Origin of the sequence: Microbacterium sp. PRF11, from assembly GCF_031844085.1 — a bacterium.
GTDB lineage: Bacteria > Actinomycetota > Actinomycetes > Actinomycetales > Microbacteriaceae > Microbacterium.
This window is the reverse complement of sequence record NZ_JAUZUP010000006.1, coordinates 57,205-113,715: the sequence shown is the minus strand read 5'-3', so window position 1 is coordinate 113,715 and position 56,511 is coordinate 57,205. Positions and strand designations below refer to the sequence as shown.

The window sequence follows — 56,511 nt, the reverse complement described above, 5'->3', positions numbered from 1 at the left end:
CCGGTGTAGGTGACGAGCTGTTCGCCGGTGAGCCGGTCGAAGAGGCGCACGCCGTCGGCGAGGTTGCCGATGAGTCTCTTCGCCTCGACCGGTCGGGTCCAGACGTCGACCCCGTGGATGCGGGCGGTGCCGGCATCCGGTCTCAGAAGTCCCGTCGCCATCGACAGCGTGGTCGTCTTACCGGCGCCGTTGGGGCCGACGAGTCCGTAGAAGGATCCGGTCGGGACGGTGAGGTCGAGACCTGCCACCGCGACCTTCTGGCCGAAGTGCTTCGCCAGCCCCGCCAGCTGCATCGCCGGGAGCGCGTCGCTCGAGGCGGGCGGCGCCACCGCCTCGGGAAGAGCGGACGGCGGCGGGACGTCACGAGGAATGTCGGTCACCTCTCGAACCTATCGGCGCGCGCCGGGGCTTCCCAGCCCCGCCGCCGACTCTCTCGTCCTCAATAGCGGATCGCGTCGATCACCTTGACACGCACCGCCACCAGCGCGGGGAGCAGCCCCGCGATCGCCCCGACCACGGTGGCGGCGACGAGGCCGGTGATCGCCGCGTCGACCGGGAAGGGCGGGAAATCGCTCACCATGCCCTGGCCGACGAGGTCGCGCATCGCGGGGGACTGCACGACGAGGATCGACACGATCACCCCGACGGCGCCGGCCACGACGGTGGCGACGACGCTCTCCATCATCACGGCGAAGAACACCCGTCCCGCGGTCGCACCGAAGCTGCGGCGGATGCCGATCTCGCGCACGCGCTGCTTCACCGTCACGAGGGCGATGTTCACGAGCCCGAGGGCGCCCAACAGGAGGACGAGGACGGCGATGCCGGTCACGACCAGCTTGGTCACCAGGAACGGATCGTCGCCGTAGGTCGCCCAGTCGTTGCGCGCCGCGTCGACGGAGACGTTCTCGCCGAGGGCGCCGGCGAGATCGCGTTTCACGGCGGCGGTCAGCTGCTCCGAGATCTCGGGCGGCACCCACATCTCGTACTGCGTCGGTGGGGCGCCCTGTCCGTAGGGGTCGGTGGCGGCGGCACCGGCGCCGCGTTCGCCCGTCGCGGCATCCTGTATCGCGGCGAGATGGTCGGCGAGCATGAACATGGTCGGCTGGGTCTCCCATGTCGCCGCGGGCACGACGCCGACCACGACCGCGGTCGTGCCGCCCGAGGGGATCCCGGATGCCGCGTTCGGCACGGCCTGGCCGCCGAGGGCCACCACCGGATGCGACGCCAGCGGTGGGTTGCCCATGCGATCCCAGAAGACGCTGTTGACGATGAGACGCGGGGCGAGCTGCGCGGCGTCGAGCGCGGTGAACCACTCGCCCTCGGCCATCTGCACGCGGTGCATCTCGCCGTAGGGCTGGTCCACCGCCTGCGCGACGACCTGCACCACCCCGTCGGGGAACGGGACGAGCTGCGACACGTTCTGCACGCGCGTGGCGTACGACACCTCGTACCGGTCGAGGACCTCGGACCAGGCGGCATCCATCGCCTTCGCGTCCACCGTGCCGCCGTCGGTGCGATACGCCGAGACGTGCAGGGTGGCCGGGCGTCCCGAGGACCGCTCGCTGAGCTCCTGGTTGGCCTGCTGGACGATCGCTCCGAGGGCGACCACGGTGGTCAGCGAGCACACGGCGACGGCCACGCCCACGAGCGAGAGGAGCACGCGCGTGCGGTGGACGCGGACCTCCTGCCACGCCTCGAGGAGAGCGCCGACGAGGGCGGTGAGCGCGCGCATCAGGCGTCGCTCCCGTGCGCGTCCGCGAGACCCAGAGCGGCGAGGTCGTCGATCGGATCCTCGGCGGCCGGGGCCATCTCTTTCCGGTCGCGGCGGGTGAGCGGCTCGAACGCCGGGTCGTCGACGGCGGTGAGCACCCCGCGATCGAGACGGAAGTGCCGACGCGCGCGGCGGGCGATCGCGGGGTCGTGCGTGATGATCACCTGGGCGGCTCCCGTGCGCTCGGCGACGTCGTCGATGAGCTCCATGACGCTCTGACCGGTGTCGAGGTCGAGGGCGCCGGTCGGCTCGTCGGCCAGGATCAGGCGCGGGCCGCGGACGAGGGACCGGGCGATCGCGACGCGCTGCTGCTCTCCGCCCGACAGGCGGTCGGGCAGGCTGTTCAGACGGTGCTCGAGTCCGACGAGGGCGAGCATGTCGGCGGCGATCTTCTTGCGTCTCCAGAACGTGCGCCCGGTGGAGTAGAGCAGGGGCATGGTGACGTTCTCGAGCGCCGTGCGTCCGGGCAGCAGGTTGAACTGCTGGAAGACGAACCCGATCGCAGCCCCCCGTAACCGGTCGCGCTGGGCCGCGGAGTACTGCTTCACCGGGCGGTCGTCGAAGGTGATCTCGCCGCTGGTGGGGGTGTCCAGCAGCCCCAGCATGTTCAGCAGCGTCGACTTGCCCGATCCCGAGCGTCCCACGACCGAGACGTGGTCGCCGGGTTCGATGACGAGGTCGACGCCGTTCAGGATCGTCAGGGCGGGCTGATCCTGCGGGATCACCGTGCGGGTGACCTCGCGCAGCGCGAGCAGGCTCACGAGACGGCGGCCGGATCGCAGTACATCGAGCCGTCGGGGTACACGGTGCATCCCTCTTCGACCGTCGCCATCGCGCCGGGCGCGAACTCGAGGATCTCCTCGCCCTCGGTGAGGCCCTCGGTGATCTGCACCTGCGTCCCGTCGGTGAGTCCGAGTGCGACCGCGCGCTCCGTGGTGGAGCCGTCGGGGCCGGAGACCCACACGGTGCCGCTCTGCGCCGCTCCGCGCACCGCGGTCGTCGGGACCAGGAGCACGCCCTCGGCCCGTCCGCCGGCGATGGTCATCTCGGCCGCGAGCCCCGAGAAGACGGTGACGTCGCCCGGTACCGTGCACGTCGCCGTGGTGCCGGATGCCGCTGCCCCGGCGGTGCCGGTCCCCGCGGCGCTCTCGCCGGCCCCGGCGGAGTCGCCGCCGGTGCTTCCGGCGAGGGGGGTGGAGATGCGCAGGTTCCCGCAGCTGAAGGCGGCCGGGCCGCCCGTGATGGTCACGGACGCGTCGGTGGGGCGGTTCAGCAGACGGTACTGCTGCGCCGGCTCCAGGGTGCCGCTCACCGAGAACGTGGGCGGGGCGACCGCGCCGGCGGTGGCGCCGATCGTGACGTCCTGCCCGGTGATCACCGTCAGCGCGCTCAGCGTGCCGGCCGCGGGCGCGGTGACGTCGACGTAGCGGAAGATCGCGGGCTTGGGCTTGCCCTCGGCGTCGACGCTGTCGGCGGGGTCGCGCTCGATGGGCACTTTGACGTCGAAGACGACGTCGCCCTGAGCGACGGTGGCGCCCTGAGCGACGAAGATCTTGTTCACGGTGCCGGCGGCGGTGGATTTCATCGGCACCGCGGCGTCGGCCGTCACCGTGGCCTTGACCACGACGTCGTTCGTGATCGTGCCGAGCGCGGCGACCGCTCGCGGCTCCACGATCGCTCCGGTCGGCTGCGCCGGCGAGGCGTCGGCCGGCCGATCCGGGAAGAACGCCAGCTTGATCAGGGCCGCCGCCACCAGCGCGACCAGAAGAAGACGCAGAATCGGAAAGACCCACGTGCGTGCGATCCCCATGAAACCCCCCGGGAAGAATCGTCGTCGAACGTCCTCACCCTAGGGGGCCGGAGATATCGCCGACGTATCCCGCCGACCGGCCGCCGGCCCCGGGGGCGGGAATTCATCCGAATTCATGGTGCGACGCGAGGCTCACCGGCAGACGACGGATGCCACGACCCCGGTCGTCCGAGGGACGGCGGGGTCGTGGCATCCGGGGTCGTATCGCGTCAGTCCTTCGGGGGTGCGACGACGTGCGGTTTCGTCGGGTCGAGCGGGGCGCCCGTGCCGAGGCGGGCGTGGCTGCGCGAGTACAGGAAGTAGATCGCGAAACCGAGGGCCAGCCAGATGAGGAACCGCAGCCACGTCTCGACCGACAGGTTGAGCATCAGGTAGGTGCAGATCAGCGCCGAGAGGATCGGGAGCACCGGGCTCAGCGGTACGCGGAAGCCGCGCTTGAGGTCGGGACGCTTGCGGCGCAGGACGATCACACCGATCGAGACGAGCACGAACGCCGACAGGGTGCCGATGTTCACCATCTCTTCCAGGATGCCGATCGGGGTGAGACCGGCCACGACGGCGACGATGCCGGTCACCATGAGGGAGATGACCCACGGGGTGCGGAACCGCGGGTGCACCTTGGCGAGAGCGCCGGGGAGCAGACGGTCGCGCGACATGGCGAAGATGATGCGGGTCGCACCGATCATGAGCGTGAGCACCACGGTGGTGAGGCCGGCGACCGCGCCCGCGGCGATGACGGTGGCCATCCAGGTCTGACCGTGGAAGGCGAAGGCGTTGGCGAGGGCCGCGGACGGGTTCAGCTCGGAGTAGGGGACCATTCCCGTGACGACCACGGCGACGGCGCAGTAGAGGATCGTGCAGATCACCAGCGAGGCGATGATGCCGATCGGCAGGTCGCGCTGCGGGCGCTTGGTCTCTTCAGCCGTGGTGGCCACGACGTCGAAGCCGATGTAGGCGAAGAACACCAGGGCCGCTCCGGCGAGGACGCCGCCGACGCCGAAGGTGGCCGGTTCGAGGCCGGAGAGGAACTGCAGCAGCGGCTGCGTCAGACCCGAGGCCGACTCGGTGGGCACCGACTCGGGGACGAACGGGTTGTAGTTGGCCGGGTTGATGAACATGATGCCGGCGATGATGACGAACAGCACGATGAACAGCTTCACCGCGACGAGCACGAGGTTGACCCGCAGTGACTCCTTGATGCCGAGCGTCATCAGACCGCCGAGCACGAGGACGAGGAGGATCGCCGGGAGGTCGACGGCCCCGCCGTAGGAGATGGCCTCGGGCAGGACGATCCCGATCTGCTGAAGGAACGTGCCCAGGTAGGCGCTCCATCCCTGTGCCACGACGCTCGCGCCGAGGAACATCTCGAGAATGAGGTCCCAGCCGATGATCCACGCGAACAGCTCGCCGAGCGAGGCGTAGGAGAAGGTGTACGCCGACCCCGAGACCGGAACCGTCGAGGCGAACTCGGCGTAGCACATGGCGGCCAGGCCGCACGCGATCGCGGCGATGATGAAGCTGATGACCACGGCCGGGCCGGCGACGTCGTGCGCGGCGCGGCCGGTCAGGGTGAAGATGCCGGCGCCGATCACGACGCCCACACCGAACACGGTCAGATCGACCGCGCTGAGGGACTTCTTGAGTCGGAACTCCGGCTCATCGGTGTCGGCGATGGACTGCTCCACCGACTTGGTACGCAAAAGGCTCACGCGACGCTTCCTCTGTCTCGGGTGGCGCCCCAGGAGCGGACACCACCCCCGGAGGATAGTCCCTCTCGCGCGCTGCGCCTATCGCTCGACGCGCGACCCGCCGTCGTGCAATAGCAGAAGAAAAGCGATCGGACAATTCAAACAATTCAGGTGTATGGTTTTTGCATTATGGCTATGAAGCACATCACCCACCTCGTAGACGATCTCGACGGCACGGTCCTCGAAGATGGCCAGGGAAAGCAGATCACTTTCTCCGTCGAGGGTCGCGCTTATGAGATCGACCTCTCCGACCGTAACGCCGACAAGTTCTATTCGGCGATCGCTCCCTTCGTCGACGCGGCGCGTTCGGTGTCGCGCGGCAATTCGACCGCCCGTCGCGGACGCCCCGCACGCCGCGGCAACGATGTCGACCTCGGCGCGGTCCGCGAATGGGCGCGCGCCAATGGACACACGGTGAGCGACCGCGGTCGCGTTCCGGCGACGGTGCTCGACGCCTACGCCGAAGCGAACTCCTGATCCGCTTCCCATTTCCGGATCGCCGCGTGTGAGAACACGATTGTCGTCGGGGGCGGTGACGCAATTCGCCGTCCTCGACGCCCTTCTCGGCGGCGTGTATTCGCAAGGCGTCTCCGCCGCCGAGGTGCGCACGTTCGGTGATCTCGGCGTCGGATGCTGCGAGGGACTCGGCGGCGAGGTCGTCATCATCGACGGGAGCGTCTTCGAGTGCACCGCCGACGGCCCTCCGCGCCTGATGGCGGACGACGAGACGCTGCCGTTCGTCGACGTCTGCCCCCTGGGCGACCCGGTGGCCGAGCCGGTGGCCGCCGGGGATTTCGCGGCCCTGAGCGGCGAGGTCGAGCGGCGGCTCCTCAGTCGGAACCTGTTCCACGCCGTACGCGTGGACGGGGTGCTGAAACGGGTCCGCACCCGGGTCACGCGTCGCCAGGAGCCGCCCTTTCGCCCTCTCGCCGACGTCGCCGCCGAACAGATCGAGACCGAGAGCGAAGATGTCGCCGGCGCTCTCGTCGGATTCTGGATGCCCCAGATCTATCAGGGCGTGACCGTCGCCGGGCTGCACCTGCATTTCCTCAGTGCGGACCGCTCGATCGGCGGCCATGTTCTCGACGCGGTGGTGAAAGAGGGCGGTCTGCGTATGACGGCATTCCGCGCTTTCCATCTGCGCCTGCCGGATGACGAGCAATTCCTCTCCCGAGAACTCACGCACGACGATGATCATCGAATCGTCGCGGTCGAGAACGGGCACGCCGGGGCGGGCGCCGAGTGAATGCACCCGCGACGCGCCGAGAGACGGGCGAGATTGCGGGTGAGATATGCCGCTTCGGCGCATGCGGCCGTAGCGGTCGGTTTAGGTTCGGCGCATGGCGAAAAAGCAGATCACGCAATTGATCGACGATCTCGACGGTACGGTCCTCGACGACGGGAAGTCGGTGCAGTTCTCTCTCGAAGGCCGCGTCTACGAAGTGGACCTTTCCGAGCGCAATGCCGACAAGCTCCGCGCGGCACTCAAACCCTTCATCGACGCGGGTCGTTTCGTCGGTTCCGCGTCCGGTGCGCAGAAGCGGCCGTCGCGCGGTCGGCCGGCCCCCACTCGTGACCTCGCCGACGTGCGCGCGTGGGCTGAGCGGCACGGACACGCGATCAGCCCCCGCGGTCGTATCTCCGCCGCGGTCCTGGCCGCCTACGACGCCGCCCACTGACCCCTGGACACACAGAGCCGGATGCCGCACGACGCGGCATCCGGCTCTTTCGCTGTGTGGCTCAGACCAGGGCGTCGCTCTGCGCGCCCGCGGCGAGGCGCTCGGCGGCGAGGCCCTCCGCGGCGGCGAGCGGTGTCACGCCACGGCTCGCGGCCTCGTCGAAGACACGGCGGATCGTGTCGCCGATGCCGGCGACCCGGCCCATGATCTCGTCGAGGCTGCCGCGCTGCTTCGCCACCAGGTCGAGGTAGATGACCCCTCCGGCGTTGACGACGAAGTCGGGTGCGTACAGGATGCCGCGCTGCGCGAGGCGCTCGGCGCCGGAGCGGTCGGCCAGCGGGTTGTTGGCGGGGCCGCAGACCGCACGCGCGTCGAGGGCGTCGATCACCTCGTCGGTGAGCACGCCGCCGATGCCCGCGGGGACGAAGACGTCGGCGGGGATCAGGTGCGCCTCGCTCGGCTCGACCCACGCCGCGCCGAGTTCGGCGGCCAGGGCGCGCTTGGCGGGATTGACGTCGGTCACGGTCAGCCGCGCACCCTCGCCCGCGAGGCGCTCCGCCAGCCGGCCGCCGACCTGGCCGAGCCCGGCGACCGTGATGCGGCGTCCGGCGACGTCACCGCCGCCGACGGCGCGCTCGAGAGTGGCGACGAGCGAGGCGTAGACGCCCAGGCTGGTGGGCCCGGCGGGCTCGCCCGAGCCGCCGACGGTGTCGGGCAGGCCCACGACGTGCGCGGTGCGCTCGCTGACGACGAGCATGTCGTCGGTGGTGGAGCCCACGTCTTCCGCCGTGCGGTACAGACCGCCCAGGCTGTCGACGGCGTCACCGAGGTCGAGGAAGGCGGCCCGGCGCCGGTCGGCGTCGAGCACGGTCCCCTCGGGCAGGCCGATGACCGACTTGCCACCTCCCGCGTCGAGGCCGGCGGCGGCGTTCTTGAGCGTCATGGCCGCGGACAGCCGGAGGGCATCGCCCAGGGCGTCCGTCCACGACGGGTAGGTCCACAGGCGTGCGCCGCCGAGAGCGGGGCCGAGCACGGAGGAGTGGAGCGCGACGGCGACGAACAGACCGCTGCGCCGTCCCGTGATCACCTCCACGCGTTCGTGCGTGAAATCGGGCAGGGGCAGGGCGTTGGTCATCGCGTTCCTTGTCGTCGGCCGCCTTGTGGGCGGCGCTTTCCGGAGGCCGCGGCGTTGCGGCATCCGGCATCCATTCTGTCCCGTCGCCGGCCGGCGCGCGAGGGCCGTCCCGGTGGCCGGGCCGCCGAGATGACACGACTCGCGCGAGAGCACGCCTTCCGACGCGTACGGAACGTGTGACCTCGGGCGGATCGTGCGACCTCACGCCGGGAGCGGCCGGCGGCGTTCTAGGCTGACGCCTATGACCGACGCCCTTCCCGCCCGCAGCCGTCTCGTCGCCGCCTCGCTCGAGGCTGCCGGGATCACGGGGGAGATCATCGTCCTCCCGGATGCCGCGTCCACGGCGGCCCTCGCCGCCGCCGCTCTGGGGGTCGAGGTCGGAGCCATCGCGAACAGCCTCGTGTTCTGGAGCGACGACCAACCGCTGCTCGTGATGACCAGCGGCGCGCATCGCGTCGACACGGCGGCGCTGGCCGAGCGACTCGGGCGCGGCGGCATCCGCCGGGCGACTCCCGAGCAGGTGCTCGCCGCGACCGGGCAGCCCATCGGGGGAGTGGCCCCGACCGGTCACCCGCAGCCGCTCACCACGATCGTCGACGAGGACCTCGCCGCCTTCCCCGAGATCTGGGCCGCGGGAGGCACCCCACACACGGTGTTCCCGCTCACGTTCGACGAGCTGGTGCGGCTGACCGGCGGGGCGGTCGCGCGGGTCGCCTGAGGTGGCGCGAGGCGCGGCGGTGTGCGCGGCGGGGTAGGCCGGCACGGCGCCGGGGTGGCCCCGGGGCCACGTTGCGCGCCCCGGGAGCACGTCTAGCGCCCCGGAAGCGTGGAAGGGGTGGGCGGGGTCGCGCGGTGGGGCGTGCGGGGTGACCCCGGGGCCACGTTGCGCGCCCCGGGAGCACGTCTAGCGCCCCGGAAGCGTGGAAGGGGTGGGCGGGGTCGCGCGGTGGGGCGTGCGGGGTGGCCCCGGGGCCACTCTCGGCGCCCCGGGGCCACGTCCGGCGCCCCGCCCGGAACCAACGAGAGGCCGAGCGGCGCCGGTTCGGGTCGACGCCGCCCGGCGGGCTCACGCCCCGGGCGTGAGCGCGGTCAGGCACACCACCGCGGCGGCAGCCGACCACGCCTGGGGGCGGCACGCGGCGGGGTAGGGCGTGGGCACGGACGAGTGACTCCGCGGGTCGCCGGCGTGCAGCTCGGGCACGCGGTACGCGAAGCCCTCGGCGGCATCCAGAAGGCCGTCGACGACCGCGCGGGCGTCGTCGGCCAGGCCCGCCCGCAGCATGCCGTGCGCGGCGATCGCGGTGTCGTGCACCCACACGCTGCCCCCGTGGTACGACAGCGGCCAGTACCCGGCGGCGCCGGTCGACATGGTCCGGATGCCGTACCCGCTCGACATGCTCTCGCCCCGCAGCAGCGCGGCCACGTGCGCCTCCTCCTCGGCGGAGAGGATACCGGTGCCGATCAGGTGCCCGATGTTGCTCGTGAGGGAGTCGACGGGGCGCTTGTCGCGGTCGAGCGCGATCGCCGGGTAGCGCCCCTCGGGCGTCTCGACCCAGTACGTCTCGGCGAAGCGCGTCTTGAGGTCGGCCGCCCAGCCGCGCCAGAACGCCGCCTCCTCGGCATCCGCCCCCTCGCCGAACCGCTCCAGCAGGTCGGCGCCGGCGAGAGCGGCCTCGTAGGCGTAGGCCTGCACCTCGCACAGGGCGATGGGTCCGTCGGCGAGGGTGCCGTCGCGCCACTGGATCGAGTCGCCCGAATCCTTCCAGCCCTGGTTCGACAGGCCCGTCCCGAGACGGTCGATGTAGTCGAGGAACCCGTCGCCGTCGCTGTCGCCGTGGTCGCGGATCCAGCCGAGAGCTCGGCGCAGGGCGGGCAGCATCTCGCGCACCTCGTCGTCGGGCATGCCGGCGCGGTGGGCGTCGGCGAGAAGGCACACCCAGAGGGGAGTGGAGTCCACGCTGCCGTAGTACTTCGGCGGCAGCACGATGCCCTCGCCCGGTATCTCGAGGGCCGAGGCCCGCAGCTCGTGCAGGATCTTGCCCGGCTCCTGCGCGGTCTGCGCGTCGTCGTCGGTGCCCTGCAGGCGCGCGAGCACGCGCAGAGTGGATGCCGCGATCTCGCGGTCCAGCGGAAGCACGAGCCGCGCCGCCCAGAGCGAGTCGCGACCGAAGAGAGTGAAGAACCACGGCGCCCCCGCGGCGAAGAACTCGTCGTCGGGGTGTTCGGGGAGCACGAGCCGGAGGGCGTCGAGGTCGTCGAGGGCGGTCCGCAACCAGCGCGCGAGACGCGGGTCGGGGGCGCCCGCGGCGACGGTCGCCGCGTCCCACCGCGCGGGGGCCATGGCGGAGCCGACGACGAGGGTGTCGTCGCGCAGCTCGATCGTCCAGCCCACCTCGGCCTCCCCGAAGGGGGAGAGCTCGATCTCCCATGCGGCCTCGATCTCGTCTGATCCGGATGCCACGCGCGCCCCGGGGGCGACGAGGTCGAGGCCCTGGGCGCCGGCATCCACACGGATCCTCTCTCCGTCGATCCGGGTCTGCGCGGGGCGGGCGACGGCGTGACCGGACTTCACCTCGTGCAGCTGCGCGAACTCGGCGGACAGGCGTAGGCGCAGCGTGGTGCGGATCGGGTGGTCGACCCGCGAGTGCAGCGTCCACGACTCGCTGACCACGGCGTCGGCCACGCGGCGGTCGCGCAGCAGTCGCACCTTCGGGTCGGGGGTGGTGTCGTCGACGCCGCGCAGCAGACCGCCGAACACCGCGCGCGAGGCGCCGTCGGGCGCGGTCGAGATCCACTCGATCGGGGACTCGTCGCAGGAGGCGGTCAGGGCGCGGACGTGCCGCACATCGCCGTGATAAATCCCGTGCACGGCCGCGGAGCCCATGTCGCCGGTCGTGTCGGACCAGACCTGCGTCGGGGCGCGCAGCACGATGAGGGCGTCGTTCAGCAGCGGCTGCAGGGCGACGGTGTCGACCGCCGTCCCGGCGGCCGAGGTCGTGGGGGCGGTGGTCATTCTTTGACGGCTCCTTCGCTGGCGTTCATGATGCGGCGCTGGAAGATGAAGAACATCACGGCGACGGGGATCGTCATGATGGCCGCGGCCGCGAGTTTGAGGGGGAATTGGCTGCCCTGGCTGAGCTGACCGCTGGCGAGCGAGGCGACGCCCTTGGTGAGGGTGGTCAGCTCGGGCGACTGCGTCGAGATGACGAAGTGGCTCAGCTCGTTCCACGATCCCTGGAACGACAGGATGACGATCGTGATGAGCGCGGGGCGCGCCATCGGCAGCACGACCGACCAGAAGATGCGGAACGTGCTCGCGCCGTCGATGCGCGCCTGCTCCTCGACCGAGGGCGGGATCGACTCGAAGAAGTTCTTCATGATGAACACGCCCGCGGCATCCACGAGGAGCGGCAGGATCATGCCGGCGTAGGAGTCGTAGATGCCGAGCTGGTTGATGACGAGGAACTTCGGGATCAGCAGCACGACGGTGGGGACCGCCATGACCGCGACGAGCGCCGCGAAGATGACCCCGCGCCCACGGAAGTTCAGCCGCGCCAGGGCGTAGCCGGCGAGCGAGGCGAAGAAGACGCGACCCACCGTGACGAACACCGTCACGACCGCCGAGTTGGCGAACCAGACGGGGAAGTCCGAGTTGAGGAAGAGCCTCTCGTACGCGGCCAGCGACAGGGGCTGCGGCACGAGCGAGATCGGGTCGGCGGCGGCCGCGGCATCCGTCTTGAACGACGTCGCCACCTGCACGAGGAAGGGATAGATGTAGATCAGCGCGAGGATGATGAGCAGGCCGTAGAGCCCGATCTGCCAGCCCAGCGCCTTCCGCGACATGCGGTGCTTCGTCGGCTTCTCGGGGCCGCCGAATCGTTGCTCGGCGAGCACCGTGGTCTGCGGGGATGCGGTGGCGGTCATCGCTTCCCTCCCTTCTGCGCGGCAACCTCGTACTGACGGATGCGGCGGCGCGAGACCGGGCGGTCCCGCAGCACGAAGCGCTGGAGGATCGTCAGGGCGACGATGATGACGAACAGGACGAAGGCGATCGCCGCACCCTGGCCCCACTGCTGCGACAGGAACGCCGAGGAGTAGCTGAGGTACGCCGGGGTGAGCGTCGTCTTGCCGGGCCCGCCCTGCGTGCCGGTGTAGATCTGGTCGAACACCTGCCAGGTGCCGATGAGGCCGAGGGTGAGCACCGTGAAGAGCACGGGCTTGAGCTGCGGCAGGGTCACGCGCCAGAAGCGCTGCCAGCCGTTCGCGCCGTCCATCATCGCGGCCTCCTGCACGTCGCCGCCGATGTTCTGCAGGCCCGCGATGAACAGAAGCATGAACGTTCCCGACGTGGTGAACACGGCCATGAGGATGAACGCCGACATGGCGACCGAGGGCCCGGCCAGCCAGTCCCACCACGAGACGCCGAGCAGGGTGTTGCCGGTGAGGAAGGCCGGCCCGCTCGTGACGCCGACGGCGGCCAGCAGGTTGTGCACGACCCCGGAGGGGTCGCTGAACCAGTTCGGGCCGTTGACGCCGAACCACGACAGCACCTCGTTGACGGCACCGGATGCCGAGAAGAGGAAGAGCCACAGCACGGTGATCGCCACCGAGCTCGTGACCGAGGGGAAGTAGAAGGCGGTGCGGAACAGCCCGCGGCCGCGCAGGACCGCGCGGTTGACGAGCACGGCGAGGAACAGCGACAGTGCCGTCTGCAGCGGCACGACGAGCAGCACGTACCAGGCGTTGTTGCGCAGAGCGGTGCCGAAGTCGCGCTCGGCGAGACCTCCGCCGGAGGTGACGGCGGCGTAGTTGTCGAGACCGACGAAGCCGACGTTCGACGAGAAGGGGCTTCCGCGCCCGGTCCAGTCGGAGAAGCTCACCCACAGCGCCATCAGCACGGGGACGAGCAGGAACACGCCCAGGATGACCAGCACGGGGGCGGTGAAGAGCCAGCCGGCGGCGGCCTCGCCGCGCCGGATCCCCGTGGAGGGGGACCCGGCGCGGCGAGGCGCTGAGGTGAGAGCGCTCATGGCTACTTGGTGATGGCCTCGAGGTTGGACTGCGCCGTCTTCAGCAGCGCCTGCGGGTCGCCGGTCTTCAGCGACTCGAGCTGAGCGTTGAAGTCGGTGATGACGTCGGCGGCGCCCGCCATGTTCGGCGGGAACTGCGCGTACTCGGCGCCGGAGAGGAACGCCGTGAGGTCGGGGTTCGCGCTGCTCCACGCGTCGGCGGCCGACTGGATCGACGGCATCGGGCCGAAGGCCTTCGAGAACGCCAGCTGCTGGTCGGTGCTCGTCAGGAACTCCACGAGCGAGCGGGCCTGCTCCTGGTTGCCGCTGTCGGCGGCCATGCCCCAGCAGTTCGTGAACTGCAGGGTGCCCTTGCCGCCGGGGCCCGCGGGGAGCTCGGCGACTTTGTACGTCACGCTCGGGTAGTCGGCCGACATCGCGCCGGTGATCCAGTTGCCCTCGATGGTCATCGCGGCCTTCTGGGTGCCGAACGCCTCGCCGCCCCAGCCCGCGCCCACATCGGACGCGAAGGCGAAGGTGCCGTCGTTCAGGTGGGTCTTGACGTAGTTCAGGGCCTCGACGTTGGCGGAGCTGTCGGCCGTGGCCTTGCCGTCGGTGACGAGTCCGCCTCCCGCCTGGGCCATGAAGGCGCCCACGCGCTGGTACTCGGCGCCGAAGGCCAGACCCACCCGGCCGTCCGTCGTCAAGCGCTGGGCGACGGATGCCAACTGGTCCCACGTCGTGGGGATGTCGGCATCCGTGAGCCCCGCCGCAGTCCACAGGTCGGTGTTGATGATCAGCGCGAGCGTCGAGAAGTCCTTGGGGGCGCAGTAGAAAGTGCCGTCCACGGTGAAGTTGTCGACGAGCGAGGGGTAGAAGTCGTCCTTGTTCTGGAGGTCGTCACCGTAGGCGGCGATCGAGCCGTTCGCGGCGTAACCGGCGAGGGCCTCGGGCGCCAGGTAGAACAGGTCGGGCGGTGAGCCGGCGGCGAAACCCTGCGACAACTGCTGCGGCAGGTCGTTGGCGGTCTGGACCTCGGCCGAGACGCCGGACTGCTCACTCCACGCGGCGACCGCGTCGGTGACGGCCTTCGTCTCGGCGTCGCCCGAGGAGCCGATGAGGATGCTGAGCTTCCCGCTGCCGGAGGCCTGGCCTTCGCCGGGAGTGTCGTTGAACCCGGAGCCGCACGCGGTGAGCGTGAGGGCTCCGGTCGCGAGAAGTGCGCCGGCGGCGAGCCAGGTGCGGGGCGTGTGCCGTGTCATTGTCTCTCTCCTTCGATGAGGCATGCGACCCCTCCGCGGTGCTCGGAGGGCCGTCTTTTTGAACGTTCAAATGACGGTCCGACAACGGTACGGAGCGGCGGGCCGCGCTGTCAAGACCTTGCCCGGCGTCTTAGGCTGACGGTCTGGCCACGGCACGCCCGGCGGCCGCGCCGCACCCACGGGAGGGGACACCGGATGAAAGCGCCGACCGTCGACGACGTCGCGCGCATCGCCGGTGTCTCGCGGCAGACCGTCTCGAACGTCGTCAACACCCCCGACATCGTCCGCGAGGCCACGCGCCTGCGCGTCGAGGCGGCGATCGCCGAGCTCGGCTATCGCCCGCACGCCGCCGCTCGACGCCTGCGCACTCGCCGCAGCTCCACCATCGGCATCCATCTCGACCCATACGCCGGCGGCATCTCGGGCGTCGTGCTCGACCGATTCGTGCACGCCCTGACCGAGCGGGCGGGGGAGCGGGACATGCGCGTACTGCTGTACGCGGCCCGGACGCCCGAAGAGGAGATCTCTCGACTCGGTGACCTCCTCGAAGGGGGAGAGGTGGATGCCGTCGTCGTCACCGGAACCTTCCACGGCGACCCGCGCACCGGCTGGCTCATGGACCGCGCCCTGCCCTTCGTGTCGTTCGGACGGCCCTGGGGGGAGGACGACGTCGAGGCGCCGGCGCACCTGTGGGTCGACGTCGACGGGGCGGCGGGAACCCGAGCGGCGACCGCACACCTGCTCGGCCGGGGTGTCTCTCGTATCGCGTTCCTCGGGTGGCCGAGCGGATCCGGCACCGGAGACGAGCGCGAGCGCGGGTGGCGCGAGAGCCCGGCCTCGGGACCCCGGTGGGTCGTCGAGGAGAATGTCTCCGCCGCGCGCGACGTGGTCGCCGCGGGCCTTGCCGCCGCCCCGGACGTCGCCGGGATCGTCTGCGCGAGCGACTCCCTGGCGATCGGAGCGCACCTCGCCGTGACGCTGGCGGGGCGCACCGACATCGCCGTCATCGGCTTCGACAACACGCCCGCGGTCGAAGCCCTCGGGCTGTCGAGCGTCGAGCAGTTGCCCGAGAAGGTGGCATCCGGAGCCCTCGACCTGCTCATGGGCGAGAACGGCACGGTCGTGTCGCCGCGCGCCGCGACCGCCGGGACCGCGCACGTGCTGGTGGAGCCGCGGCTCGTCGTGCGCTGATGCGCGGCGCTCTGCCCGGGCGGCTGAGCGGTCGGGGCGGTATCTGCAACTCGGGGCGGGATTTCACGCCCCGAACGACGGAATGCGCCCCGAACCCGCCGAGCACACCGGCTCAGGCGTGCCGGCCGATGCGGCGGGCGAGTTCGGCGGCGGTTCCGGATGCCGCGGACGCCAACGCCGCGACGTCGCGCTCGGGGCCGTCGGCGGGCCAGGTGATCGCCACCGCCGCGGCGGGCCAGCCGGCGTGATCGAGCACCGCGGCGGCCACCGACCGGAAGCCGGGCGTGACCTCGCCGTTCTCGCTCGCGTGCCCCTCGGCCCGCACGAGCCGCAGCACCTCGCGCAGCTCGCGCGGGCTCGCGGGGCCGAGGCCGTGCCGCTGGGTGAGGGCGGTGGCATCCGGGAACAGCGCCCGCACCTGCTCGCGGGGGAGAGCCGCGAGCATCGCGCGACCCGTCGCGGTCAGGTGCGCGGGAAGACGCACACCCACATCGGTGACGAGCGCGGGGCGGCGCGGGGCGCGCTCTTCGACGATGTACAGCACGTCGCGCCCGGCGAGCACGGCCAGGTGCGCGCTCTCGCCGACGCGGTCCGACAGCCCGGCGAGCAGGGGTCGACCGAGCCGGGCGAGCGGTTGCTGTCGCGCGTAGCCGCCGCCGAGTTCGAAGGCCGCCGTCCCGAGCCCCCAGCGCCGATCGCCGGGGAGGTGCACGACGTATCCGTGCTGCTCGAGGGTCGCGAGCAGGTGGTACACGCTCGAGCGGGGGATGTCGAGGGTCGACGAGATCGATTGGGCGGCCACCGGACCGGGCTGGCGAGCGAGGAAGGAGAGGATCCGCAGCGTCTGATCGGCGGCGGGGACCTGCGGGCGCGGAATGTCTGGCATGACAGACACAGGATGCCAGAACCCCGTCGTCGCGGGACAGTCCACGCGATGGAATCGGCGTATGAATGCGAGCGTCACCGTCGGAGCGTCCCCCCTCACCCCACGAGAGGTGGTCGAGGTCGCGCGCTACGACGGGCGGGTCGAAGTGGACGTCGACGCCCTGCAGCGCGTCGCCGACACCCGGTCGCTCATCGAGGGCCTGGCCGACGATCCGCAGCCGCACTACGGCATCTCGACCGGGTTCGGTGCCCTCGCGACGACCTTCATCGCCGAGGACCGCCGGGCTCAGCTGCAGGCGAGCCTCATCCGCTCGCACGCCGCGGGGACCGGCGCCGAGGTGGAGCGCGAGGTGATCCGCGCGCTCATGCTGCTGCGCCTGCAGACCCTCGCCACCGGACGCACCGGCGTCCGCCCCCTCGTCGTCGAGACGTATGCGGCCCTGCTGAACGCCGGGATCACGCCGGTCGTGCGCGAGTACGGCTCGCTCGGCTGCTCGGGCGACCTGGCGCCGCTGTCGCACGTGGCCCTCGCGGTCATGGGCGAGGGGGAGGTGCGCGATGCCGCCGGCGAACTGCGACCCGCCGCAGAGGCCCTCGCCGCCGTGGGCATCGAGCCGGTCGCCCTTCGGGAGAAGGAGGGTCTCGCGCTCATCAACGGCACCGACGGCATGCTCGGCATGCTGCTGCTGGCCCTGCACGACCTCGAGACGCTGCTCACCACGGCCGATGTCTCGGCGGCGATCTCGATCGAGTCGCAGCTGGGCACGGATGCCGTCTTCGCGGCCGACCTCATGGCGCTGCGTCCGCAGCTCGGTCAGGCCGACTCGGCCGCGAACCTCCGCTCCTTCCTCGCCGGATCGCCGATCGTGGCGAGCCACCGCGGCCCCGAGTGCACGCGCGTGCAGGACGCGTACTCGCTGCGCTGCGCCCCGCAGGTGCACGGCGCCGCCCGCGACACGATGTCGCACGCGGCGCAGGTCGCCGAGCGCGAATTGTCCTCCGCCGTCGACAACCCCGTCGTGACGGTCGACGGGCGCGTCGAGTCGAACGGGAACTTCCACGGCGCCCCCGTCGCCTACGTGCTCGACTTCCTCGCCATCGCGGTCGCCGACGTCGCCTCGATGGCGGAGCGCCGCACCGACCGGGCGCTCGACGTCGCTCGCAGCAACGGCCTGCCGCCGTTCCTCGCCGACGAGGTGGGGGTCGACTCGGGTCTCATGATCGCCCAGTACGCCGCCGCGGGCATCGTCTCCGAGCTCAAGCGCCTCGCCGCCCCCGCCTCGGTCGACTCGATCCCCTCGAGCGCCATGCAGGAGGACCACGTGTCGATGGGGTGGGCGGGCGCCCGCAAGCTCCGCCGTGCGATCGACGGTCTCGCCCGCGTGCTGGCGATCGAGGTGCTGACCGGATGCCGCGCCCTCGACCTGCGCGCCCCGCTCGAGCCCGCGGCGGCCACCCGGGCCGTCCGCGACCTCGTGCGCACGCGCGTGCAGGGCCCCGGGCCCGACCGATTCGTGTCGCCCGAGATCGAGGCGGTGACCGAGCTCGTCGCCTCGGGAGCCGTGGCCCGCGCCGCTCTCGCGCAGGTCCAGCCCACCGCCGCCCGAACCGTCACCGCGTAGCCGACCCGCGCGCCCCGACCCCCCTCGATCGAAGGAGATCACGCCATGACCGACACGCTGCACCCGTCGCAGACCGCGCCCGCCGGGCCGGCATCCGTCATCCGCGCACCGCGCGGGAACACGCGCACCGCGAAGAGCTGGGGTGCCGAAGCCGCCAAGCGCATGCTCATGAACAATCTCGACCCCGAGGTCGCCGAGCGCCCCGACGATCTCGTCGTCTACGGCGGCACCGGAAAGGCGGCGCGGTCGTGGGCGGCGTACGACGCGATCGTGCGGACGCTCGACGAGCTCGAGCCCGACGAGACGCTACTCGTGCAGTCGGGCAAGCCCGTGGGCGTGTTCCGCACGCACGAGTGGGCGCCGCGCGTGCTCATCGCCAACTCGAACCTCGTGGGCGACTGGGCGACGTGGCCGGAGTTCCGCCGCCTCGAGGAGCTGGGGCTCACGATGTACGGCCAGATGACGGCCGGGTCGTGGATCTACATCGGCACGCAGGGCATCCTCCAGGGCACGTACGAGACGTTCGCCGCGGTCGCCTCCTCGCTCGGCCGCGAGTCGCTCGCCGGCACCCTGACCCTCACCGCCGGCTGCGGCGGAATGGGCGGAGCGCAGCCGCTCGCGGTCACGATGAACGGGGGAGCCGTGCTCATCGTCGACGTCGACCGCACGCGCCTCGACCGCCGTGTCGCCCACGGCTACCTCGACGAGGTCGCCGACGACCTCGAGTCCGCGGTCGAGCGGGTGAGCGCCGCGCGCGAGGCGGGGGAGGCGCTGTCGGTGGGTGTGGAGGGCAACGCGGCCGAGATCTTCCCGGAGCTGCTCGCCCGCGGCATCCGGATCGACGTCGTCACCGATCAGACGAGCGCGCACGACCCGCTGTCGTACCTGCCGGTCGGGGTGTCGGTCGATCAGTGGCAGGCCGAGGCGGCACGCGACCCCGAGGAGTTCACCCGCCGGTCGCGCGAGAGCATGGCGGCGCACGTGCGGGCGATGGTCGGATTCCAGGATGCCGGCGCGGCGGTGTTCGATTACGGCAACTCGATCCGTCGGGAGGCGGAGCTGGGCGGGTACGGCCGAGCCTTCGCGTTCCCGGGGTTCGTGCCGGCGTACATCCGTCCGCTGTTCGCCGAGGGGAAGGGACCGTTCCGCTGGGTCGCGCTCTCCGGCGACCCCGAGGACATCGCCAAGACCGACCGCGCGGTGGCCGAGCTGTTCCCCGAGGACGCCGCCCTGCACCGCTGGCTCGAGAAAGCGGGGACGCAGGTGCATTTCGAGGGGCTGCCCGCGCGCATCTGCTGGCTCGGCTACCAGGAGCGGCACCTGGCGGGGCTGAGGTTCAACGAGATGGTGGCATCCGGGGAGCTCTCGGGGCCGATCGTGATCGGGCGCGACCACCTCGACGCGGGCTCGGTCGCCTCACCGTACCGCGAGACCGAGGCCATGGCCGACGGCTCCGACGCGATCGCGGACTGGCCGCTGCTGAACGCGTTGGTGAACACCGCGAGCGGAGCGTCGTGGGTGTCGCTGCACCACGGCGGCGGCGTCGGGATCGGCCGCAGCATCCACGCCGGACAGGTGTGCGTCGCCGACGGCACCGAGCTCGCGGCCGAGAAGCTCGCGCGCGTGCTCGTCAACGACCCTGGCACGGGCGTGATGCGGCACGTGGATGCCGGCTACGACCGGGCCCGCGAGGTGGCGACGGAGCGCGGACTGAAGGTGCCGATGCCGTGACCGCCTTCCTGCTGACCAACATCGGGGAGCTGACGACGAACGTCGCCGTCGGAGGCGACCCGTGCGGGACGCTCCACGACGCGGCGATCCTCGTCGAGGACGGGCGCGTCGAGTGGACGGGACCTGCGGACCGGGCTCCGGACGGCGGCGCCGCGGCCGACGTCGTGGATGCCGGCGGCCGGGCCGTGATCCCGGGGTTCGTCGACAGCCACACCCACCTCGTCTTCGGCGGCGACCGCGCCGAGGAGTTCGCCGCGCGCATGGCCGGGGAACAGTACGCCGCGGGGGGCATCCGCACGACCGTCGCGGCCACGCGTGCCGCGACCGACGACGAGTTGCGCACGCGCCTCGGGGCCTTCGTCGCGGAGGCCCGTGCCCAGGGGACGACGACGCTCGAGATCAAGACGGGCTACGGCCTCGACGTCGAGACCGAGACGCGTCTCGCGCGGCTCGCGGCGCAGGTCACCGAAGAGGTCACCTTCCTCGGAGCGCACGTCGTCCCCCTCGAGTTCGCCGACCGCGCCGACGATTACGTCGACCTCGTCTCCGGCGGCATGCTGGCCGCGGTCGGCCCGCACGCCCGGTGGATCGACGCGTTCTGCGAGGCCGGGGCCTTCTCGCTTGCGCAGAGTCGGCGCGTGCTCGAGGCGGGCCGGGCGGCGGGGCTCGGCATCCGGGTGCACGGCAACCAGCTCGGGTACGGCGAGGGGGTCGCGCTCGCGGTAGCGCTGGGAGCGGCCGCCGTCGATCACTGCACCTACCTGAGCGACGACGACGTCGCCGCGCTCGCCGGGTCCGGCACCGTCGCGACGCTGCTGCCGGGTGTGGAGTTCTCGACGCGGCAGCCGTACCCCGACGCGCGTCGCCTTCTCGATGCCGGGGTGACCGTCGCCCTCGCGAGCGACTGCAACCCCGGGTCGAGCTTCACCAGCTCGATGCCGCTCATGATCGCTCTCGCCGTGCGCGAGATGCGGATGACCCCCGCCGAGGCGCTGTGGGCGGCGACCGCCGGGGGAGCCCGGGCGCTGCGACGCGACGACGTCGGGGCGATCGCCCCCGGTGCGCGCGCCGACCTCGTGCTGCTCGACGCCCCGACGCCGGTGCACCTGGCCTATCGGCCGGGCGTCCCGCTCGTGCGGCGGGTGTGGAAGGACGGCGTCGAGATCTGACCACGTCGGCGAGACCCGCCCGGCGTCAGGGCGTGAACAGCTCGAACTCGTCGGGCGGGGTGGCATCCACGTCGTCCCACGTGCCCTCGTGCCACGTGAACACCGCCACGGCGCAGGTCACCATGCGCTCGTCGCGGTCGGCGAGACGGGACGCCAGGGCGCTCATCCCGGGGTCGTGGGCGACGACCATGACCTCGTCCGACCCGGCTGCGCGTGCCGCCGCGAGCAGCGCCTGCGGCGCGGCGAGGTACAGGTCGGCGTTTTCGATGACGTCGACGTCGAAAGCGCGCGCGAACGCCTCGGCCGTCTCGCGGGCACGGACGGCGCTGCTCGAGAGCAGGACCTCGGGCCGCACCCCCGCGCGCAGCAGGGTGCGCGCCATCGCAGGGGCGTCGCGTCGGCCGCGGTCGTTCAGGGGCCGGTCGTGATCGTCGAGCCCCTCGTCGGCCCAGTCCGATTTCGCGTGGCGTGCGAGCACGAGTTGGATCATCGTCTTTCCCCCATTCCTGCCAGCAGCTCCAGGACGCACAGCGCGGCCAGGCGCACGGTGCGGGCGTCGTCGGTATCGGCGGTCGCGTCGACCTCGACGATGTCGGCGCTGACGACACCGGAGTCTGTCGCGAGACCGCGCACGAGCGCGCGCAGCTCCCACGCAGCGAGGCCGCCGGGAACGCTCGCCGGGCACCCGGGGGCGACGGCGCGGTCGCACACGTCGACGTCGACGTCGACGTGGATGCCCCCGCGGGCGTCGTCGATCATGTCGTCCCGGCCGCCCGCGATACGGAGGGCATCGGCGAGCACCGCGTCGATGCCGCGGCGGCGCACCTCGTCGAGCGTGATGACGGTGATGCCGGCGTCGGCGGCGCGGCGGGCGTACGCGGCGGAGTTGGCGAAGTCGGCGATGCCTATCTGCACGATGCGCCGCGGGTCGAGACCGTCGGCGATGAGGCGTCGCACGGGCGAGCCGTTGGACTCGCCGTCGCGCAGGTCGAAGTGCGCGTCGAGGGTGATGAGCCCGCGCGCCCCGCGGCCCTGCGCCACCGCGTAGGTCGCGGAGTTGTCGCCGCCGAGCGCGATCACCAGTCGGGCGCTCTCCAGTTCGCGTACGGCCGTCCGAACGCGCTCCTCGCCGTCGCGGCCGTCGGGCTCGGCGACATCGCCGGCGTCGGCGATGCGCAGCGTCTCGTTCAGGTCGACCGCGGGCGGGCCGATGAGCGTGGGGGAGTACCGCCGCAGCGCCGCGCGGACGGCGGCGGGGGTCTCACCGGCACCCGTGGGTGACAGCGACGTGCGCCAGGCGGGGACGCCGAGGAGCACGGCATCCCAAGCGGCGCGCTCGCCGTCGGCGGGATGCGGCATCGGCCAGCCACCGGCGCGCGGCCAGAGGGGATCGACGGACAGCGCGCTCATGCGGAGACGTACGCCCAGGCGCGACGGCCGCTCGCCAGCACCACCGATGCGCGGCGGTACAGCGACACCTCGTACTCGTCGGCGGCGTCGAGCTCGTCGGCGGTCAGCAGCAGGACCTTTCCGAAGACCCGGTCGAGCGGATCGTCGGTGCGGCGGAGGATGGGATGCGCGTCACCGCTCGAGGGCTGCCCGAGGCCGTCGTCGACGCCGTCGGTCCACTCGAGGCGGTAGCCGGCGAGGGCGTCGTCGATGCCCGCGACGCGGCGGCCGAACATGTCGAGTTGCATGTCGGGCCGCTGCAGCCTCCCATAGGTGAAGAGGGACTCCGCCGTCCCCGAAGCGTCGCTCACGCCGCCCACGCTACCCACCGGGCCGCGGCCGGGGGAGACGCCACGCGAAGGACGCTGCCCGGTTTCGGCGACGGTGCTCACGAGCCCCACGTGAGGTGGGCGATCGTGAAGATCACCAGCCCGGCCAGGGCGCCCACGATCGTGCCGTTCAGGCGGATGTACTGCAGGTCGCGGCCGACCATGAGCTCGATCTTCTCGGTGGTCTCGTCGGCATCCCAGCGTTCGACCGTGTCGGTGATGATCGACGCGATGTCGTGGCGGTAACGACCGACGACGAACACCGCCGCATCGGTGACCCAGCCGTCGACCCGTTTCTGCAGCGTCTCGTCACGCTGCAGGCGTACGCCGACCTCGGCCAGGGCCTGCGATGCCCGCCGGCGCAGCGCGCTGTCGGGATCGGCGAGCGAGCGCAGGAGACCGGACTTCGCGGTGTTCCAGGCATCGGCCGCGAGCTGGCGGACCCGTGGACTGTCGAAGATCGCGGCCTTGGCCTCTTCGAGGCGCACCATGGTGGCGGGGTCGTGCTGCAGGTTGTCGGCGAGGCGGGCGAGGTAGCCGTCGATGGCCCCGCGCGCCTGATGGCGCGGGTCGGCGCGGACGGCGTCGATGAACTGCACGGCCTCGCGATAGACGGTGTCGTCGACCAGCCGCGCCGCCACCCCCGGCACCCAGGCCGGGAGCCGTCGCGAGACGAGACCCTGGAACGTCTCGCGGTTGTTGACCAGCCAGACGGCGATGTTGTCGAAGGCGAGATCGACCGCACCGTGGTGGGCGCCGGTCTCGATCACCCGCCCGAGCCACCCGCCGATCGACGGGCCCCAATCGGGGGAGAGCAGGTGCTCGCGCGCCAGGTCTTCGATGAGGCCCTGCACGTCGTCGTCGTCGAGCGCCGTGAGGATGCTCGAGGCGAGGGTCGCGCCCTCGGCGGCCACGCGGTCGGCGTGCGCGGGCTCGGCGAGCCACGCGCCGGCGCGCGACGACAGGGGCGTCGACTCGAGCTTCGTGCGGACGACGTCGCCCTCGAGGAAGTTCGTCTCGACGAACTCACCCAGCTGGCGGCCGATCTCGTCTTTCCGGCGCGGGATGATGGCCGTGTGCGGGATGGGCAGGCCCAGGGGATGCCGGAACAGCGCCGTCACCGCGAACCAGTCGGCCAGGGCGCCGACCATGCCGCCCTCCGCGGCGGCGCGCACGTACTGCAGCCACTCGACCTCGCGCTGCAGGGGGAACGAGACGGCGAAGATCAGCGCCATGCCCAGCAGCGCCCCGAGCGCGACGCCCTTCATGGTGCGCAGCGCCCGGCGGCGCTCCTGGTCGGCGGGGCTGAGCGCGACGGTGGGTGTGCGCGCCATCAGCCGGTCACCGGTCCGAGCCAGGCCGCCGCGGCGGTGGAGTGCGCGGACTCGGCATCCGAGGGGTGGAACATGCCCGCCAACACGTCGCGGTAGAGCCTGCTCAACTCGTTCTGCGTGAAGTAGGCCGCGCCGCCCCCGACGAGGACGGCGTCGTCGACCACTTCTTTCGCCATGGCGACGGCGCGGTACTTCACCCCGGCGAGGAGCGAGAACCAGCGGCCGCCGTGGTCGACCAGCGCGTCGACGTCGTGCGCGAGCGAGGCCAGCTGCGGAGGCAGGGCGTCGTAGGCGAGGGCCATGTCGGCGACGCGCCAGCGGATGTCGGGGTCGTTCGCATACGTTGTGCCCGACTTCTTCGAGCGGCGCGACGTCGCGGCCGCGACGGCCAGGTCGAGCGCGCGACGTGCGATGCCGGTGTAGACCGAGGCCAGCAGGATCTCGAACACCGCGAAGATGCCGAACACCAGGGGGTCGGGCTGCGGCCCGGGGGGCAGTCTCCGGACCACGCGGTGGGCGGGCGCGTGCGCTCCGCGCAGCTCGGTCGTGCGGCTCTGCGTGCCGCGCATGCCCAGGGTGTCCCAGTCGTCGCGCGTGAGGACGGCGTCGCTGCGATCGAGGAACGCGAACACCATCTGCGGGGCGTCGGGTGAGCTCGTGTCGAGACCGTGCACCCCGAGGTGGTCCCACACCGGTGACAGCGAGGTGAAGATCTTCGTGCCCGTGAACGCATAGCCGCCCGCGCCGTCGGGCTCGGCCGCGGTGTCGCTGCCGAACAGCACGAGGTCGTTGCCGGCCTCGCTGATGCCGAACGCGAACACCTCGCCCGCCGCCGCCCCCTGCTGCACGAAGACGAGGTCGTCGATGCCCCGGTCGCTCAGCACCTTGGCCACGCCCGTCCACACCATGTGCATGTTGACCGCGAGCGCCGTTGCCGGAGCCGCGCCCGCCAGCCGCTGCTGCAGGACCGACGCCTCGGCGAGGCTCAGCCCCGCCCCGCCGCGCTCGGCCGGGACCAGGATGCCGAGGTACCCCGCGGCGCGGAGCTCGTCGAGGTCGTCGTGCGGGAACGTGTTCTCGCGGTCGTGCACGACGGCTCGTTCGCGGATGCGCGCGAGGAGGTCGTCGGGCAGATACCGAGCCGGATCGAACGAGGTCATGGCATCCATTCTGCTCGTGACCGCCGACATCGCGGTCGGGGGTGACAAGAGCCCGCGCGACCCGGACGCTCCGCGTCCGCCTCCCGCTGACCGCCCCCAGAATGGATGCCATGATCTCCACCGAGTTGGCCCTGGCGCTGCGTGAAGCGGGACTGGTGTGGCATCCGCGTTCCGGCGATCGATTCCAGCTCGACGAGCCCGAGTTCGAGGCCGACGTCTTCACCGTCAGCGAGATGACCGTCGAACCGCGCGACTACCCGTCGGGGCGGATCCTCGCGTTCAACGGCACGACGGAGTGGGCCCTGGACTCCGTCGCCACCGAGGACGCGCTGTGGCTGCCCTCGGAGTCGCAGCTGCGCGAGCTGCTGCGCTCGACCTTCCGGTCGCTCCGGCGCCTGTCGGACACCTACGAGGTCGAGATCTCGGTGGGAGGTGCGGTGCTGGTCTTCGATCACCCCGCACCGGCCGACGCCTACGCGCTCGCCGTGCTGGAGCTGCTGCGCCGCACGCACTGACGGCCCCCGCCTCGGCGGAGCCCGGTCTCGCGCGCCAGGGGCGGTTCAGGTGATCGTGGGAACCGGTTCGGTGTCGGGGATGGGGCTCGCGTCGCGGTGACGGAGGTCGGGGAAGCCGCGCACGAACACCGCCGACACGATGAAGCCCGCGACGGCGAAACCGGCGGCCGCGACATAGGCGCCGGTGGGGCCGACACCGTCGACGAGGAAGCCCGCGACGGCCGAGCCCGCGGCCGCGCCGATGAGCTGCCCGGTGCCGATCCAGCCGTAGGCCTCGGCCGTCTCGCTGAAGCGGACGCTGGCCGAGGTCATCGCGAACATCACGGCGAGGGCCGGGGCGATGCCCGCGCCGGCGACGAGCAGGGTCGCACCGAGCCACCACGCGTTGAGCGAGACGATCGTCAGCGACAGCCCGAGCGCGACGATCGCGAAGCGGCGGGCCATCGCCCATGGGCCGATCGGAATGTGCCCGAACGAGAGCCCGCCCGCGAGGCTGCCGACGGCGAACACGGCCAGGACCAGGCCCGCCTCGAGACCGCCGTGGTCGAAGGTGGCGACGACGCCCGCCTCGACCGCGGCGCAGGCGCCGATGAGGAGGAATCCCGTCGCCGTGGCGAGGATGACGGGCGGTTTGGTCAGGACGCGTCCGAGACCGCGGCGGCTGCGCGGAATGCGCACACGGCCGACCTCGGGGCTGAGGATGAACCACGCCCCGCCCCCGAGGAGGATCACGACCACCACGAGCAGGCCCGGGACGGTGCCCACCTGGGTGGCCACGAGCGTGATGAGCACGGGCGCGAGCACCCAGATGATCTCTTGCAGCGAGGCGTCGAGCGAGTACAGCGGGGTCAGCTGCTTCGAGGGCACCATCTTGGGATAGATGGTGCGCACGGCGGACTGCACGGGCGGGGTGGACAGGCCCGCGATGAGCCCGAGCGCCATGTAGAGGGGGAGGGGCATCTCGATCAGCGCCAGGGTCGCGATCGCCGCCGCGCACACGAGGAGGGTGACCGTGAGCACGCGTCGCATGCCCCAGATGCCCATCCACCGGCTCGTGACCGGACCCGCGACGGCCTGACCGATGCTGGTCGCGGCCAGCACGAGACCCGCCGCTCCGTAGGAGCCGGTGACGTGCTCGATGTGCAGGAGCACGGCCAGGCTCGTCATGCCGTTGGGGAAGCGCGCCGTCAACTGCGCGGCGATGATGCGCCCCACGCCGGGGGTTCTGAGGAGTACGCGGTAGCCGGCCACCGCACAACGCTACAGCGCCCTTCGGACATCCGCCGAGGGGCGGAGGAGAGGATGCCGCGACACGCCGCGACACGCCGGTCGCCGTTTTCCCCCGCCTGTGCGATGTCGGAACCCCCGGCTAGCGTCCGATCTGTGGACAGACATCGGCGGTCGCCGCGAGAACCGCGGAATTGCGCCTGTTAACAGCGACTCGGAAGGGGGTGGATCTGTGGATGAAATCGTGGACAACCTGTGTTGTACATGGGGAGAGACGGTGGAAAATCACACGGATGTAACTACTACCCCTTGTGGTGCCTTCCGATGTCCGTCCCCATATGTAGTATTGAGGTCCCGGCGAGCCCTGCCCGCCCGGACGAAGATTTTCCAGGGGAGAGAGAGAACGACATGGCGATCACGGTCTACACCAAGCCGTCCTGCGTCCAGTGCACCGCGACCTACCGCGCACTCGACTCGAAGGGCATCGAGTACAACGTGCTCGACCTGTCCGAAGACCCGTCGGCGCTCGAGCAGGTCAAGTCGCTCGGGTACCTCCAGGCCCCCGTCGTCATCACCGACGAGGACCACTGGTCGGGCTTCCGTCCCGACAAGATCGACGAGCTCGCTTCGCGTCTCGCCTGAGCGGGCGACACGCACTCGGACTCTCGTCATGAGCGCTGTCATGTCGGCGACCGAGACTCCGCTGCTGGTCTACTTCTCGAGCGTGTCGGGCAACACCGCGCGTTTCATCGAGAAGCTCGGAAAACGGGCCGTGCGCATTCCGCTCCGGCCGACCGACCCGCCCCTGTACGTCGACGAACCCTTCGTGCTGGTCACCCCCACCTACGGCGGGGGTGCCGGCCGGGGCGTCGAGAAGGGGGCGGTCCCCAAGCAGGTCATCCGCTTCCTCAACGAGGAGCGGAACCGGCGCAACATCCGCGGGGTCATCTCCGCGGGGAACACGAACTTCGGCGATGCGTTCTGCCTCGCCGGCGACATCGTCGCGCGCAAGTGCGCGGTGCCGCACCTGTACCGCTTAGAAGTTTTCGGCACGCCAGACGACGTCGAGCGCGTCACCGAGGGATTGGAACGATGGTGGAAGTTGGGTTGACCGACGTGGACGTGAAGACCGAAGCGCGATTCGAGGGCATGGACTACCACGCCCTGAACGCGATGCTGAACCTGTACGACGCCGACGGCAAGATCCAGTTCGACGCCGACAAGCGCGCCGCGCGGGAGTACTTCCTGCAGCACGTCAACCAGAACACCGTGTTCTTCCACTCGCTCAAGGAGCGCCTCGACTACCTCGTCGAGAAGGAGTACTACGAGCCCACCGTGCTCGCGAAGTACTCGATGGAGTTCATCCAAGAGCTCAACGACCGCGCGTACGGTGCGAAGTTCCGCTTCGAGACCTTCCTCGGCGCGTTCAAGTACTACACCAGCTACACGCTGAAGACCTTCGACGGAAAGCGCTACCTCGAGCGTTTCGAGGACCGCGTCGTCATGACGGCCCTCGCCCTCGCCGACGGCGACCAGCGTCTCGCCGTGCAGCTCGTCGACGAGATCATCTCGGGTCGCTTCCAGCCCGCGACCCCCACGTTCCTCAACGCGGGCAAGGCCCAGCGCGGCGAGCTCGTGTCGTGCTTCCTGCTGCGCATCGAAGACAACATGGAGTCGATCGCCCGCGGCATCAACTCCGCGCTGCAGCTGTCGAAGCGCGGCGGCGGCGTGGCGCTGCTGCTGTCGAACATCCGCGAGTCGGGCGCCCCGATCAAGCAGATCGAGAACCAGTCGTCGGGCATCATCCCCGTCATGAAGCTCCTCGAAGACAGCTTCAGCTACGCCAACCAGCTCGGTGCACGCCAGGGCGCGGGCGCGGTCTACCTCAACGCCCACCACCCCGACATCCTGCGTTTCCTCGACACCAAGCGCGAGAACGCCGACGAGAAGATCCGCATCAAGACGCTGTCGCTGGGTGTCGTCATCCCCGACATCACGTTCGAACTCGCCAAGAACGGCGAAGACATGTACCTCTTCTCGCCGTACGACGTCGAGCGCGTCTACAAGAAGCCGTTCGGCGACATCTCGGTCACCGAGAAGTACCGCGAGATGGTCGACGACCCGCGCATCAAGAAGACGAAGATCAACGCGCGCGAGTTCTTCCAGACCCTCGCCGAGATCCAGTTCGAGTCGGGCTACCCGTACATCATGTTCGAGGACACGGTGAACAAGGCCAACCCGATCGCCGGTCGCATCAACATGTCGAACCTGTGCTCGGAGATCCTCCAGGTCAACACGCCGACGTCCTACAACGAAGACCTCTCCTACGCCGAGATCGGCAAGGACATCTCGTGCAACCTCGGTTCGATGAACATCGCCCTGGCGATGGACGGCCGCGACCTCGGCCTCACCGTCGAGACCGCGATCCGCGCCCTCACCGCGGTCAGCGACCAGAGCCACATCGCCTCGGTCCGCTCGATCGAAGACGGCAACGACCGCTCGCACGCCATCGGTCTCGGCCAGATGAACCTGCACGGCTACCTCGCTCGCGAGCACGTGCACTACGGCTCCGAAGAGGGCATCGACTTCACGAACATCTACTTCTACACGGTGCTCTTCCACGCCCTGCGGGCGTCGAACCGCCTCGCGATCGAGCGTGGCACCTCGTTCGACGGCTTCGAGAACTCCACCTACGCGTCGGGGGAGTTCTTCGAGAAGTACACCGACCGGGTGTGGGCTCCCGAGACCGAGAAGACGAAGGAGCTGTTCGCCGGCATCCAGATCCCCACGCAGGACGACTGGCGTGAGCTGAAGGCGTCGGTGCAGGCCCACGGCATCTACAACCAGAACCTGCAGGCCGTCCCGCCGACCGGTTCGATCTCGTACATCAACAACTCGACGAGCTCGATCCACCCGATCGCGTCGAAGATCGAGATCCGCAAGGAAGGCAAGCTCGGTCGCGTCTACTACCCGGCGCCGTTCATGACCAACGACAACCTGGAGTACTACCAGGACGCGTACGAGATCGGCTACGAGAAGGTCATCGACACCTACGCCGCCGCCACGCAGCACGTCGACCAGGGCCTGTCGCTGACGCTGTTCTTCAAGGACACCGTCACCACCCGCGACATCAACAAGGCCCAGATCTACGCGTGGAAGAAGGGCATCAAGACCATCTACTACATCCGTCTGCGTCAGCTGGCGCTCGAGGGCACCGACATGACCGAGTGCGTCTCGTGCATGCTCTGAGCCGCTGACCCCTCACTGACTAGACAGATCAAGGACGCAGAACGCCATGGCTGAGAAGCTGCAGCTGCTGAACCACGTGCAGGCCATCAACTGGAACCGCATCCAAGACGACAAGGACCTCGAGGTCTGGAACCGTCTGGTGAACAACTTCTGGCTCCCCGAGAAGGTGCCGCTGTCGAACGACATCCAGTCGTGGAACACGCTCACCCCCGAGGAGCAGACGCTCACGATGCGCGTGTTCACGGGCCTGACGCTCCTCGACACGATCCAGGGCACCGTCGGCGCGGTCTCGCTCATCCCCGACGCGATCACCCCGCACGAGGAGGCCGTCTACACGAACATCGCGTTCATGGAGTCGGTGCACGCCAAGAGCTACTCGTCGATCTTCTCGACGCTGTGCTCGACGAAGGAGATCGACGAGGCGTTCCGCTGGTCGAGCGAGAACGAGTTCCTTCAGAAGAAGGCTCGCATCGTCATGGACTACTACCGTGGCGACGACCCGCTCAAGCGCAAGGTCGCCTCGACGCTGCTCGAGTCGTTCCTGTTCTACTCGGGCTTCTACCTGCCCATGCACTGGTCGAGCCGCGCGAAGCTCACGAACACGGCCGACCTCATCCGCCTCATCATCCGCGACGAGGCCGTGCACGGCTACTACATCGGGTACAAGTTCCAGCGCGGTCTCGAGACCGTCGACGAGGCCCGTCGTCAGGACCTCAAGGACTACACGTTCTCGCTGCTGTACGAGCTCTACGACAACGAGGTGCACTACACGCAGAGCCTGTACGACTCGGTCGGCCTGAGCGAAGACGTCAAGAAGTTCCTGCACTACAACGCCAACAAGGCGCTGATGAACCTCGGCTACGAGCCGATGTTCCCCTCGTCCGTCACCGACGTGAACCCGGCGATCCTGTCGGCTCTGTCGCCCAATGCCGACGAGAACCACGACTTCTTCAGCGGCTCGGGCTCGTCGTACGTCATCGGCAAGGCCGAGGCGACGGAAGACGACGACTGGGACTTCTGACCCACGCAGCACATCGAAGCCCGTTCCCGCACACCGCGGGGGCGGGCTTCGTCGTTCGCGGCGCCCCCGCTCGCGCCCGCTCCTACGATGGAGCACATGGGACGCGACGACGACGAGCAGGAGCGGCGCGCGCTCCGCTCGATCGAGGCCATCAACGCCGGAGCCGACATCGGCGAAGAGTCGTTCCAGCTCGCGAACGAGTTCACCGACCGGCACACCGGTCGAGCGACGGCGTGGCTGAAGCGGCGCTTCGGCCGGGGCGAGTGACCGTCGCCGGCGAGGAGCCGAGGCGCGCTCGGACGATCTCCGTCATCCGAGCCGTCGCCACCACCGTGATCCTGGCGACCGCCCTCGTTGGCTGCGCGCCGACCCCGGATGCCCCGCCGGCAGCGGGGGCGACCTCCGAGATCACCCTGCCCGCTCTGGGCGCCGCGTTCGACTATCAGTTGGGCGGCGCCTACGACCCGCCCGCGGGGGTGACGGTCGTGGCCCGGGACCGGACGACCGCGGCATCCGGGGTCGGGTACGACATCTGCTACGTGAACGGGTTCCAGACCCAGCCCGCGGAGTCCGAGGTCTTCGCCCGGGAACGCCCCGAACTCGTCCTGTTCTCGAACGGGGAGCCGCTGGTCGACGCCGGATGGCCCGACGAGTACCTCTTCGACACGTCCACCCCGCAGAAGCGGGCGGCGCTGCTCGAGATCGTCGCGGAATGGATCCGGGGCTGTGCGGCGTCCGGGTACGACGCGGTCGAGATCGACAACCTCGACTCGTACACCCGCTCGGGCGGAGCGCTGACCGCGCAGGACAACCTCGACCTGGCCGCCGCCTACGCCCGGGCAGCACATGACGCCGGGCTGGCCATCGCGCAGAAGAACACGGCCGATCTGACCGAACGGGTACGCGGCGTCGGCTACGACTTCGCCGTCACCGAGTCGTGCGTGCGGTTCGAGGAGTGCGACGCCTACACCTCGGTCTACCCGGTCGTCCTCGACATCGAGTACACCGACGAACTCGGCGAGCGCGGGTTCGCCGAGGCGTGCGATGACACCGGGCGGGCGGCATCCATGATCCTTCGCGACCACGACCTCGTCGCATCCGACGACGACGCCTACGTCTTCCGCACCTGCGACGCGGGGTGAGACCCGCCGGTCAGGCCGGCCACTCCCGCGATTCGAGGCGGTCCAGCAGCACCTCGACGGCGGAGCCCTCCATGCCGCGCACCCAGCGCTGCGTCCGGGAACCGCTCGATGAGACCGTCCGCCCTCGCTCGCCGCGCTCGAGGCGCACCTCGACGGTGCCCGACGAGACGCTGACCCCGCGCAGCGCCCCCGCGGCGACCATCGCCGCCAGCGGATCGTGCAGCGCGCAGCGGCGGCCGGGGAACACCCCGGCGTAGAAGTCGAGGTAGGCCGGCAGCATGCGGGCGAGAGCCTGCGGCAATGCGCCGGGGATCGCTTCGAGGCGGACGAGGTCGGCGGCATCCAGGGTCTGGGTCATCGTCACGTCGAGGGGCACGAGGGTGGTGTCCCAGTCCTGTGCGAAGACGACGGCCGCCGCCTCGGGATCGTTGTGGATGTTCGCCTCGGCCCACGCCGTGACGTTGCCGGAGTGCGCGAACGCGCCGCCCATCACCACGAGGCGGTCCAAGGCGGGCACCCCCGGGGCCTCGGCGTACGCCGCCAGGTTCGTCAGCGGACCCAGGGCCAGCACGGTGAGATCCGGATGCCGCTGCGCCAGGTGATCGATGAGCTCCACGGCGGGACGGGCATCGTGGGCGCGCGCGGCAGCGGTCAGCGCGATGCCGCCTACCCCGTCGTCGCCGTGCACGTGCGGGGCGCCGCCCGCGTACGCGCGGCCGCGGAAGTCGTGCGCCCCGACGGCGACGGGGATGTCGTCGACGCCGGCGAGCTCGAACAGCGAGAGGGTGTTGGCGGCCGCGCGGGCGGCATCCGTGTTGCCCGAGACCGTCGTCACGCCCACGATCTCGACCGAGGGTTCGGCCAGCAGATAGGCGAGGGCGAGCGCGTCGTCGATGCCGGTGTCGCAGTCGACGAGGATCGGACGGCGGGTCATGCCGGGACTCCGTACGTGTCGAGGGCGTCGAGTGCCGGCTGGGAGGCGTCGTCGGCGACCGCGGCCGACCCGACGGCGCACGCGCGGGCGAGGGCGTCGGCCTCGGCGTCTCCGCGGAGCAGCCCGACGACGAGGGCCGCGCAGAACGCGTCACCCGCTCCGACCGTGTTGCGCACGGTGGTCGGGACTCCGGCGGCGGATGCCACGAGCTCGCCGCTCCGGTAGAGGCGGGCGCCCTCGGCCCCGAGCGTCACGCAGAGCAAGGGAGCGTCGTGCACCTCCGGGAGCTGGGCGTACTCGGTCTCGTTGACGATGACGAGGTCGCACCGCTCGAGCACCTCGGCGGGGAGGGGACGGGCGGGGGCGGCGTTGACCGCGAGGAAGCCGGCGGCGCGTGCGGCGGCCGAGACGACGGCATCCGGCACCTCCAACTGCAGCAGCACCGCGGCGCCGGTCTCGATCCCGAGCGCGTCGGGGTCGATCGCGGCGTTCGCACCCGCGCACACGACGATCGAGTTCTCGCCCGATGCGTCCACGACGATGAGGGCGGTTCCCGTCGCGGCCTCGGCGGTCTGCACGCCCGAGGCGTCGACGCCGATCGCGGCGAAGCGGTCCCGGATGCCGTGACCGTCCGCGTCGTCGCCCACGGCGCCGATGAGCCGCACGTCGGCGCCCAGGCGGGCGGCTGCCACCGCCTGGTTCGCGCCCTTGCCGCCGGGGCCGCGGTCGAGGACCCCGTCGGCGACGGTTTCACCGGGGCCGGGGGAGCGGTGGACGCGGGCGGTGAGGTCGACGTTGATGGCGCCGACGACGGTGAGTCGAGGAGTGATGAGAGAGCCTTCCGGTCAGTGCAGGAGGAGCTTCGCGACGATGAGAAGCGCCGACACGAGGGCCGCGCCCACGGCGGTGACCACGACGACGAGAGCGGAGTACCCGCGCAGGCGCGCCCCGGCCGTGGCGACGATCACGAGGTACGCCATCGCGACACCGACGCCCCACAGCAACGCGGTACCGAGGTCCACACCGAAGGCGACGAGCAGGACGACCACCAGCAGCGGCAGGAACGTGACCGACACCATCGGCGCGCTCACGCGCAGGTGGTGTCGGAAGATCCTCGACGGGCGGTCGGGCGAGGTGTCGCCGAGCGTGTAGGCGAAGACGTGCGTGGCGAAGTAGACGACGTTCGTGAGCGCGACCACGAGGATCACGTCGCTCAGATCTGCCTCGCCGAGACCGATGAGAGTGGATGCCGAGACGAGGGCGCCGTAGCACCCGGCGCTGATGCGCTCGGCGGCGTCGGTCGAGAGTCTGGTGTCCATGCTGCCCTCAGCTTCTCGCGGACCGGCGGCGGATCCCCGCCGACACGATGGCGACGATCGTTCCGACCGCGACGCCGATGACCGTTTCGATCACGCGGTCGCGCAGCAGCATCTCGGGTGCCACGGGCGAGGCGAGCGACACCATGAGCAGGGCGAGCGGGGTGATGAAGAGCATCGCGATGCCGTAGTTGCGACCGACGAAGAGTTCGGCCCCGGCCTGCAGGGCCACCGCGACCAGCAGGACGACCCAGGGCGGCAGGTCGAGAGCGAGTAGGCCCGCGGCGATCAGCACGCCCAGCAGCGTCCCGACCAGTCGCTGCACACCGCGGATGAGTCGCGCGGTGACGTGCGCGCCGCCGACGGCGGCGACGGCGCCGACCATGGCCCAGTACCAGTGCGTGCCGATGAGCAGCGCCCCGATGACGCCGGCGAGAAGAGCGGCGACGCCCACGGTCGCCGTCATCTCCCACGCGACCTCGCCGATCGGTGGGCGGGTGCGGGCCGGGAGCCGCCACGAACCGCGGCGCGCGAGGACGAAGGCGACGGTGACGACAAGGCTCCACAGCACGCTCGCGCCGCCGACGATGAGCACGGTGAGGAACGTCGCGCCGGACGCGGGGAAGCTCGCGGTGGCGCCGGCGGCGAACACGGCGAACAGCGCGCCGGGCGGATGCCACTGCGCCCGGTACGCGAAGAGGGTGACGACCGCGGCGAGCACGGCGACGACCGCGACGCTCGCGATCGCGGGGGTCGCGAGCGCGGAGAGGGCGGTGCCGACCAGCATGCACGAAACGAGGACGGAGCCGGCAACGGCCTGCATGCGCACGCGGAGACGGGGCAGGTCAGTCCGGCCGTAGAGCGCGGCGAACGCGCCGAAGCTCGCGTACACGCTGAGCTCGAGGCGGCCGAGCGCCAGGAGGACGAGGAGGGGGATGCCGACACTCAGCACGGCGCGGACGGCGACGCGGTGATCACCGCGGTGCGGCCCCACGCGGATGACCCCGGTCCAGACACGCCCCCGGGATTCCGCCACCCGTCCACCCTACGCGCCTCGCGGAGGGCGACGCGGGGACGCGGCAGGTGGGGCGGGCGTCCTGCAACTCCTGAGATGTGGAAGTGCGGCAGGTGGGGCGGGCGCCCTGTGACTCCTGAGATGTGGGGTCGGCGTGGGCGGCCCGGGCTCGCGTAACTCCTGAGGGTCTGGGCGGGCGCGGTGTGGCGGTGGGTGGTCCGGCCGGCGTTACTCCTGAGACGTGGGGGCGGAGCGTTCGGGTGCGGGGGAGCGTGGGGCGGGATTCCGCCGAACCCGGCCGGCCGGCGGGAGCCTCCGGGTGTGGGGTGGGGCCGGGTTCAGGAGTACGGCGAGGCGGGCGCGGGCCCGGGCTGGCGCCGGGGTTCAGGAGTACGGCGAGGCGGGCGTGCGCCCGGGGGTGCGGGGGAGGCGCCGGGGTGCAGGAGTACGGCGAGGCGGGCGCGAGCCGGACGGGTACCGACCGAGGGGGTGGCCGGGCGCTGCGCGCCGAGACTCAGGAGAACGGACGGCACGGCGGCCGTCAAGGGCGTGGGGAGTGCTCGTCGATCTGGTGAAGTGGAGTCATGGATGCCGACCGCGAGAAGCCCCCGATCGAGCCCGGCCCCGAGCCCGACACGTCGACCGCGGCCGAAGCGGATCGCTCGGACGACTCGCTCGACGGAGACGACCAGCCGGTCGAGTGACGTTTCGACGTCGAGGCGTGCCCCGGTACCGCCGGAGCGTCTTCCGTAGGGTGGGAAGCCCCCGACCCTCCCGAGGAGAGACGTGTTCCGCACGCCCCTGGCCCTGTTCCGAACCCTCGCGATCGCCGAAGCGGTCTCGTGGACGCTGCTGATCGGCGGGTTGATCCTGCGCGCTGCGGCCGATCTCCCGCTCGCGGTGACGATCGGGGGCGGCATCCACGGATTCGTCTTCCTCGCGTACGGCGCGACGGCTGTCCTCGTCGCGCTCAACCAGCGGTGGGGTTTCGGGCCGACCGCCCTCGCCGTGGTCAGCGCGGTGATTCCCTACGCGACCGTCCCCACCGAGATCTGGCTCCACCGCACGGGCCGCCTGCGCGGCGGATGGCGGTTCGACGAGAGCGACGACCCGCGGGATCGGCGGCCGATCGATCGGCTCCTGCGGTTCTTCCTTCGCCGCCCCTCGGTGCTCGCTCTCGTTCTCGTGGCGGTCGTCGCGCTCGTGTTCGTCGTGCTGCTGGTCGCGGGTCCTCCCGGCGGCAAGGGCTGACCCCGGCGCCATCGCAATCCGTGCCTGATCCGGTGTGATGTGTCGGAATCGACTAGGTGTGCATCCGCTGGCTGTCGGCCAGGATCAGATGCACGGTGTCGGCCAGGCGGCGCAGGAGCGTCACCGAGTCGTACTGGCCGTCGAGGCTCGCCGTCGTCGCCACTCCGAGACCGAGGTGGCGGATGTGCAGGCTGTAGACGATCTCGAACGCCCACTCCGCCCGCTCGCGGCTCAGGTCGACCCCGCGTTCCTCAGCGGCGGACAGCAGGGCTCGCACGAACACCTCCTGGCCGGCGTCGCCCGATCGGCGACCGCGGCGCAGGATGACGGGATCCTCGACGCCCAGCAGGAAGAAGGGCGACAACACGTCGCGGTTGCGGCGCAGGATGTCGGAGTAGGCGCCGACGATGGCCGTCGTCGCCTGCTCGAAGGTGTGGGCGGGTTCGGCGGCGCCGCCGACGCGCAGCTCCGTCTCCGCGTCGACACGGTCGAACTCCTCGCTCTGCACCACGCGCAGCAGCTCCGCCTTGCCGGCGACCCGACCGTAGATGGATCCGACGGACAGGCCCGCGGCGGCGCTGACCTCCGCGAGCGAGAACTGCCCGGTGCCGCGCTCGCGCAGAAGCTGCAGCACGGCCGAGCGCACCTTCGCGAAGGAGTCCCGACTGCGCTGCTGCTTCGGTTCGGCCACACCGTGGCCGGTGGATCGCGAGGTCATGGTCGCTCCGTTCTGCGCGTCCTGCCGCCGGAAGACTACCCGGCGGCTCGGACCTCGACGAGGACGGCCGACTGGGGCGGCAGGTCCACGTCGTCGACGACGAGATTGCCCGATGCCGACACGCGAGCGCGGACGGGGCCGTGGACGCCGCCGTCCAGGGTGGTCCGGGTGACGGCGACGTCGGCGTCGTTCCAGGGGAGGCCGTGGATCTCGATCCGAGCCGAGGTCGCTCCCGCGGAGGCGAGTCCCGGTCGCTGCGGGGGCAGGGTCAGCCCGAGTTCGATGCGCTGTTCGCCGATCGGGATGCGGAAGGTGAACCGGTCCTCGTCGCGGGGCGCGAGAGCGCTGTCGGGGGCCACGTAGTTCGACACGAGCACGCGGACGACGGCATCCTCTCGGCCGGCGATGCACGCGAGCCCCGATTCGTCGCCGCCCCGGGCCGCGAGACGGCGGCCGCGCATCGCGCGCCCGGCGAGCGAGAGGGCACGGGAGCGTTCGTCGGGCCGTCCCTCGACGTCGCCGACCCCGCCGGGGTCGACGAAGCCGTAGTGCGGATCGATCCCGCTGTCGGCGCGGAAGAAGAACGCGTGGTCGATGACCGTGTCCTGCAGGTGGATGGCGGTGGCGACCTGGAAGGCGCCCTTCTCGGCGGGCGGCGCGGAGCTGCTGGGCACCGCCAGGTAGTTCCAGTAACAGAGGGTCAGCTCGGTCTCGGTGAACCCGTACCGGTCGAGGACCTCACGCAGCCGCTCGGACACGTAGCGGTAGTCGAGCGGATCGCGAGAGCCGTCGGTGAACCACAGGAACGAGAAGAAGTGCAGGGGCAGGTCGTTCTCCCGCACGAAACGGAGGAAGCCCTCGCGATAGGGGGAGTCGGCCTCGAGGGGGAAGGCGATCGCCGGCCCGCCGACGGTCAGGGTCTCATCGACGCGCTGCACGGCCTCGCAGAAGGCGCGGTACATCGCGAAGAACTCCTCCGGTCGGCCCGCGAAGTGCAGGGGCCCGAAGTCGGGCTGGTCGCCGAACTCGTAGAGACGGACGGGCTTCGTCGGCCCGTCGGCCCACCCTCGCGAGTAGTGACGCACGATGTGCTCCACCACCCGGCCATAGGCCTCGAGGTCCTCCGCCGGGAGCTTGTTCTGCGGAATCGAACTGGCGATCGTGAACATCACCTCGGCCCCGGCGGCGTGCACCGCCTCCACCCACTGATCCGTCGCCGCGAAGTTGTAGCTCGCCGGGTCGTCGACGTCGGCGCTCCAGTCGGGGAAGAGGCTGGTCGGGTTGTTCCGCGTGTCCAGGCGCGAGACCCAGTCGAAGGACCGGACGACCGTCACGCCGGCCTCACGCCAGAGCGGCGTCATGTCGGGGAACTGCGGGTGGCCGGCGACCGGACCGGGTACGCCCCCCACGCCGTTCAGGGGGCGGAAGACGCCCTCGTCCGCGGCATCCACGACGAGGGTGCGAGGGGGGGAAAGGTGCGACACGTTCGTCTCCTCGGCGTCAGTAGGGCATCCGCAGGAGGCGGTTTGCGTACTCGTTGGCGATGGGCTCGTCGTGGCGGAGGTGCTCGACGCGCGCCCGGTAGGTCTCGTCGGTGACGGAGTCGAACTCCTCGAGCATCGACTCGATCGAGCGTTCGTGCACGGCTCGCACACGAGGGAGGCGGCGCTTCATGAAATCGAGCTGGGCGTCGAGCACCGAGTCGTTGCGCGCGAGCTCCTGCGCGAGCACGACTCCGTCCTCGATGCTCATCGCCGCTCCCGAACCGAGGTAGGGGGTCATGGTGTGAGCCGAATCGCCCATGATCATCACGCGGCCGCGGAACCAGGGGTAGGGCACCCACACGGTCGAATACGGCGTGTAGGCGACGTTCTCGGCGTGGCGCACGTCGTCGAGCGCGTCGGACAGGAAGGCGGACCCGCGGGTCAGGGAGGCCGCCCGATCGTGCATGATCTCGGCCATCCGGCTCGCGTCGTAGCGGGGGCGCCCCTCCTCGGCCACGGTGAGCACCATGTACATCAGGTCTTCCGACAGCGGGGTCAGCATGATCTTGCCGCCGTAGCCCTGGCAGATGATGGGCTGCATGATCTTGCGGCGGTTGGGCAGGCCCACGCGCCACGCCACCCCGCCGACCGGGCGGGGGGCGTACTTCTCGCCGAAGTAGTCCCGGCGGATCTGCGAGTGCAGACCGTCGAAGCCGAGGACGAGGTCGTACTCGGCCCGGTCGCCGCTGCTGAAGGTGACCGTCGCGGTGTCATCGTGCTGCGCGATGTCGGCGACGGTCGTGCTCATACGGAAGGTGCAGCCGTTCTCGCGGGCGTGGCGGGCGGCGAGCTCGAGGAACGCGATGCGCGACATCGTCACGCAGCCGGGCAGGCCCTCGTCCTGCGTGCCGTAGCTCATCGTGCTGAGGAGATTGCCCTCGGCGTCGTAGTTGTCGATGCCCGGTGCGGGGTGGCCGATCTCGAGCACCTCCTGCAGGAGGCCGATCTCGCGTACCGCGCGCAGGCCGTTGATGCGCAGTCCGAAACCGACGCCGGCGACGCTGATCTCGGGCTTGTCGTCGATCACGTCGACCGTCGCGCCGGTCCGGGCCAGCGCCGACGCCGTGCTCAGGCCGCCGATACCGGCGCCGACGACGAGGATCTTCAGCGGTCGTGCCATGGGGTGCTCCTCTTCGAGCGATCGGCGGGCCGCGGGCGGGTCCCGCGGCGAAAGGACTGAATCCGAATGTCGGTTCGGATTCGGACGGTACCCGCGGCCTGGATCGCGCCGCAAGCGATCCGCGCCCGCGGCTCGCTGATGCGCGGCATCACATCCCCTTATGTCTGTTTGCAACAAAAGTCGGGTAGCGTCGACGGCATCCCATCACAGAAGGAGCGACGATGCTTCTCGAAAGAGACCTCATCCAGTCCGTCGGATTCCGCAACGTCCGTGAGAACGGCGAGATCACCGGTTTCCAGTTCCGCGTCCGGATGCCGTCGTACCGCGGCATGGCCGCTTCGCTCATCGACGGCATCGGGGTGAGCATCCCCGGTCTGGTCGACGTCGCGCCCGACGTGCCGCTGTGGACCCTTCAGGGGCAGCAGTACACGCTCGCCGAGCTGTGGGACGGCGACGGCGTGCGCTGGCCGCTCGAGGACGCCGCGATCATCACGGTTCCGCTTCCCGGCGGCCTTCCCGACGGCGTGCACGAGCTCTCGATCGAGCTGCGCCTGCGCATGTCGTACATCCCGCAGGAGCACCAGCCGAGCACCTACCGCGTGACCAAACACGTGACCCTCGCGCCCGAGGCATCCGGTGCCCCCTTCCGCTACGGCGTCTCGCTGTACAGCTACATGAGCGACTACGGCACGGTCATGGACCTCGAGACGGCCATGGCCTCGATCGCCGACCTCGGCGCGACGGGTCTCGAGATCCTCGGCGAGGCGCACGTGCCGAACTACCCGACCCCCTCGGACGAGTGGGTCGAGCAGTGGTTCGCTCTGCTGGAGAAGTACGGCCTCGAGCCGACCAACATGGGCTCGTGGATCGACACGCGTCTGCACTCCAGCGGCCCGAACGGTCGCGACATGACGGTCGAAGAGGGTGCTGCGGCTCTGCAGCGCGACCTGCGGCTCGCCAAGCGCCTCGGCTTCCGCTTCGTGCGACCCAAGATCGGCGTCGTCTCGAGCGACCTCATCCCGCACCCGATCTGGACCGAGGTCGTGGAGGCATCCCTCCCGCTCGCGGAGGAGCTCGACGTCGTCATCTGCCCCGAGATCCACTCGCCGACCCCGATCAAGCACGAGGTCGTCGACGACTACATCGCGCTCATCCGCCGCACCGGCACGAAGCACTTCGGCCTGCTGCTGGACACCGGGATCTTCCAGGACCGCCCGATCCCGCTCAAGCCCGGCGAGCTGCCCGGCCAGCGCCCGGCGTTCCTCGACGGCATCCACGTCGACCCGAACGACGTGTTCGACGTCATCGACAACGTGGTCTTCATCCAGGCGAAGTTCCACGACATCGACGAGGAGCTCGACGACAAGCAGATCCCGTGGGAGCCGGTGCTCAAGGCCCTCAAGGACGCGGGCTACACGGGCTACCTCTCCAGCGAGTACGAGGGCGAGCGTGAACCGTGGCGCTCGATCGAGCAGGTGCGCCGTCAGCACTCGCTGATCCGTCAGATCGCCGACCGGCTCTGAGGAACGCCGTGCCGAACGGACTCATCCACGACGACAGCCTGCGCACGCACCCCGACGGGCTCGCGCTGCGCCTGACGATCCCCTGGTACCGCAGCCTCTGGCTCTCGTCGGTGACGACCCTCGCCCTCGCCGTCGACGGGGAGGAGGTGGATGCCGACGACCTCCGCGTCGAGTTCGGTGACACCTCCTACCGGCTCGACGAGCTGCCGGAGCAGAGCGAACGGCTCTGGTTCCTGCAGGAGCACCCGCTCCTCGTCGCGCGCCGCTCCACGCCGGTCGCCCTCGGCGAGACCCACGACGTCGTGCTGCACGGCGAGCTGCGCCTGCCGTACATGCAGATCGCGCCCGGGGCCGACGGCGGCCCGGGGATGTACGTGCCGAACGTCGTGCATGACGTGAAGAGCCTCACGGTCGTCGATGCGGATGCCGCGCCCCCGGCGCTCGTGTCCGAGGTGGCGCCCCCGCCGCCGGCCGCCGACGGCGACCCCTTCCAGCTCGGGCTCACGCTCTACTCCGCCAGCGCCGAGTTCCGCGCGGGGTACTACGACTTCGACGGGCTGCTCGACCGCGTCGCGGAGCTCGGGATCGGTCCGGGCATCGAGATCGTGGCATCCCAGGTGCTGCCGACCTACCCTCGGGTCAGCGACGAGTTCGAGCGCACCTGGCGCGCGGCGTTCGACCGTCACGGCTTCGTCGCGAGCTCGTTCGGAGCGAATCTCGACATGGGGCGCCGGCGCGACCGCGACATGACGCCCGACGAGGAGTTCGCCTTCTCGACGCTCATGTTCGAGGGGGCGAAGAAGCTCGGCTTCCCGCTCGTGCGCATCCAGAGCGCCAAGCCCGAGCTGCTGCGCCGGCTGCTGCCGATCGCCGAAGACCTCGAGCTGAAGCTCGCGTACGAGATCCACGCGCCGATGGGCCCGAACGCCGAGCCGATCCTCCGCGTGCGCGAGACGTACGCCGAACTCGACTCACCGCTGCTCGGGTTCGTCGCCGACTTCTCCTCGACCATGCACGCGATGTCGCCGACCCTGTTGCGGGCGGTGCGCCGGGCGGGCCTCGACGACGCAGCCGTCGCGAAGCTCCAGGAGATCTGGGCGACGGATGCCACGATGCAGGCGCGTCAGCAGGAGTTCCTCGGGTACCTCCGCGGTCGCGACTTCGACCCGGGCCGCCTGGGCTCCTTCGCGCACCTCGCCTTCAACATGCACGGGCACGTCGATCCCCGCGAATGGGCCGACATCATGCCGCAGATCCTGCACGTACACGCGAAGTTCTACGACATTGACGACAGCGGCCAGGAGCCCGCGATCGACTATCCCGAACTCGTGCGCGTGTTCGTCGAGGGCGGGTACCGCGGCTTCTGGTCGAGCGAGTGGGAGGGCCACGCCTTCGCCGAGCTCGGCGAGGTCGACCCGCTGTTGCTCGTGCGGCGCCAGCACGACCTCATTCGCGCGTCGATGCGGGCGGTGACGGCGGCGGTCTGACCCGGGGCGGTGGGGGCGGCGACCCGGGTCAGACCGGGGCGTGGCCGGCGGCGATCCGCCGGCCCGCCTCGGCGAACAACCCGCGCATCCATTCGTGCTCGGGGTCACGGCTGTGCGAGGGATGCCACCAGAGGGCACTGACGAGGGGGCTCGCGGCGAACGGCAGCGGAACCACCCGCAGGCCGCCGATGCGCAGCAGGTGCGGGGCGAGGGCGGATTGCACGAGTCCCACGCGGCGCGTGCCGCTGACGAAGTGCCCGACGGAGAGGAAGCTCTCCAGGACGACCTCGATGCGCGGCTCCACGCCCAGCTGCTGCATCTGCCGCGCGGCCGAGGTGAAGGCCGATCGTGACTGGAAGGTGAGCACCCACGGGAGTTCCGCGAGGTTGTCCATCGACAGGGCTTCGCCCACGTCGTCGTTGTCGTCGGAGACCACGGCGAACCAGTCGTCCTGCCACAGGTCGATGTGGGGCAGCTCCGAGACCGGCCCGTGCGGGATGACCATCCCGTCGGCCGAGCGCAGCCGCGTGGCGGCATCCTCGACGATGCCCGGGTTGTGCAGCATGAACCGGAAGCGCACCCCGGGCGCCCGCTCTTCGGCGAGCTGCGAGACGATCGTTCCCACGGTGACGAAGCCGTAGTCCGACCCGTAGATCGAGAATTCGCGCGTCGACTCGGCGGGCGACCAGGAGGCCTGGCTCTCGAAGACCCGGCGCGCGGCCTCGAGCGCCGTGCTGGTGTGCTCGGTCAGGCGGATCGCGAACGGCGTGAGCTCGTAGGTGTTCCCCCGGCGCGCGAGGATCTGGTCGTCGAAATGGGTGCGCAGTCGCGAGAGGGAAGCGCTGAGCGCCGGCTGACTCAGGTGCAGGCGCTCGGCCGCGCGCGTGACGCTGCGCTCGGTCAGGAGCGCGTCGAGCGCCACCAGGAGGTTGAGGTCGAGGCGCGACAACGTCGCGTGGTCGGTCACCACTGCGTGATCCTCCGCTCGGGAAAGCTGTGGCGGAAGTGTATCAACGACATCTATGGCACGCCTAGGGCGCATTCTCGTGGGCGATGGTCCCGGGCCTTATGTACCGCATCGCGAAGACTTATGTGCTTTTTCTGCACATGCCGCGGATACTGAGAAACACAGCACAGGCGCTCCACCGAAGGGTCGCCGACAACGTCGTCAGAAAGGCTGCCATGACTCAGCATCGCCGCATTCCGCGGATCGCAGGTCTTCTCGCTCTTCCCGCCACGGCCGCGCTCGTCCTCGCCGGATGCTCCGGTTCCGGCTCGGGTGACGCCGGGGGTGACGCCAACTCGTTCACCTTCACCTACGCCACCTCCAACAACCTCGAGAGCCCGTACGAGACGCTCGCCAAGGAGTACATGGAGCAGCACTCCGGCGTCACCATCACCACCAACCCGACCCCGAACGACAAGTACGGCGAGACCATCCGTACGCAGCTGCAGGCCGGCAACGCCTCCGACGTCATCCAGACCACGCCCGGTTCGGGCGACGCCCGCAGCATTCTGCCGCTCGCGGAGGCCGGCTTCCTCGAGCCCCTCGGCGACACCGCGCAGGGGCTCATCATTCCCGGCAGCGAGAGCGTGTACACCGTCGACGGCAAGGTGTACGGCCAGCCGCTGGACTTCACCATCGGATCGGTCGTGGCCAGCCTCGGCACGCTGAAGATGAAGGGACTCACCGAGTTCCCGAAGACGATGAGCGAACTCGACGCCGCCTGCTCGGCGCTGCAGGGCCAGGGCGCCTCGTTGCTCGCCCTCGCCGGGGCCGCCGGCCCCAATGTCGGTCTCACGCTGCAGGCCATCTCCGCCACTCGCGTCTACGCCGAGACGCCCGACTGGAACGAACAGCGCGCCGACGGCCAGGTCACCTTCGCCGACAGCCAGGGGTGGAAGGACACGATGCAGACCTTCGTCGACCTGAAGGACGCCGGCTGCTTCCAGCCGGGCGCGGAGGGCGGCGGTTTCGACGCCATCACCAACGGTCTCGCGCAGGGCCAGTCGGTGGGCAGCTTCATCCCCTCGGGGGCCGCCGTCGAGATCGCCCAGGCCGCCCCGGCCGAGGCCGAGTTCGCCGTCGAGCCGTTCCCCGCCGAGAACGGGGGCGAGCAGATGGTGCTCGGTTCGTCGAACTACACGATGTCCATCAACGCGAAGGCCAAGAACAAGGCCGGCGCGCAGGACTTCCTCGAGTGGCTCGCCGAGCCCGCCCAGCAGCAGCGCTACTACGAGCTCTCCGGCGAGCTGCCGGTCTCGGCCTTCGACACCCTCGACCTCACGGGCACCATCTACGAGCCGGTCGCCGACCTGCTCAAGGAGAAGAAGTACACGCCGCTGCCGAACAACATCTGGCCCAACCCCTCGGTCTACGAGGCGCTGCAGGTCGGCGGTCAGGGTCTGCTGACCGGTCAGACGAGCATCGACCAGGCCCTGCAGGCCATGGACGCCGCCTGGGGCAACTGAGTGCATCCGCCGCCCGGGCCCCTGGACCCGGGCGGCGGAGCCGCACCCCCCCCCATCGAGGATGACGAGGACGTGATGAGCACCACCTTCCGAGCCGGCGAAGTCGCCGCCACCGAGACCGAGCGTGTGGTCCTGCCCCGCCGCGGTGACCGCCGCCGGTCCGCGCCCCGCCCGCGACGCACGGGCCTGCTGAAGTTCGGCTACTGGTGGTGGGCTCTGCCCGGCATCCTGTTCGTCATCGGCATCCACTACGTCGCCACCAGCGTCGGCGGGTTCTTCGCGTTCACCAACTGGACCGGTATCGGGGCGTTCGAGCTCATCGGTCTCGACAACTTCGTCCGCATCTTCCAGGACCCCACGAAGCTCGGGGCGCTGTGGAACACGCTGTTCCTCGCCTTCGGCTCGGTGATCCTCAGCAACATTCTGGGCCTGGCGTTCGCGCTCGGGCTGAACCGGGGGCTGAAGACCCGGTACGTGCTCCGCACCCTCTTCTTCATGCCGGTGGTGCTGAGTCCGCTCGCCACCTCTTACATCTGGAAGTTCATCTTCGACTACAACGGCCCGCTGAACCTGTTGCTGCGCGGCATGGGGCTCGACTCGGTCGCCCGAGCCTGGATCGCGGATCCGACCTGGGCCATCTGGACGATCCTCGTCGTGCTCGTCTGGCAGAACATCGGCTTCGCGATGGTCATCTACATGGCAGGCCTGGCGGCCGTACCTGTGGAGATCGAGGAGGCCGCCGCGATCGACGGAGCGAACCTCTGGCAGCGTTTCTGGCACGTCACTCTGCCCTCGATCCGTCCGGCCGTCGCAATCGCGACCACACTGGGGCTGGTCAACGGTCTGCGCGTGTTCGACCAGATCATGGCCCTCACCGGGGGAGGGCCCGCCGCCGCGACCGAGACGCTCGCGACGCAGGTGTACAAGCAGTCCTTCGCCCTGGGCAACTTCGGCTACGGCGCCGCTCTCGCGCTGCTGCTGACCCTCATCATCCTGGCCTTCGCCGTCGTGCAGCAGCGCGTCACCAGCGGCCGCTCCGAGGAGAACTGACATGTTCCGCTACACGAAGCTCACCGCCCTGCGCGAGTTCGGATTCTGGCTGATCGCCCTCGCCTTCCTCCTGCCGTTCTACTTCCTCATCACCACGGCGCTGAAGAGCGACCGGGAGGTCATCACCTCCTCGACCCTCGCCCCTCCGGCGGCACCCGACTTCGGCAACTTCGTCGAGGTGCTCACCGCCACCGGCAACTCCAACGTCGTGATGGGCCTGGTCAACTCCATCGTGATCACCGCCGGCAGCATCGTGTTGATGGTCCTGCTCGGCTCGCTGACCGGGTACGTCATCGCCCGCAGCACCCGCCGGTGGAGCCGCGTGGTCTACTACCTGTTCCTCGTCGCGATCGTGCTCCCGACCCAGCTCGGCACGGTTCCGCTGTACATCGGCGCCCGATCGCTGGGCCTGACCGGCTCCGCGTGGGGCATGATCATCCTCTACACCGGGATGCTCCTGCCCCTGGCGATCTTCCTCTACGCCGGTTTCTTCCGGGGCCTCGGCACGGAGTACGAAGAGGCCGCGACCATCGACGGTGCGACGCGGACGCAGATCTTCTTCCGGATCGTGCTCCCGCTCATGTCCCCGGCCACGGGGACGGTGGCGATTCTGGCGGGACTGATCGTCTGGAACGACTTCTTCACCTCGCTGATCTTCCTCGGCGGCTCCGCCCAGCAGACCCTCCCGGTCGCCATGTACTACTACATCGGCTCCCTCGTCTCGGCCTGGAACAAGATCTTCGCGATCGTCATCGTCTCGATGATCCCCATCCTCGCCTTCTACCTCTTCGCGCAGAAGCGCTTCATCCAGGGCTTCGCCGGAGGCCTCAAGGGCTGAGGCCCCCGATCGATGGATGCCGGAGCGACCGGCATCCTGCTCCGCCCTGCCCGCACGACCCTCGAAAGGACACCGACGTGTACCAACTCGCCCCCAACATCGAGCTCCTCTTCACCGAGGCCGGCGACTACCAGGACCGCGTCCGCGCCGCCGCTGCGGCCGGTTTCGACGCCGTCGAGATGTGGGGTCCGACCGGCGTCGACGCGCCGGCCACCCCGAAGGACCTGCCCGCGCTGAAGGCGGCGCTCGAGGAGACCGGCGTGCAGCTCACCGCGCAACTGGCCGAGCCCCGCACGCAGTTCATGATCCCGCCGTGGGACCACTCGGAGTTCTTCCGCAAGCTCGACGAGGGTGTCGACATCGCGCGCGACCTCGGCTGCCCACGCATCGTCGTCGGCAGCGGCACGGGCTTCGGCGGGTGGAAGCGTCAGGTGCAGCTCGACAAGCTCGTCGAGATCTACCGGAAGGCGATCGCGCAGATCGAGGGATCGGGCGTGGGTCTCGTGCTCGAGCCGGTCAACGTCCGCGTCGACCACCCCGGCTCTCTTTTGGACCGCACCGCGGAGGGCGTGTACGTCGCGCGCGGCGTGGACTCACCGCAGTTCGGCGTGCTGTACGACATCTACCATTCGGCCGTCGAGGGCGAGGACATGGAGGCCGAGCTGGCGAACGCCGGCGACCTCATCCACTACGTGCAGCTCGCCGACGCCCCCGGGCGCGGCGAGCCCGGCACCGGTGACCTCGACTGGTCGGAGCGTTTCCGCCTCCTGCGCGACAGCGGCTACGACGGGCCGGTCGGCCTGGAGTACTACCCGACCACCGCGTCGGAGGCCTCGGTCGCGCACGTCGTCGAGATCGCGCGCGCAGCATGAGCGGGCGGCGGTATCCGGAGGCGGTCGACGTCGTCATCGTCGGCAGCGGCCCCACGGGCGCGGCCTACGCGCGCGTCCTGTCGGAGCGCGCCCCCGGCGCGACGATCGCGATGCTCGAGGTGGGACCGACGGTGTCGGACCCGCCGGGCGCGCACGTGAAGAACATCGCCGACCCCGCCGAGCGCGCTCGCGCGCAGGTCGCGTCCGAGGGCCCGGGGGAGCGGGGCGAGAAGGTCGCGAGCCCCGGCGCGGCCCGGGCCGGTGTGCGCGGCGCGCGCCCCGGCACGTTCCTCCTCGAGGACGGCTACGCGTTCGAGGGAGAGGACGGCCTGCCGGTCGTGGCGATGTCCAGCAACGTCGGCGGCATGGCGGCGCACTGGACCGGCGCGTGCCCGCGCCCGAACGACAGCGAGCGCATCGCCTTCCTCGACGACCTCGACGAACTGCTCGACGAGGGCGACCGGCTGCTGGGCGTCACGCGGAACGCCTTCGACTCGGCGCCGTTCGGAGCGATCGTGCGCGAACGCCTGTCGGCCGCGGTCGACGAGGGCCGCGTCGATGAGACCAAGGTGCAGCGGATGCCGCTCGCCGTGCACCGCCGCGACGACGGGCGCCTGGTCTGGTCGGGCTCGGACGTCGTCCTCGGCGAGGCGACACGGGAGAATCCCGGGTTCTCTCTGTTCGACGAGTCCCTCGCGACGCGCGTGATCGTGGAGGGCGGCCGTGCGGCCGGCGTGATCGTGCGCGATCTGCGGACGGGCGAGGAGCACCGGATCGCGGCGCGCTTCGTCGTCGTCGCGGCCGATGCGCTGCGGACGCCGCAGCTGCTGTGGGCGTCGGGCGTGCGCCCGGAGGCGCTGGGGCGGTATCTGAACGATCAGGCGCAGGTGGTCTTCGCCTCGCGCCTGCGCGACATGCCGCCGCTGGCGGAGGACGCCCCGACGGCCGGGCTCGCGGAGTACAGCGGCGTCAGCTGGGTGCCGTTCACCGACGACATGCCCTTCCACGGCCAGATCATGCAGCTCGATGCCTCGCCCGTTCCGCTCGCCGAGGACGACCCGGTCGTCCCGGGGTCGATCGTGGGCCTGGGCCTGTTCTGCGCGAAGGATCTGCGGGCCGACGACCGCGTCGTCTTCGACGACGAGCACGTCGACGGGTACGGGATGCCGGCTCCCCGCATCCGCTACCGGCTCACCGCCCGTGATCACGAGGTGGTGGAGCGGGCCCGGCAGGAGATCGTGCGTCTGGCCGAGGCGATCGGCGATCCGGTCGGCGACCGCCCGTTCACCCTGCCGCTCGGCTCGTCCCTGCACTACCAGGGCTCGACGCGCATGGGTCTCGTGGACGACGGCACGAGCGTGTGCGATGTCGACAGCGAGGTCTGGGGTGTCCCGGATCTGTTCGTCGCGGGCAATGGCGTCATCCCGACGGCCACCGCGTGCAACCCCACGGTGACCTCCGTCGCCCTGGCGGTGCGAGGCGCGCGCAAGATCGCCGGCATCCTCGCGCGTGAACGATCGGGCGCTGTCTCGGCATCCTTCTGATCCTTGCTTATGCAGAAATCAGACATTAGACTGTAGGAATCAAGACAAAGTGGTCTGCGACTCCGGTCGCACCGACGAGGAGGTCCCGGTGATCCCGGATCGCATCATCGAGCAGGGAACGCTCACCGCCGCGGGCGGGCGGGCGTCGGTGGAGGTGCGCCTGCCCTGGTACCGGGCGCTGCCGGCATCCTGCATCTCGGGCGCGAAGCTGGCCGTCGACGGGGTCGAGGCGCCGACCGACTCTCTGCGATGGCAGATGAACGGCGAGGAGTTCACCTTCGCCGACATGAAGACGAACACCGAGCAGTGGTGGTTCCCCACCGATTCGGCCGTGCTCTCGGGAGAGCTGGCGATGGATGCCGGGGAGCACGAGGTCCGCGTCAATCTCGAGCTCTTCATCCCCTACATCATCATCGCCGACGACCAGGTGCTGCACATCGAGGAGCACGACAGCAAGACGATGACCGCCCGCCAGGTCGAGGAGGCCCGCGCATGACCGAGCTCGGCACGCCCATTCAGGGCGTCACGCTCTACAGCTTCACCCGCGCGTTCCACGGCCGCGAGTACGACCTCGACCAGCTGATCCGCAAGACCGCGGCCGAGGGCTTCGGCCCGGGGCTCGAGATCATCGGGTTCTCGAGCTTCCGCGGCTTCCCCGAGATCGACGACCACTTCGCGGGGCGCTTCTCCGACCTCGTCGACGAGGTGGGTCTCGTACGCACCTCGCTCGCCGTCAACGCCGACATCGGCCTGCGCCCCGACAAGCTCATGGACCAGGACGAACTCCTGGCGTACATGCGCAAGCAGATCGCCGCCGCGGCGAAGCTCGGCTTCCCCATCGCACGCGTGCAGATCTCCATCACGCCCGACTCGATGGAGGCCCTCGCCCCCATCGCCGAGGAGTACGGCGTCACGCTCGCCCTCGAGGTGCACGCCGACCAGTACGCGTCGCACCCGAGGATCCTCGCGCTGCGGGACCGCTACGAGAAGGTCGGCTCGCCCTTCCTCGGCTTCACGATGGACTGGGGTGCCACCGTCAGCGGCTTCGCGCCCTCGCTCATCGAGGCCTACCGTCGCCGAGGGGCCTCGGAGGAACTGCTCTCGGCCGTCGTCGCGCTGTGGGACGAGTACTACGAGCAGGGCCCTCCCGCCGACCAGGCCGAGCACGGCCAGCGCTTCGGCCGCTTCATCGGCCTCGGGCACCAGCACGGCCGGCCCGACCTCGGCATCGACTTCGGCATCAACGGCACCGGGCTGTTCGGCCCGGCGCGCGTGGACGACTGGCTCGAGATCATGCCCTGGGTGAAGCACGTGCACGGGAAGTTCTTCGGCATCGACGAGAACGGCGACGAGCCCTCGGTGCCCGTCGCCGACCTCATCACCCTGCTGGTCGAGAACGGCTACAGCGGCGCCGTCTCGAGCGAGTACGAGGGCTGGCACTGGAACCACTGGCAGAGCCCCTTCGAGATCATCCGCGGCGAGCAGGCCATTCAGCGCACCGCGGCCGAGGCCGCCGACTCCCGGATGATCACGGATGCCGCCGAGGCCCGCCACGCCCTCGACAACCATCTCGCGCACGCGGTGCGCGCCTGAGCCTTCGACAGGCTCAGGGACCCCCTCGACAGCTCGCGGACCTCGGCCGAGGTGGATGAGCCCGTCGAAGCCACCGTGACCACCGCCCTCGGACAGACCCAAGGATCGACATGACAGACGAAACCGGCATCGCCGGCACGGGCATCAAGCTCGGCACCACGCTCTACTCGATGACGAGCGAGTTCGCCGCGGGGCAGTACACCCCCGAGACCCTGATCAAGGAGGTGCACGACCAGGGGATCGGCCCGGGCGTCGAGTTCAACTTCGCCCAGCTGCTGCGCTCCTACCCCGACGTGGACACCGATTTCGTCACGCTCTGGTTCGACTCGCTCGAGAAGTACGGTCTCGAAGCCAGCGGCGTGGGCACGAACCTCGACATGGGTCGGCGCAAGGACCGCGACATGACCCCCGACGAGGAGCACGACTTCTTCGCCCGTCAACTGAAGTCGGCGCACACGCTCGGCTTCTCGACGGTCGTCATCCGCTCGGCCGGCAAAGAGCTGCTGCGCCGTCTGCTGCCCCTCGCCGAGAAGTACGACCAGAGACTCGCGTACGAGATCCACGCGCCCTCGGGGCCGAACGATCCCAAGGTGCTCGAGATCCGCGAGGTCTACGACGAACTCGGGAGCGACCGCCTCGGCTTCACCGCCGACTTCTCGTCGACCATGCACTCCCTCTCGCCGACGCTGCTGCGCACGCTCGGGCAGATGGGCATGGACGAGAAGCACTTCCCGGTCATGGACGAGATCTGGCGCGAGCCCGCGCCCATGCACGTGCGCAACCAGAGATTCGAGGACTACCTCACGGGCGAGGGCGTCGACCCGCTGCGCTTCGGTCCGTTCACGCGTCTGGCGTTCAACATGCACGGTCTCGTGCCGCCGGAGGAGTGGCTCGACATCATGCCGCAGATCTTCCACGTGCACGCGAAGTTCTACGACATCGGCGTCGACGGCGAAGAACCGGCCATGGACATCCCCCGTATCGTCACGCAGTTCGTCGACGGGGGATACGAGGGCTACCTCTCCAGCGAGTGGGAGGGTCACGCCTTCAGCGACCTCGGCGAGAGCGACCCCATCGATCTCGTCAAGAAGCAGCACGCGCTCATGCGCACAGCCATCGAGAACACCGTCGCGGCGCGTCAGCCCGCGTGATCCACCACCACAACGAAGGAATGACCATGTCGAACACCACCACCGAGGCATCCGTCTCCGACCTCGTCGCCGAGGTCACCCGCCTGCGCGAGCAGGTCGAGGCCGCCCACGCCCTCGCGCAGCGCGCCGAGGACCGCGGGCAGGTCGAGAACCTCTTCAACCGCTACATGTACCTGCACAACGCCTTCGAGGACGAGCAGATCATCCCGCTGTGGGTGAAGGAGGGCACCGAGGGCATCCGCGCGCGCTACACCAACGCCGGTCAGTACACGACCTGGCAGAGCGTCACCGACTACCACCGCGGGCGTCCCCACCCCGAGGGGAAGCTCATCCTGCACGCCACCAACACCCCGGTGATCGAGGTCGCCGGCGACGGCAAGACGGCCACGGGCGTGTGGATGATGGCCGGCACCGAATCCGGTCTGACCGACCCGAAGGTCGCCGAGGAGTTCCCCGACATGTACTCGCCCGAGGAGGTGCTCGGCAAGAAGGTCTGGGCCCACTGGGTGTGGTGCAAGTACGCGATCGACTTCCTGAAGCAGGACGGCGAGTGGAAGTTCTGGAAGTTCCGCTGCTACGAGCTCGCCCGGGCGCCCTTCGAGGAGAACTGGGTCGCGTTCGGCCTGAAGAACCAGGGCGCGTTCGACCTCGACCTCATGTACTTCGGCGACGACGGCAAGCCCGTCTTCATGCCGAAGGCCGACGAGCCGGTTCCCTCCACGAACCACCCCTACAGCCCCGAGACCACGCAGAAGCTCGAGCCCGCGCCGCCGGTCGCGCACCAGACCTTCTCCGACAACTACGCCTGAGAGACAAGCCCCATGGCCACCCACAACTCGCTCTTCGCCGAGAAGGACGTCCGTCGCACCGACGACGGCCTCGCCGTTTCGGTGCAGCTGCCCTGGTACCGCAGCCTCTGGCTGTCTGCCGTCGACGACGTCGCCGCGACGGTGAACGGTGTCGCCGTGCCGAAGGACGACCTGCGGTTCTCGCTCGAGGGTCGCGAGTACCGCGTCGAGGAACTGCCCGAGCAGTCCGAGACGCTGTGGTTCGTGGCCGACCGGCCCGACGTCCTGATCCACCTCGACACCCCGCCCGCCGGCGGAGAGAAGGTGACCGTCGAGGTCGTGCTGACCATGCGGCTGCTGTACATGCAGATCATGCCGGGGGTCGACGGCGGCCCCGGGCGGTACGTCACGAACCGGGTTCCGGTCGAGCGAGAGCTGGTGCTGTCATGACCCTTCGACAGGCTCAGGGCCCCGCGCTGCGCGTCGCGATGATCGGCTACGGGTTCATGGGCGCCGCGCACTCCGTCGGCTGGCGCCAGGCGCCGCGGATGTTCGACCTGCCGCGCGCGGTCGAGATGACCGTGGTGGTGGGCCGGAACGTGGATGCCGTGGCATCCGCCGCCGAGAAGTGGGGCTGGGCCGAGTCGGCCACCGACTGGCGCGACGTCGTCGAACGTTCCGACATCGACATCGTCGACATCGTCACACCGGGGGAGTCGCACGCCGAGATCGCCATCGCGGCACTCGAAGCGGGCAAGCACGTGCTGTGCGAGAAGCCGCTGGCCAACACGGTCGCCGAGGCTGAGGCGATGGCCGAGGCCGCCGCGCGGGCCCGGGCCCGTGGCATCCGGTCGATGGTGGGCTTCACGTATCGTCGCGTCCCCGCCGTCACGTTGCTGCGCGACATGATCGCCGAGGGCGCCGTCGGGACGGTCCAGCAGGTGCGCGCGGCGTACCGCCAGGACTGGCTCGTCGACCCCGAGATGCCGCTCGCGTGGCGCCTGCAGAAGGAGCACGCCGGTTCGGGCGCGCTCGGCGACATCGGAGCGCACATCATCGACATGACCCAGTTCGTCACCGGCCTCGGCGTGGAGCGGGTGTCGGGCACGATCGACACGATCGTCGCCGAGCGTCCGCTGCCCGCGGACGGCTCGATGGGGCTCTCGAAGGGGGCCGGAGCGGGCGAGAAGGGCGCCGTGACGGTCGACGACGTCGCGATCTTCACCGGCCGTCTCGCGAACGGAGCGCTGGTGTCGTTCGAAGCGACGCGTTTCGCCACCGGCCGCAAGAACGCCCTCACCATCGAGGTGTCCGGTGACCGTGGCGCGCTCGCGTTCGACCTCGAAGACCTCAACAGCCTGCGCTTCTACGACCGCACGGCACCCGAGGGTCGCCAGGGCTTCACGCAGGTGCTCGTCACCGAGCCGCAGCACCCGTACGTCTCGGCGTGGTGGCCCGCGGGTCACATGCTCGGGTACGAGCACGGGTTCAGCCACCAAATCGTCGACCTGGTCGCCGCGATCGACGCGGGGACCGACCCTCACCCCTCCTTCGACGAGGGGCTCGCCGTGCAGCGCGTGCTCGACGCGGTCGAGCGCAGCTCTTCCGCCGAGGCGGCGTGGACCAGCGTCGCGGCCCCCGTTCCCGTCTCCTGAAAGGTCTCGTCATGGCTCGCCCTGTCACCCTGTTCACCGGCCAGTGGGCCGATCTGCCCTTCGAAGAGGTCGCGCGCCTCGCCGGCGAGTGGGGCTACGACGGCCTCGAGATCGCCTGTTGGGGCGACCACATCGACGTCTCCCGTTGGGACGACGCCGACTACGTGCAGTCCCGCCTCGACATCCTCGAGCGCAACGGCCTGAAGGTGTGGACGATCTCCAACCACCTCGTCGGCCAGGCCGTGTGCGACGACCCCATCGACGAGCGCCACCACGACATCGTTCCGCCGCGCGTGTGGGGAGACGGGGATGCCGAGGGCGTGCGGCAGCGCGCGGCCGAAGACCTGAAGAACACGGCGCGCTTCGCCGCGAAGCTCGGCGTGAAGACGGTCACCGGGTTCACCGGGTCGAGCATCTGGAAATACGTCGCGATGTTCCCGCCGGCCTCCGACGCCATGATCGAGCGAGGGTACGCGGACTTCGCCGCCCGCTGGCATCCGATCCTCGACGTGTTCGAGGAGGTGGGCGTGCGCTTCGCACTCGAGGTGCATCCCTCGGAGATCGCCTACGACTACTGGACCGCGAAGAAGACGCTCGAAGCCGTCGGCCACCGGGGGAGCTTCGGCTTCAACTTCGACCCCTCGCACTTCGTGTGGCAGCAGCTGGACTCGGTGGCGTTCGTGCTCGACTTCGCCGAGCACATCTTCCACGTGCACTGCAAGGAGTCGACCACCAACCTCGACGGGCGCAACGGCGTGCTCGGCTCCCACCTGTCGTGGGACAACCCGCGCCGCGGGTGGACGTTCGTCTCGACCGGTCACGGCGACGTTCCGTGGGAGCCGCTCTTCCGTGCGCTCAACGCGATCGGCTACGACGGCCCCACGAGCGTGGAGTGGGAAGACGCCGGCATGGACCGCCTCGTCGGCGGACCCGAAGCCCTCGCCTTCGTCCGCAAGCTCGGCGAGATCAGCCCGCCGCACCAGCTCTTCGACGCCGCCTTCTCGAACAAGGGATGACCATGACCGACGTCCTGAACGTGCTCATCCTCTCGGGTCACATGACCGTCGAGCACGACAACGCCCATCGCAGCTTCCGCCTGCACAACCAGTGGATCACCTCGCTGCTCGAGGACACCGGGCGCTTCACGGTCCGTGTCGTCGAAGACCCGCGGGGGCTGCCGGCGAGCGTGATCGACAGATACG

Annotated in this window: 56 protein-coding genes (2 of these 56 cut by a window edge); 31 read left to right on the top strand and 25 right to left on the bottom strand. The window is 70.3% G+C overall.

Annotated features, from left to right (window positions below; translation table 11 throughout):
* The 5 genes from Q9R20_RS15490 to Q9R20_RS15470 all read right to left on the bottom strand — a co-directional run.
* A protein-coding gene (locus Q9R20_RS15490) for an ABC transporter ATP-binding protein (RefSeq protein ID WP_295838548.1) crosses the window boundary here: on the bottom strand, positions 1–293 show its 5' end (the start). Its footprint begins 451 nt before the window's first position; only the first 293 of its 744 coding nucleotides appear in the window; it begins with the start codon at positions 291–293; its stop codon lies off the left edge, out of view.
* Between the two features lie 146 nt (positions 294–439).
* The gene (locus Q9R20_RS15485) at positions 440–1,732 is read right to left on the bottom strand and encodes an ABC transporter permease (RefSeq protein ID WP_311250177.1); all 1,293 of its coding nucleotides are present in this window, start codon (positions 1,730–1,732) and stop codon (positions 440–442) included.
* On the bottom strand, positions 1,732–2,532 hold the full coding sequence (locus Q9R20_RS15480) for an ABC transporter ATP-binding protein (RefSeq protein ID WP_311250176.1): 801 nt from the start codon (positions 2,530–2,532) through the stop codon (positions 1,732–1,734). The genes Q9R20_RS15485 and Q9R20_RS15480 overlap by 1 nt, the downstream gene beginning before the upstream one ends.
* Positions 2,529–3,581, bottom strand: coding sequence for a hypothetical protein (locus tag Q9R20_RS15475; protein WP_311250175.1), 1,053 nt, complete (start codon positions 3,579–3,581; stop codon positions 2,529–2,531). The genes Q9R20_RS15480 and Q9R20_RS15475 overlap by 4 nt, the downstream gene beginning before the upstream one ends.
* A 209-nt stretch (positions 3,582–3,790) precedes the next feature.
* Complete coding sequence (locus tag Q9R20_RS15470; protein ID WP_311250174.1) at positions 3,791–5,290, bottom strand: amino acid permease; 1,500 nt, start codon at positions 5,288–5,290, stop codon at positions 3,791–3,793.
* Between the two features lie 150 nt (positions 5,291–5,440).
* Here Q9R20_RS15470 and Q9R20_RS15465 point away from each other — a divergent pair, with 150 nt between their 5' ends.
* The 3 genes from Q9R20_RS15465 (at position 5,441) to Q9R20_RS15455 (ending at position 7,008) form a co-directional block, all read left to right on the top strand.
* A complete protein-coding gene (locus Q9R20_RS15465; RefSeq protein ID WP_311250173.1) occupies positions 5,441–5,806 on the top strand; it encodes an Lsr2 family protein in 366 nt (121 codons plus the stop codon).
* 55 nt (positions 5,807–5,861) lie between these two features.
* Complete coding sequence (locus Q9R20_RS15460; RefSeq protein ID WP_311250172.1) at positions 5,862–6,575, top strand: acetolactate decarboxylase; 714 nt, start codon at positions 5,862–5,864, stop codon at positions 6,573–6,575.
* A gap of 94 nt (positions 6,576–6,669) precedes the next feature.
* Complete coding sequence (locus tag Q9R20_RS15455) at positions 6,670–7,008, top strand: Lsr2 family protein (protein ID WP_311250171.1); 339 nt, start codon at positions 6,670–6,672, stop codon at positions 7,006–7,008.
* A 61-nt stretch (positions 7,009–7,069) separates the two neighbouring features.
* Here Q9R20_RS15455 and Q9R20_RS15450 read toward each other — a convergent pair whose 3' ends face one another.
* Positions 7,070–8,143 carry a Glu/Leu/Phe/Val dehydrogenase dimerization domain-containing protein gene (locus tag Q9R20_RS15450; RefSeq protein ID WP_311250170.1) on the bottom strand — a complete coding sequence of 358 codons (1,074 nt, stop codon included), beginning with the start codon at positions 8,141–8,143 and terminating at the stop codon, positions 7,070–7,072.
* 241 nt (positions 8,144–8,384) lie between these two features.
* On the opposite strand from Q9R20_RS15450, the gene Q9R20_RS15445 reads away from it, so the two are divergent.
* Positions 8,385–8,861, top strand: a complete 477-nt coding sequence (locus tag Q9R20_RS15445) for a YbaK/EbsC family protein (protein WP_311250169.1) — start codon at positions 8,385–8,387, stop codon at positions 8,859–8,861.
* Positions 8,862–9,209: 348 nt separating this feature from the next.
* Here Q9R20_RS15445 and Q9R20_RS15440 read toward each other — a convergent pair whose 3' ends face one another.
* The 4 genes from Q9R20_RS15440 to Q9R20_RS15425 all read right to left on the bottom strand — a co-directional run bounded on the left by Q9R20_RS15440 (position 9,210) and on the right by Q9R20_RS15425 (position 14,414).
* Positions 9,210–11,156: a glycogen debranching N-terminal domain-containing protein gene (locus tag Q9R20_RS15440; protein ID WP_311250168.1), complete on the bottom strand. Its 1,947-nt coding sequence runs from the start codon at positions 11,154–11,156 to the stop codon at positions 9,210–9,212.
* Positions 11,153–11,986, bottom strand: coding sequence for a carbohydrate ABC transporter permease (locus Q9R20_RS15435; RefSeq protein ID WP_311250212.1), 834 nt, complete (start codon positions 11,984–11,986; stop codon positions 11,153–11,155). Before Q9R20_RS15435 ends, Q9R20_RS15440 begins: the two co-directional genes overlap by 4 nt.
* A gap of 77 nt (positions 11,987–12,063) precedes the next feature.
* On the bottom strand, positions 12,064–13,173 hold the full coding sequence (locus tag Q9R20_RS15430) for a sugar ABC transporter permease (RefSeq protein WP_311250167.1): 1,110 nt from the start codon (positions 13,171–13,173) through the stop codon (positions 12,064–12,066).
* A 2-nt stretch (positions 13,174–13,175) separates the two neighbouring features.
* Positions 13,176–14,414, bottom strand: coding sequence for an extracellular solute-binding protein (locus tag Q9R20_RS15425; protein ID WP_311250166.1), 1,239 nt, complete (start codon positions 14,412–14,414; stop codon positions 13,176–13,178).
* 195 nt (positions 14,415–14,609) lie between these two features.
* Between Q9R20_RS15425 and Q9R20_RS15420 the strand changes: the two genes are divergently transcribed.
* Positions 14,610–15,605 carry a LacI family DNA-binding transcriptional regulator gene (locus Q9R20_RS15420; protein ID WP_311250165.1) on the top strand — a complete coding sequence of 332 codons (996 nt, stop codon included), beginning with the start codon at positions 14,610–14,612 and terminating at the stop codon, positions 15,603–15,605.
* 112 nt (positions 15,606–15,717) lie between these two features.
* On the opposite strand, the gene Q9R20_RS15415 is transcribed toward Q9R20_RS15420, so the two are convergent.
* On the bottom strand, positions 15,718–16,491 hold the full coding sequence (locus Q9R20_RS15415; protein ID WP_311250164.1) for an IclR family transcriptional regulator: 774 nt from the start codon (positions 16,489–16,491) through the stop codon (positions 15,718–15,720).
* Positions 16,492–16,552: 61 nt separating this feature from the next.
* Between Q9R20_RS15415 and hutH the strand changes: the two genes are divergently transcribed.
* From hutH to hutI, 3 genes are read left to right on the top strand one after another with little or no spacing between them, the layout of a single operon-like run.
* Positions 16,553–18,112, top strand: a complete 1,560-nt coding sequence (gene hutH, locus Q9R20_RS15410; protein WP_311250163.1) for a histidine ammonia-lyase — start codon at positions 16,553–16,555, stop codon at positions 18,110–18,112.
* A gap of 45 nt (positions 18,113–18,157) precedes the next feature.
* Positions 18,158–19,843 (top strand): urocanate hydratase, encoded by a 1,686-nt coding sequence (gene hutU, locus Q9R20_RS15405; protein WP_311250162.1) that lies wholly within the window; start codon positions 18,158–18,160, stop codon positions 19,841–19,843.
* Entirely contained in the window at positions 19,840–21,012 is a 1,173-nt protein-coding gene (gene hutI / locus Q9R20_RS15400) for an imidazolonepropionase (protein ID WP_311250161.1), read from the top strand. Before hutU ends, hutI begins: the two co-directional genes overlap by 4 nt.
* 25 nt (positions 21,013–21,037) lie before the next feature.
* Here the strand turns inward: hutI and Q9R20_RS15395 are convergent, their stop codons facing one another.
* From Q9R20_RS15395 to Q9R20_RS15375, 5 genes are all read right to left on the bottom strand, one after another.
* Positions 21,038–21,502: a histidine phosphatase family protein gene (locus tag Q9R20_RS15395; protein WP_311250160.1), complete on the bottom strand. Its 465-nt coding sequence runs from the start codon at positions 21,500–21,502 to the stop codon at positions 21,038–21,040.
* Complete coding sequence (locus tag Q9R20_RS15390) at positions 21,499–22,422, bottom strand: arginase family protein (protein ID WP_311250159.1); 924 nt, start codon at positions 22,420–22,422, stop codon at positions 21,499–21,501. The genes Q9R20_RS15395 and Q9R20_RS15390 overlap by 4 nt, the downstream gene beginning before the upstream one ends.
* Positions 22,419–22,772, bottom strand: coding sequence for a gamma-glutamylcyclotransferase family protein (locus Q9R20_RS15385; RefSeq protein WP_311250158.1), 354 nt, complete (start codon positions 22,770–22,772; stop codon positions 22,419–22,421). Before Q9R20_RS15385 ends, Q9R20_RS15390 begins: the two co-directional genes overlap by 4 nt.
* Positions 22,773–22,849: 77 nt before the next feature.
* Entirely contained in the window at positions 22,850–24,124 is a 1,275-nt protein-coding gene (locus tag Q9R20_RS15380) for a DUF445 domain-containing protein (protein ID WP_311250157.1), read from the bottom strand.
* The gene (locus Q9R20_RS15375) at positions 24,124–25,284 is read right to left on the bottom strand and encodes an acyl-CoA dehydrogenase family protein (protein ID WP_311250156.1); all 1,161 of its coding nucleotides are present in this window, start codon (positions 25,282–25,284) and stop codon (positions 24,124–24,126) included. The genes Q9R20_RS15380 and Q9R20_RS15375 overlap by 1 nt, the downstream gene beginning before the upstream one ends.
* 110 nt (positions 25,285–25,394) lie before the next feature.
* Here Q9R20_RS15375 and Q9R20_RS15370 point away from each other — a divergent pair, with 110 nt between their 5' ends.
* On the top strand, positions 25,395–25,799 hold the full coding sequence (locus Q9R20_RS15370) for a pilus assembly protein CpaE (RefSeq protein WP_295838469.1): 405 nt from the start codon (positions 25,395–25,397) through the stop codon (positions 25,797–25,799).
* Positions 25,800–25,844: 45 nt separating this feature from the next.
* On the opposite strand, the gene Q9R20_RS15365 is transcribed toward Q9R20_RS15370, so the two are convergent.
* Positions 25,845–27,050, bottom strand: a complete 1,206-nt coding sequence (locus Q9R20_RS15365; protein ID WP_311250155.1) for an MFS transporter — start codon at positions 27,048–27,050, stop codon at positions 25,845–25,847.
* 384 nt (positions 27,051–27,434) lie between these two features.
* On the opposite strand from Q9R20_RS15365, the gene nrdH reads away from it, so the two are divergent.
* The 6 genes from nrdH (at position 27,435) to Q9R20_RS15335 (ending at position 32,438) form a co-directional block, all read left to right on the top strand.
* Positions 27,435–27,668, top strand: a complete 234-nt coding sequence (gene nrdH, locus Q9R20_RS15360) for a glutaredoxin-like protein NrdH (protein WP_055838040.1) — start codon at positions 27,435–27,437, stop codon at positions 27,666–27,668.
* Positions 27,669–27,696: 28 nt separating this feature from the next.
* The gene (gene nrdI / locus Q9R20_RS15355) at positions 27,697–28,137 is read left to right on the top strand and encodes a class Ib ribonucleoside-diphosphate reductase assembly flavoprotein NrdI (RefSeq protein ID WP_311250154.1); all 441 of its coding nucleotides are present in this window, start codon (positions 27,697–27,699) and stop codon (positions 28,135–28,137) included.
* 38 nt (positions 28,138–28,175) lie between these two features.
* Positions 28,176–30,275: a class 1b ribonucleoside-diphosphate reductase subunit alpha gene (gene nrdE / locus Q9R20_RS15350; RefSeq protein ID WP_311250211.1), complete on the top strand. Its 2,100-nt coding sequence runs from the start codon at positions 28,176–28,178 to the stop codon at positions 30,273–30,275.
* Positions 30,276–30,321: 46 nt separating this feature from the next.
* Positions 30,322–31,296 carry a class 1b ribonucleoside-diphosphate reductase subunit beta gene (gene nrdF / locus Q9R20_RS15345; protein ID WP_311250153.1) on the top strand — a complete coding sequence of 325 codons (975 nt, stop codon included), beginning with the start codon at positions 30,322–30,324 and terminating at the stop codon, positions 31,294–31,296.
* Positions 31,297–31,392: 96 nt separating this feature from the next.
* Positions 31,393–31,563, top strand: coding sequence for a hypothetical protein (locus Q9R20_RS15340; RefSeq protein ID WP_311250152.1), 171 nt, complete (start codon positions 31,393–31,395; stop codon positions 31,561–31,563).
* A complete protein-coding gene (locus Q9R20_RS15335) occupies positions 31,560–32,438 on the top strand; it encodes an endo alpha-1,4 polygalactosaminidase (protein WP_311250151.1) in 879 nt (292 codons plus the stop codon). The genes Q9R20_RS15340 and Q9R20_RS15335 overlap by 4 nt, the downstream gene beginning before the upstream one ends.
* Positions 32,439–32,448: 10 nt before the next feature.
* On the opposite strand, the gene Q9R20_RS15330 is transcribed toward Q9R20_RS15335, so the two are convergent.
* From Q9R20_RS15330 to Q9R20_RS15315, 4 genes are read right to left on the bottom strand one after another with little or no spacing between them, the layout of a single operon-like run.
* Positions 32,449–33,372 carry a nucleoside hydrolase gene (locus Q9R20_RS15330; protein WP_311250150.1) on the bottom strand — a complete coding sequence of 308 codons (924 nt, stop codon included), beginning with the start codon at positions 33,370–33,372 and terminating at the stop codon, positions 32,449–32,451.
* A complete protein-coding gene (locus Q9R20_RS15325) occupies positions 33,369–34,202 on the bottom strand; it encodes a ribokinase (RefSeq protein WP_311250210.1) in 834 nt (277 codons plus the stop codon). Before Q9R20_RS15325 ends, Q9R20_RS15330 begins: the two co-directional genes overlap by 4 nt.
* A 15-nt stretch (positions 34,203–34,217) precedes the next feature.
* Entirely contained in the window at positions 34,218–34,691 is a 474-nt protein-coding gene (locus Q9R20_RS15320; protein WP_311250149.1) for a hypothetical protein, read from the bottom strand.
* Between the two features lie 7 nt (positions 34,692–34,698).
* On the bottom strand, positions 34,699–35,724 hold the full coding sequence (locus Q9R20_RS15315; RefSeq protein ID WP_311250148.1) for an FUSC family protein: 1,026 nt from the start codon (positions 35,722–35,724) through the stop codon (positions 34,699–34,701).
* A gap of 765 nt (positions 35,725–36,489) precedes the next feature.
* On the opposite strand from Q9R20_RS15315, the gene Q9R20_RS15310 reads away from it, so the two are divergent.
* Positions 36,490–36,954, top strand: coding sequence for a DUF3817 domain-containing protein (locus Q9R20_RS15310; RefSeq protein ID WP_311250147.1), 465 nt, complete (start codon positions 36,490–36,492; stop codon positions 36,952–36,954).
* 52 nt (positions 36,955–37,006) lie between these two features.
* Here the strand turns inward: Q9R20_RS15310 and Q9R20_RS15305 are convergent, their stop codons facing one another.
* From Q9R20_RS15305 to Q9R20_RS15295, 3 genes are read right to left on the bottom strand one after another with little or no spacing between them, the layout of a single operon-like run.
* A complete protein-coding gene (locus Q9R20_RS15305) occupies positions 37,007–37,672 on the bottom strand; it encodes a helix-turn-helix domain-containing protein (RefSeq protein ID WP_311250146.1) in 666 nt (221 codons plus the stop codon).
* A 35-nt stretch (positions 37,673–37,707) separates the two neighbouring features.
* The gene (locus Q9R20_RS15300) at positions 37,708–39,156 is read right to left on the bottom strand and encodes a GH39 family glycosyl hydrolase (protein ID WP_311250145.1); all 1,449 of its coding nucleotides are present in this window, start codon (positions 39,154–39,156) and stop codon (positions 37,708–37,710) included.
* A 16-nt stretch (positions 39,157–39,172) separates the two neighbouring features.
* The gene (locus tag Q9R20_RS15295; RefSeq protein ID WP_311250144.1) at positions 39,173–40,336 is read right to left on the bottom strand and encodes an FAD-dependent monooxygenase; all 1,164 of its coding nucleotides are present in this window, start codon (positions 40,334–40,336) and stop codon (positions 39,173–39,175) included.
* 221 nt (positions 40,337–40,557) lie between these two features.
* On the opposite strand from Q9R20_RS15295, the gene Q9R20_RS15290 reads away from it, so the two are divergent.
* Together Q9R20_RS15290 and Q9R20_RS15285 are read left to right on the top strand one after the other, a co-directional pair.
* Entirely contained in the window at positions 40,558–41,859 is a 1,302-nt protein-coding gene (locus tag Q9R20_RS15290) for a DUF6379 domain-containing protein (RefSeq protein WP_311250143.1), read from the top strand.
* Between the two features lie 8 nt (positions 41,860–41,867).
* The gene (locus tag Q9R20_RS15285; RefSeq protein WP_311250141.1) at positions 41,868–43,346 is read left to right on the top strand and encodes a DUF6379 domain-containing protein; all 1,479 of its coding nucleotides are present in this window, start codon (positions 41,868–41,870) and stop codon (positions 43,344–43,346) included.
* A 28-nt stretch (positions 43,347–43,374) separates the two neighbouring features.
* Here Q9R20_RS15285 and Q9R20_RS15280 read toward each other — a convergent pair whose 3' ends face one another.
* Positions 43,375–44,313, bottom strand: a complete 939-nt coding sequence (locus Q9R20_RS15280; protein ID WP_311250209.1) for a LysR family transcriptional regulator — start codon at positions 44,311–44,313, stop codon at positions 43,375–43,377.
* 215 nt (positions 44,314–44,528) lie between these two features.
* Here Q9R20_RS15280 and Q9R20_RS15275 point away from each other — a divergent pair, with 215 nt between their 5' ends.
* From Q9R20_RS15275 to Q9R20_RS15215, 13 genes are all read left to right on the top strand, one after another.
* Entirely contained in the window at positions 44,529–45,818 is a 1,290-nt protein-coding gene (locus Q9R20_RS15275) for an extracellular solute-binding protein (protein ID WP_311250140.1), read from the top strand.
* 75 nt (positions 45,819–45,893) lie between these two features.
* A complete protein-coding gene (locus Q9R20_RS15270; RefSeq protein ID WP_311250139.1) occupies positions 45,894–46,868 on the top strand; it encodes a sugar ABC transporter permease in 975 nt (324 codons plus the stop codon).
* Position 46,869: 1 nt separating this feature from the next.
* Complete coding sequence (locus tag Q9R20_RS15265) at positions 46,870–47,706, top strand: carbohydrate ABC transporter permease (RefSeq protein WP_311250138.1); 837 nt, start codon at positions 46,870–46,872, stop codon at positions 47,704–47,706.
* A 77-nt stretch (positions 47,707–47,783) separates the two neighbouring features.
* Positions 47,784–48,578, top strand: a complete 795-nt coding sequence (locus Q9R20_RS15260; protein WP_311250137.1) for a TIM barrel protein — start codon at positions 47,784–47,786, stop codon at positions 48,576–48,578.
* Entirely contained in the window at positions 48,575–50,122 is a 1,548-nt protein-coding gene (locus Q9R20_RS15255) for a GMC oxidoreductase (RefSeq protein WP_311250136.1), read from the top strand. The genes Q9R20_RS15260 and Q9R20_RS15255 overlap by 4 nt, the downstream gene beginning before the upstream one ends.
* Before the next feature lie 88 nt (positions 50,123–50,210).
* Positions 50,211–50,618: a DUF6379 domain-containing protein gene (locus Q9R20_RS15250; protein ID WP_311250135.1), complete on the top strand. Its 408-nt coding sequence runs from the start codon at positions 50,211–50,213 to the stop codon at positions 50,616–50,618.
* On the top strand, positions 50,615–51,715 hold the full coding sequence (locus tag Q9R20_RS15245) for a TIM barrel protein (RefSeq protein ID WP_311250134.1): 1,101 nt from the start codon (positions 50,615–50,617) through the stop codon (positions 51,713–51,715). Before Q9R20_RS15250 ends, Q9R20_RS15245 begins: the two co-directional genes overlap by 4 nt.
* 110 nt (positions 51,716–51,825) lie before the next feature.
* Positions 51,826–52,866 carry a TIM barrel protein gene (locus Q9R20_RS15240; protein ID WP_311250133.1) on the top strand — a complete coding sequence of 347 codons (1,041 nt, stop codon included), beginning with the start codon at positions 51,826–51,828 and terminating at the stop codon, positions 52,864–52,866.
* Between the two features lie 26 nt (positions 52,867–52,892).
* The gene (locus tag Q9R20_RS15235) at positions 52,893–53,675 is read left to right on the top strand and encodes a nuclear transport factor 2 family protein (RefSeq protein ID WP_295826839.1); all 783 of its coding nucleotides are present in this window, start codon (positions 52,893–52,895) and stop codon (positions 53,673–53,675) included.
* Positions 53,676–53,687: 12 nt separating this feature from the next.
* Positions 53,688–54,104: a DUF6379 domain-containing protein gene (locus tag Q9R20_RS15230; RefSeq protein ID WP_311250132.1), complete on the top strand. Its 417-nt coding sequence runs from the start codon at positions 53,688–53,690 to the stop codon at positions 54,102–54,104.
* Entirely contained in the window at positions 54,101–55,309 is a 1,209-nt protein-coding gene (locus Q9R20_RS15225) for a Gfo/Idh/MocA family oxidoreductase (RefSeq protein WP_311250131.1), read from the top strand. The genes Q9R20_RS15230 and Q9R20_RS15225 overlap by 4 nt, the downstream gene beginning before the upstream one ends.
* Positions 55,310–55,320: 11 nt before the next feature.
* Complete coding sequence (locus Q9R20_RS15220; RefSeq protein WP_311250130.1) at positions 55,321–56,325, top strand: sugar phosphate isomerase/epimerase; 1,005 nt, start codon at positions 55,321–55,323, stop codon at positions 56,323–56,325.
* Between the two features lie 2 nt (positions 56,326–56,327).
* On the top strand, positions 56,328–56,511 hold the beginning of the coding sequence (locus Q9R20_RS15215) for a ThuA domain-containing protein (protein ID WP_311250129.1). It continues 689 nt past the right edge of the window; 184 of the gene's 873 nt are visible here — the first part of the coding sequence; it begins with the start codon at positions 56,328–56,330; its stop codon lies off the right edge, out of view.

Coding starts and splice junctions, on each gene's coding strand:
- Q9R20_RS15430 (WP_311250167.1), bottom strand. CDS start 13,173: ATGAGCGCTCTCACCTCAGCGCCTCGCCGCGCCGGGTCCCCCTCCACG.
- Q9R20_RS15265 (WP_311250138.1), top strand. CDS start 46,870: ATGTTCCGCTACACGAAGCTCACCGCCCTGCGCGAGTTCGGATTCTGG.
- Q9R20_RS15390 (WP_311250159.1), bottom strand. CDS start 22,422: ATGAGCGCGCTGTCCGTCGATCCCCTCTGGCCGCGCGCCGGTGGCTGG.
- Q9R20_RS15230 (WP_311250132.1), top strand. CDS start 53,688: ATGGCCACCCACAACTCGCTCTTCGCCGAGAAGGACGTCCGTCGCACC.
- Q9R20_RS15270 (WP_311250139.1), top strand. CDS start 45,894: ATGAGCACCACCTTCCGAGCCGGCGAAGTCGCCGCCACCGAGACCGAG.
- nrdE (WP_311250211.1), top strand. CDS start 28,176: ATGGACTACCACGCCCTGAACGCGATGCTGAACCTGTACGACGCCGAC.
- Q9R20_RS15305 (WP_311250146.1), bottom strand. CDS start 37,672: ATGACCTCGCGATCCACCGGCCACGGTGTGGCCGAACCGAAGCAGCAG.
- Q9R20_RS15330 (WP_311250150.1), bottom strand. CDS start 33,372: ATGACCCGCCGTCCGATCCTCGTCGACTGCGACACCGGCATCGACGAC.
- Q9R20_RS15485 (WP_311250177.1), bottom strand. CDS start 1,732: ATGCGCGCGCTCACCGCCCTCGTCGGCGCTCTCCTCGAGGCGTGGCAG.
- Q9R20_RS15255 (WP_311250136.1), top strand. CDS start 48,575: ATGAGCGGGCGGCGGTATCCGGAGGCGGTCGACGTCGTCATCGTCGGC.
- nrdF (WP_311250153.1), top strand. CDS start 30,322: ATGGCTGAGAAGCTGCAGCTGCTGAACCACGTGCAGGCCATCAACTGG.
- hutH (WP_311250163.1), top strand. CDS start 16,553: ATGAATGCGAGCGTCACCGTCGGAGCGTCCCCCCTCACCCCACGAGAG.
- Q9R20_RS15245 (WP_311250134.1), top strand. CDS start 50,615: ATGACCGAGCTCGGCACGCCCATTCAGGGCGTCACGCTCTACAGCTTC.
- Q9R20_RS15235 (WP_295826839.1), top strand. CDS start 52,893: ATGTCGAACACCACCACCGAGGCATCCGTCTCCGACCTCGTCGCCGAG.
- Q9R20_RS15370 (WP_295838469.1), top strand. CDS start 25,395: ATGATCTCCACCGAGTTGGCCCTGGCGCTGCGTGAAGCGGGACTGGTG.
- Q9R20_RS15340 (WP_311250152.1), top strand. CDS start 31,393: ATGGGACGCGACGACGACGAGCAGGAGCGGCGCGCGCTCCGCTCGATC.
- Q9R20_RS15290 (WP_311250143.1), top strand. CDS start 40,558: ATGCTTCTCGAAAGAGACCTCATCCAGTCCGTCGGATTCCGCAACGTC.
- Q9R20_RS15455 (WP_311250171.1), top strand. CDS start 6,670: ATGGCGAAAAAGCAGATCACGCAATTGATCGACGATCTCGACGGTACG.
- Q9R20_RS15240 (WP_311250133.1), top strand. CDS start 51,826: ATGACAGACGAAACCGGCATCGCCGGCACGGGCATCAAGCTCGGCACC.
- Q9R20_RS15320 (WP_311250149.1), bottom strand. CDS start 34,691: ATGGACACCAGACTCTCGACCGACGCCGCCGAGCGCATCAGCGCCGGG.
- Q9R20_RS15375 (WP_311250156.1), bottom strand. CDS start 25,284: ATGACCTCGTTCGATCCGGCTCGGTATCTGCCCGACGACCTCCTCGCG.
- Q9R20_RS15225 (WP_311250131.1), top strand. CDS start 54,101: ATGACCCTTCGACAGGCTCAGGGCCCCGCGCTGCGCGTCGCGATGATC.
- Q9R20_RS15435 (WP_311250212.1), bottom strand. CDS start 11,986: ATGTCGCGGAAGGCGCTGGGCTGGCAGATCGGGCTCTACGGCCTGCTC.
- Q9R20_RS15295 (WP_311250144.1), bottom strand. CDS start 40,336: ATGGCACGACCGCTGAAGATCCTCGTCGTCGGCGCCGGTATCGGCGGC.
- Q9R20_RS15220 (WP_311250130.1), top strand. CDS start 55,321: ATGGCTCGCCCTGTCACCCTGTTCACCGGCCAGTGGGCCGATCTGCCC.
- Q9R20_RS15420 (WP_311250165.1), top strand. CDS start 14,610: ATGAAAGCGCCGACCGTCGACGACGTCGCGCGCATCGCCGGTGTCTCG.
- nrdI (WP_311250154.1), top strand. CDS start 27,697: ATGAGCGCTGTCATGTCGGCGACCGAGACTCCGCTGCTGGTCTACTTC.
- Q9R20_RS15395 (WP_311250160.1), bottom strand. CDS start 21,502: ATGATCCAACTCGTGCTCGCACGCCACGCGAAATCGGACTGGGCCGAC.
- Q9R20_RS15440 (WP_311250168.1), bottom strand. CDS start 11,156: ATGACCACCGCCCCCACGACCTCGGCCGCCGGGACGGCGGTCGACACC.
- Q9R20_RS15445 (WP_311250169.1), top strand. CDS start 8,385: ATGACCGACGCCCTTCCCGCCCGCAGCCGTCTCGTCGCCGCCTCGCTC.
- nrdH (WP_055838040.1), top strand. CDS start 27,435: ATGGCGATCACGGTCTACACCAAGCCGTCCTGCGTCCAGTGCACCGCG.
- Q9R20_RS15380 (WP_311250157.1), bottom strand. CDS start 24,124: ATGGCGCGCACACCCACCGTCGCGCTCAGCCCCGCCGACCAGGAGCGC.
- hutU (WP_311250162.1), top strand. CDS start 18,158: ATGACCGACACGCTGCACCCGTCGCAGACCGCGCCCGCCGGGCCGGCA.
- Q9R20_RS15275 (WP_311250140.1), top strand. CDS start 44,529: ATGACTCAGCATCGCCGCATTCCGCGGATCGCAGGTCTTCTCGCTCTT.
- Q9R20_RS15415 (WP_311250164.1), bottom strand. CDS start 16,491: ATGCCAGACATTCCGCGCCCGCAGGTCCCCGCCGCCGATCAGACGCTG.
- Q9R20_RS15475 (WP_311250175.1), bottom strand. CDS start 3,581: ATGGGGATCGCACGCACGTGGGTCTTTCCGATTCTGCGTCTTCTTCTG.
- Q9R20_RS15425 (WP_311250166.1), bottom strand. CDS start 14,414: ATGACACGGCACACGCCCCGCACCTGGCTCGCCGCCGGCGCACTTCTC.
- Q9R20_RS15450 (WP_311250170.1), bottom strand. CDS start 8,143: ATGACCAACGCCCTGCCCCTGCCCGATTTCACGCACGAACGCGTGGAG.